This window comes from Mesorhizobium sp. W067, assembly GCF_054719525.1.
Map to the genome: position 1 here is coordinate 1,471,853 of NZ_JBTTII010000001.1, position 53,249 is coordinate 1,525,101.

The following is a 53,249-nucleotide window of genomic DNA, read 5'->3' on the forward strand; positions in this document are numbered from 1 at the left end:
CGCAGATCGCGTTCGATCTGGCTGGCGTGGCGCTGTCGGCGGGATCGGCCTGTTCGTCGGGCAAGGTCGGGCCGAGCCATGTGCTGAAAGCCATGGGTTACGGCGACAGCCTCGGCGCTTTGCGCGTGTCCATCGGCCACGCAACGAGTGCCGGGGATATCGAACTGTTCCGTGCTGCGCTGGCTGGTATTGCCCAGCGCCGGGCGGGCAGGGAACAAGCCGCCTGAGGCGGCGACAAAGAATTCAGGCCCTCGCGGCCTGGTAGAGCCGTGCGTTTGCAAGTGGCCAGGTGAATTCCCGGCCGAGACGCACTATATGAAACTTACGCCGCCTTCTGCGCCTCATGGGCAGCCCTGGCGATGCCATAGTTTGAAAACTGTCGGGCCTTGACCCCGGCGTGGATGGAGAACGCTTATGCCTGCTGTGCAGGACACGATCGATCGGGTCCGAAAGATCGACGTCGACCAGTACAAATACGGATTCCAGACAGAGATCGCGATGGACAAGGCCCCCAAGGGCCTGAGCGAAGACATTATTCGCTTCATCTCGGCCAAGAAGGATGAACCGTCCTGGATGCTGGAATGGCGTCTGGAAGCATATCGGCGCTGGCTGACGCTGGAAGAGCCGACCTGGGCGCGCGTCCATTATCCGAAGATCGATTTTCAGGACCTCTATTACTACGCGGCGCCCAAGAGCACGCCCGGCCCGACCTCGCTGAGCGACGTCGATCCCGAGCTGTTGAAGGTCTACGAGAAGCTCGGCATTCCGCTGCGGGAACAAGAAATCCTCGCCGGCGTGCAGAAGACCGACGTCTCCGATCTCGAGGAGCCCAGCGACAACGTCTACAAATCGGGCCGTGTCGCGGTCGACGCGGTGTTCGATTCCGTTTCCGTCGTCACCACGTTCAAGAAGGAGCTGGCGCAGGCCGGCGTCATCTTCTGCTCGATCTCGGAGGCCATCCGCGAGCATCCGGAGCTGGTCCAGAAATATCTCGGCTCGGTCGTGCCGACCTCCGACAATTTCTACGCCACGCTGAATTCGGCTGTCTTCACCGACGGCTCGTTCGTCTTCGTGCCCAAGGGCGTGCGCTGCCCGATGGAGCTGTCGACCTATTTCCGCATGAACGAGAAGAACACCGGCCAGTTCGAGCGCACGCTGATCATCGCCGAGGAGGGGGCTTACGTCTCCTATCTCGAAGGCTGCACGGCGCCGCAGCGCGACGAGAACCAGCTGCATGCCGCCGTCGTCGAACTGGTGGCGCTCGACGATGCCGAGATCAAATATTCGACGGTGCAGAACTGGTACCCCGGCGATGCCGAGGGCAAGGGCGGCATCTACAATTTCGTCACCAAGCGCGGCGACTGCCGCGGCCACCGTTCGAAGATCTCGTGGACACAGGTCGAGACCGGTTCGGCGATCACCTGGAAATATCCGAGCTGCATCCTGCGCGGCGACGATTCCTCCGGCGAGTTCTATTCGATCGCCGTGTCGAACGGCTACCAGCAGGTCGATAGCGGCACCAAGATGATCCATCTCGGCAAGAACACGTCGAGCCGCATCATCTCCAAGGGCATTGCCGCCGGCTTCTCGCAGAACACCTATCGCGGCCAGGTCTCGGCGCATCGCAAGGCGACCAACGCCCGCAACTTCACCAATTGCGATAGTCTCCTGATCGGCGACCAGTGCGGCGCCCACACCGTGCCCTACATGGAAGCCAAGAATTCGACGGCGCAGTTCGAGCACGAAGCGACGACGTCGAAGATTTCCGAGGACCAGAAATTCTACGTCATGCAGCGCGGCATTCCCGAGGAAGAGGCGATCGCGCTGATCGTCAACGGCTTCGTCAAGGATGTCATCCAGCAGCTGCCGATGGAGTTCGCGGTCGAAGCGCAGAAGCTTATCGGCATCAGCCTCGAGGGCTCGGTCGGCTGACCGGACAATATATATCCAGGAAAGAAAAAATGCTTGAGATCAAGAATCTGCATGCCCGCATCGTCGATGACGGCACCGAGATCATCCGCGGCCTGAACCTGACGGTGAAAGCCGGCGAGGTCGCCGCCATCATGGGGCCGAACGGCTCGGGCAAATCGACGCTGTCCTACATCCTCGCCGGCCGCGAGGATTATGAGGTCACCGAAGGCGACATCCTCTATAACGGCCAGTCGATCCTCGAAATGGATCCGGCCGAGCGCGCCACCGCGGGCATTTTTCTCGCCTTCCAGTATCCGATGGAGATACCTGGGGTCGCGACCATGGAATTCCTGAAAGTGGCGATGAACGAGCAGCGCAAGGCGCGCGGCGAGGAACCGCTGAAAATTCCGGAATTCCTGAAGCGGGTGAAGGAGGCGGCAGCCTCGCTCTCGATGGACATGGCGATGCTGAAGCGGCCGCTCAATGTCGGCTTCTCCGGCGGCGAGAAGAAGCGGGCCGAGATCCTGCAGATGAAGCTGCTGGAGCCGAAACTTTGCGTGCTCGACGAGACCGATTCCGGCCTCGATATCGATGCGCTGAAGATCGTCTCGGACGGCGTCAACGCGCTGCGCTCGCCCGACCGCGCCATCATCGTCATCACTCACTACCAGCGCCTGCTCGAGCACATCGTGCCCGATAGCGTGCACGTCCTATACAAGGGCCAGGTGATCAAGTCCGGCGACAAGTCGCTGGCGCTCGATCTCGAAGCCAATGGCTATGCCGGCGTGATCGGCGAAGCCGCGTGAGATGCCAGGTCATTTTGTACCAAAAGACAGGGCCAAGCTTATGAACATGCATTCGACACCCCAGCGCACCCAGGCTGAAACGGCGTTGATCGACGCTTTCGGCGAGCGGCTGTCGCTGCTGCCGGGCGACGGTGCGGTGATGCTGAAGCGCGACGACGCCATCGAGGCGATCAAGCACGGGCTGCCGACGCGGCGCATCGAATCCTGGCATTACACTGACCTGCGCCGGCTGTTGACCGCGGTGCCGGCATTCGATCCGACGGCCGCCGCCAAAACGCTAACGCCCATCGTCGAAGGTTCCGCCGTGCTGGCGGTTCTGAACGGCGTCTCGAGTGCGAAATTCCCCGCGATCGAGGGCGTGACGATCCAGCGCCTGTCGGAAAAGCTGACCGACGGCTCGATTGCGCCCGGCCTCGACCCCTATGGCAGCGATGACGCCATCGGCGCGCTGAACACTGCTTTCGTCGCCGACGGCTATTTGGTCGACGTCGCCGATGGCGCAGCACTGGAGAAGCCGATCGAATTGCAGAACCTGCAAGCCGGCGGACAGACCCATGTGCGCTTTCCCGTGCGTGTCGGCGCCGGCGCCAAGGCTGCGATCGTCGAGCGTCAGGCGGGCGAGGGCGCGGCTCTGGCCAGCTCCGTCAGCCAGCTGGTGTTGGGCGAGGGCGCCGAGGTGACCTGGCTGATCATCCAGGAACAGCCGGAAACGGCCACCCATCTGGCGCAGTTCAAGGCGCATCTCGGCAAGAATTCGAAGCTGACGCTGTTCTTCATGAATGCCGGCGGCAAGCTTGTGCGCCAGGAGATCGTGGTGAAGACCACGGGCGAAGGCGCCGACTTCAAATTGCGCGGCATCAACCTTCTGGCCGGCGACACCCACACCGACGTGACAATGGTGCTCGACCATGCCGTGCCGCACACGACATCGACGGAAGTGATCCGCAATGTCGTGACCGGCAAGGCGCGCGGCGTCTTCCAGGGCCGCATCAACGTCCACCAATACGCGCAGAAGACCAACGCCAAGATGGCCTGCAACACGCTGCTTTTGTCGGACGATGGCGAGTTCTCGACCAAGCCGGAGCTGGAAATCTTCGCCGACGACGTCATCTGCGGCCACGGCGCGACCGTTACCGAGATCGACCACAACCATCTGTTCTACCTGATGGCTCGCGGCATCGACGAGAAGAGCGCCCGTGGCCTGCTGGTCAAGGCGTTCGTCGCCGAAGTGATCGAGGAACTGGACGACGAAACCATCGTCGAGGCCCTGGAAACAAGGCTGGACGACTGGTTCGTGGCGCATGGGTAGCGCCTCCCCTTCTCCCCTTGTGGGTCCGAAGGACGGGCGAGGCAAGTGACTCGCCCCGGGCGGTGGCCGAGCGAAGCTCGGTCGAGTGAGGGGTGACGAAGTGAGGCGGTGCCTCAAGAGAGCTTGTAATGGACCAGAAGATCGAAACAACCCCATACGACGTCGAGGCGATCCGCCGCGACTTCCCGATCCTGTCGCGCGAAGTCTACGGCAAACCGCTGGTCTATCTCGACAATGGCGCCTCGGCGCAGAAGCCGCAGGTGGTGCTGGATACGATCCAGCACGCCTATTCCCAGGAATACGCCAACGTGCATCGCGGCCTGCATTTCCTGTCGAATGCCGCAACCGACGCTTATGAGAAGGCACGCGAGACGGTGCGCCGTTTCCTCAATGCGCCAAGCACCGACAACATCGTCTTCACCTCGAACACGACCGCGGCGATCAACACCGTGGCTTACGGCTATGGCATGCCCAATATCGGCGCGGGCGACGAGATCGTGCTGTCGATCATGGAGCACCACTCCAACATCGTGCCGTGGCATTTCATCCGGGAGCGGCAGGGCGCCAAGCTGGTCTGGGTGCCGGTCGACGATCTCGGCATCTTCCACATCGAGGAATTCGAAAAGCGGCTGACCGACAAGACCAAGCTCGTCGCCATCACGCATATGTCGAACGCGCTGGGCACGGTAACCCCGATCAAGGAGATCGTGCGCATCGCGCATTCGCGTGGAATTCCCGTACTTGTCGACGGCAGCCAGAGCGCCGTGCACATGCCGATCGACGTGCAGGATCTGGATTGCGACTTCTTCGTCTTCACCGGCCACAAGGTTTACGGGCCGTCCGGCATCGGCGTGCTTTACGGCAAGAAGGATATTCTCTCGGCCATGCGCCCCTTCATGGGCGGAGGCGAGATGATCGAGGAAGTGACGGAAGACGTCGTCTCCTACAACGAGCCGCCGCACCGCTTCGAGGCCGGCACGCCGCCGATCGTGCAGGCGATCGGGCTGGGTGCAGCATTGGAATACATGGAAAAGATCGGCCGCGAGCGCATCGCCGCGCACGAGGCCGACCTCAAGACCTACGCACACGAGCGGCTGCGCGCCATCAACTCGCTGCGCATCTTCGGCGACGCGCCGGACAAGGGCGCCATCATTTCCTTTGAGTTGCAGGGCATTCATGCCCATGACGTGTCGATGGTGATAGACAGGCAAGGTGTTGCCGTCCGCGCGGGCACCCATTGCGCCCAGCCGCTGTTGAAACGCTTTGGCGTAACCTCCACATGCAGGGCATCGTTCGGCATGTATAATACCAGGGCCGAAGTCGACGCTTTGGCCGATGCGCTGGAAAAAGCGCGCAAGTTCTTCGGGTGACAGGTTCTTTGGATGACGACCATGGATGATGCGAGCCACACCACCGCGCCGGAAGCAGCCATCAATCCGCTGGTTTCCGCCTCGGCCATTCCCGCCGACGAACTGGCGCGGCTGACCGACGACATCGTCTCGGCGCTGAAGACGGTCTATGACCCGGAAATACCGGCCGACATCTATGAGCTCGGCCTCATCTACAAGATCGACATCGAGGACAACCGCGCGGTCAAGATCGACATGACGCTGACCGCGCCCGGCTGTCCGGTGGCCGGCGAAATGCCCGGCTGGGTGGAAAACGCCGTCGGCGCCGTCGAAGGCGTCTCCGGCGTCGAGGTCAACATGACCTTCGACCCGCCCTGGTCGCCCGACCGCATGTCGGAAGAGGCGCAGGTGGCGGTGGGCTGGTACTAGGTTGACTGAGGTTGGTGCACTTGCACCAGTGGTAAAACTTCACCATTTTAGGTGAGGAATCATTCGGCAGGCCTTGAACCTGCATGGAATGGAAGAGGAAAAAGAATGGGACGCTTCGCCGTCATCACGATGACCGAAAAGGCCGCCGACCGGGTGCGCGAGATCGTCGCCACGCGCGACAATGCGCATGGCATTCGCCTCGGCATCAAGAAGGGCGGCTGCGCCGGCATGGAATACACGGTCGACCTGGTGACCGAGCCCAATACCAAGGACGACCATATCGAACGCGACGGCGCGCATGTCTATGTCGCGCCCGAGGCTGCCCTTTTCCTGTTCGGCACCGAGATGGATTTCGAGCAGACCACGCTGCGCACCGGCTTCACCTTCCACAACCCGAACCAGAGTTCGGCCTGCGGCTGCGGCGAATCCGTCGAACTGAAGCCCGCCGACCTGAAGGCGCTGGCTGAAGCGCGCGCTTCCGCCTGATCTTTCCTTCGCCCCGTTCACGGGGAGGTGAGGAATGGTCCGCGCAGCGGGCGAAAAGCCAATTGCTTGGCTTTTCGAATGACGAACGGCCCGAAGGGCCGGATGAGGGGCAGCGCTAACCATCGGAAGTCGCGCTCCGAGTCCTCACTTCACCCACATCTTCGTCCGCTTGTGCCAGTCGGCGATCGATTCCTCGGGATAGACGTCGAACGCATTGTCCTTCTTGCCGATCACCGGCTCGACCCAACTCGCCTTGTATTTCAACATCAGATGCACCTTCTCCGGCGGCTTCGGCAACTCGCTGTCGATTGCCGAGGCGAAGGGGTGGACCAGGTCCGGCCATGTCGGATCGTAGAGCCAGAGCGCCGAACCGCACTTCTTGCAGAAATTGCGCTCGCCCGTCGAAATCTCACACTTTGGATGCTCGTCGTCCGCGATCTCGGCCTGGTAGACGCCGAGATTGCGCTTGCCCTTGATTTTCAGCGTCTTGTAATCGGCGCCGAGATTGATGGCGAAGCCGCCGCCGCCCTGCTGCTTGCGGCAGATCGAGCAGTAGCACAGCATGAACGGCACCGGCGTGTTGCTCTCCACCTCGAAATGGACGGCATCGCAGCGGCAGGATCCCTTGAGCAGCAGCGGCATGACAAAACTCCGACGGATGGCTCTCAACTTGCCAGCATGGTTTTTGGTTGCAGCCATGGCAAGCCCGGTGACATGATTGCGGCATGGACAATGAACGCATCGAAGAGCTGTTCGAAGGCCTCGGCCCGGTCAGTATCCGAAAACTGTTCGGCGGCAAGGGTATCTATTTCGACGGCGTCATCGTCGCCATCGTGCTGCGCGGCGAATTGCTGCTCAAGGCTGACGAGCAAAGCGCGCCCGATTTCGAAGCCGCCGGCTGCAAGCAATGGACCTATACCGGCACCCGCCACGGCAAGCTGGTCGCGATGCCGTACTGGAGCATTCCCGACGACGCGTTTGATGATCCTGACGAGATGAGGGTGTGGGCGCCGGGCGTATGAGGCGGGGCGGCGGGCGGGGAAGTGAACCGGGACCGTCGCGTTTCTTCCCACCCCCCTCTGTCCTGCCGGACATCTCCCCCGCAAGGGGGGAGATCAGTTGTCACATTGGCCTTCGCCAATCACCATCGTTGAAAATGGGAGCCTGCGGCTAAGCTGTTAATCTCCCTCCTTGCGGGGGAGATGGCCGGCAGGCCAGAGGGGGGTGCTGTCCCGCCGACGTAGGCGATCCTACAGCGCCTTGGCAATCCTCGCCGCCAGCCGCGCATTGTTCTCGACCAGCGCGATGTTGGTCTTCAAGCTCCGGCCGCCGGTCAGTTCGAGGATTTTGCCCAACAGGAACGGCGTCACCGCCTTTCCGGTCACATTCTGCACTTCCGCCGCCTTCTGCGCGGCCTCGATATAGCCGGCCATCTCGTCGGCCGGGATTTCATCGTCCTGCGGCACCGGGTTGGCGATCAGCATGCCGCCGACCAGGCCAAGTGCCGCCCTGGTCTTGTAGAAATGCGCGATCTCTTCCGGTCTGTGCAGGGTCAGCGGCGCGCGGAACGGCGAATGCCGCGACCAGAAGGCCGGCATCGTCTCGCAGCCATGGCCAATCACCGGCACGCCGCGCGTCTCCAGCACTTCCAGCGTCTTTTCGATGTCGAGGATCGCCTTGGCGCCGGCCGAGACGACGATGACCGGCGTGCGCGCCAACTCGTCGAGATCGGCCGAGATGTCGAAGCTCTTTTCCGCGCCCTTGTGGACGCCGCCAATGCCGCCGGTGGCGAACACCTTGATCCCGACCATGTCGGCCGCGATCATGGTGGCGGCGACCGTGGTCCCGCCGGTGCGGCCTTGCGCCACCGCAAAGCCGAGATCGGCGCGCGACAGCTTCATGGCGTCGCCGGTCATCGCCAGCGACTCGCGCTCGCCGTCGGACAGCCCGATCTTGATGCGGCCGGCAACCACGGCGATCGTCGCCGGCACCGCGCCATTGTCCAGGATGATCTTTTCGACATTGGCGGCCATGGCGCCATTGTCGGGGTAAGGCATGCCATGGGTGATGATGGTGCTCTCCAGCGCCACGACCGGGCGGCCAGCGGCGAGCGCCTCAGCCACGGGCGCGTGGATGTCGATCAAGGGGCGGGCGCTTTGCGGTGTCATGATGGTCTCCGATCCGGAGATCCGCGCGTCCGCTTGGACGTCGCGCTCCGGCAATGGCAATTGGCCGCCCTCATGCCATTTCCTGCGCGTCGGGCACAAGAGCCAGTGCCTCAGTGAAGGTCGCAATCGTGAAGGCCGGAACCGCGTCGGCGCTTTCAATGGCCAGCGTGGCGGCGGCAACGCCCTCGCGCAATGCCTGGCGCAGGGGCAGGCCGCGCAGCAGGGCAGCGATGGTGGCGCCGGCCAGCGCGTCGCCGGCGCCGGTGACGTCGGCGACTTTTCTCGGCGCCGGCGGCAGGATAGAGAAGGCGCCGGCTTCGTCGAATCCCAGCACCGGGCCATCGCCCGCCGTCACCACGCCACTGGTGAGGCCGCTGCAGCGCAGTCCGTCGATGGTCTCGCGCTCGGTGGCATTGGCATCGACGCCGGCCAGCACCATGGCCTCGCGCCGGTTCATGAAGACCTGCGCGAGCTCCTTCAGCACCGGTATCATCCGCACCACCTTGGCCGGCGAAATGGCAATGGCGAACACCGGCTTGCCGGCGGCGAGCCCCACCAGCCGCTCCAGCGCCGTTGATGGCAGATTGGCGTCGCAGAGCACCGCATCGGCCTCGGCGACCACCTCGCGCACCTTGGAGCGGCGGATCTGCTTGGGGAACGCCAAATCGTAGAGCGCCATGTCGGCAAAGCCGGTGATCAGCTCGCCGTCGCGATCGATCAGCGCCGTGTAGCTCGGCGTCGTGCGGTCGAGGAAAACCGCCGACAGGTCGGCAATGCCGGAGTCGGCGATGGCGCGCGCAACCGTCTCGGCCGAGGCATCGCCGCCGCGCACCGACAAAAGCGAGGCCGAGACGCCGCGCCGCACCAGGCTGCGCAGCGCGTTGAATACGCCGCCGCCGACATCCTCGCGCATCGTGCCGGGGTTGGACGCCGCGGGCACGTACGTGCCCGACACCTGGCCGCGGCGATCGATATGGGCGCCGCCCACCGCCAGTATCTTTGCTGATTTCACCATGCCGGCGATATGACCTTTGTTATTCGAGCCGCACAAGCGCTACGCTGTGCGGCGGAGCTTCGCAGGCAAGCCGGCGATTCGGCCGATCGAAACAGCCGGCGCGTCTGGCCCAATGGTGGATACATCCGGAAACGAAACCATGAGACAAAAAAAGAACAAATCCGGATAAAGATTGCTTTTCAGATATTTGACCCCTCTTGCCAAACGAGAACAAAAGTAGTACAAAATGGGCAGGGATTACGGATTGTCCGGCCTTCATTGACGACCAAGGGGTGATGTATCATGGCTCAGAATTCTTTGCGGCTTGTAGAGGACAAAGCGGTGGACAAATCAAAGGCTCTGGACGCGGCGCTGTCGCAAATCGAGCGCGCCTTCGGCAAGGGCTCGATCATGCGGCTTGGCGCCAACGAGCAGGTCGTCGAGATCGAAACCGTGCCGACCGGATCGCTGGGCCTCGACATCGCGCTTGGCGTCGGCGGCCTGCCGCGCGGCCGCATCGTCGAGATCTACGGGCCGGAAAGCTCGGGCAAGACGACATTGGCGCTGCACACAGTTGCCGAAGCCCAGAAGAAAGGCGGTATCTGCGCCTTCGTCGATGCCGAGCACGCACTCGATCCGGTCTATGCCCGCAAGCTCGGCGTCGATCTGGAAAACCTCTTGATCTCGCAGCCGGACACCGGCGAGCAGGCGCTGGAAATATGCGACACGCTGGTGCGTTCAGGCGCCATCGACGTGCTGGTCGTCGATTCGGTGGCGGCGCTGACGCCGCGCGCCGAAATCGAAGGCGAGATGGGCGATTCTCTGCCCGGTCTCCAGGCGCGTCTGATGAGCCAGGCGCTGCGCAAGCTGACCGCCTCGATCTCGCGCTCCAACACCATGGTCATCTTCATCAACCAGATCCGCATGAAGATCGGCGTCATGTTCGGTTCGCCCGAAACCACGACCGGCGGCAACGCGCTGAAATTCTACGCTTCGGTGCGCCTCGACATCCGCCGCATCGGCTCGGTCAAGGACCGCGACGAGGTCGTCGGCAACCAGACCCGGGTCAAGGTGGTCAAGAACAAGCTGGCGCCGCCCTTCAAGGTGGTCGAGTTCGACATCATGTATGGCGAGGGCGTCTCCAAGACCGGCGAACTGGTCGACCTCGGCGTCAAGGCCGGCGTGGTCGAGAAGTCCGGCGCCTGGTTCTCCTACAATTCGCAGCGTCTCGGCCAAGGTCGCGAAAACGCCAAACTGTTCCTGCGCGACAATCCCGACACGGCGCGTGAGATCGAACTTGCGCTGCGGCAGAATGCCGGGCTGATCGCCGAGAAATTTCTTGAAAATGGCGGCCCCGAGCGCGGCGAAAGCGACGACGGCTTCGAGGAAGAATCCGGCGCCATGTAGGGCACGGCCAGAGTTCGGCCATAAATCCAGTCTATTATCCGATGCTTAAGTAACCGAGTTCTTTAGTATTGCGTTTCAAACCGCCGGCCTTCGCGCCGGCGGTTTTCGTTTTTGGGCAGCGTGAAGCCGGCTTGGCAGTTGCCGGGATGGCCCAATTCCGTGTTTCTGGACAGGGTGGGGCGTGCCCGCTAAAAGGCCAAGTCAATCTTCTAAAAAGCAGAGACCAGTGTCCGCCGGCCGTGCCGGCGGTTTTCGCGAAAAGGCAGCAGTCATGAGTGGCGTGAACGAGATCCGGTCGACATTCCTCGACTATTTCCGCAAGGAGGGCCACGAGGTCGTGGCCTCGAGCCCGCTGGTGCCGCGCAACGACCCGACGCTGATGTTCACCAATGCCGGCATGGTGCAGTTCAAGAACGTCTTCACCGGCCTGGAGAAGCGGTCCTATTCGCGCGCCACCACTGCGCAGAAAAGCGTGCGCGCCGGCGGCAAGCACAACGACCTCGACAATGTCGGCTACACCGCGCGCCATCTGACCTTCTTCGAAATGCTCGGCAATTTCTCCTTCGGCGACTATTTCAAGGAGCGCGCCATCGAACTGGCCTGGAACCTGATCACCAAGGAGTTCGGGCTGAACAAGGACAAGCTGCTGGTCACCGTCTATCACACCGATGACGAGGCGGCCGGCTTCTGGAAGAAGATCGCCGGTTTCTCCGATGACCGCATCATCCGCATCCCGACCTCCGACAATTTCTGGGCTATGGGCGACACCGGACCGTGCGGGCCGTGCTCGGAAATCTTCATCGACCGTGGCGAGCACATCTGGGGCGGCCCTCCCGGCAGCCCGGAGGAGGACGGCGACCGCTTCCTTGAATTCTGGAACCTGGTGTTCATGCAATATGAGCAGGTCACCAAGGATGAGCGCATCGACCTGCCGCGGCCGTCGATCGACACCGGCATGGGCCTGGAGCGCATGGCCTCCATCCTGCAAGGGGTGGAGAGCGTCTTCGAGACCGACCTGTTCCGTCATCTGATCGATGCGGCCTCGTCAGCGCTCGGGCAGGGCCCGGACAAGGAGACGGTCGCCTCCTTCCGCGTCATTGCCGACCATCTGCGCTCGTCCTCCTTCCTGGTGGCCGATGGCGTGCTGCCGTCGAACGAAGGCCGCGGCTATGTGCTGCGCCGCATCATGCGCCGCGCCATGCGCCATGCGCAGTTGCTCGGCGCCAAGGAGCCGTTGATGTGGAAACTGGTGCCGGCGCTGGTGCGCGAGATGGGCCAGGCCTATCCCGAACTGCTGCGCGGCGAACAGCTGATCACCGAGACGCTGAAGCTCGAGGAGACCAGGTTCCGCAAGACGCTGGTGCGCGGCCTCGGCCTGCTCTCGGAGGCGACGGATACGCTGCACGCCGGCGATATGCTGGATGGCGAGACCGCGTTCAAGCTCTATGACACGTACGGCTTCCCGCTCGATCTGACGCAGGACGCACTGCGCCAGCGCAACATCTCGGTCGACCTTGCCGGATTCACCCATGCGATGGAGCAGCAGAAGGCCGAAGCGCGCAAGCATTGGGCTGGCTCCGGCGACGCGGCCACCGAGACCATCTGGTTTTCTGTACGCGAGAAGGCCGGCGCCACCGAATTCCTCGGCTACGAGACCGAACAGGCGGAAGGCCTCATCCAGGCGCTGGTCAAGGACGGCAAGACCGTCGACAGCGCGATCAAGGGCGACGCGGTGGCGGTGGTCGTCAACCAGACGCCGTTCTATGGCGAGTCCGGCGGCCAGATGGGCGACACCGGTATCATCTCCGGCGAAGGTTTCTCGATCGAGGTTTCCGACACGCAGAAAAAGGCCGACGGCCTGTTCGTGCACCTGGGCAAGGTGACGAACGGCACGGTCAAGCCAGGTGCAGCCGTCGAGCTGAAGGTTGACCATGCGCGCCGCACCCGGCTGCGCGCCAATCATTCGGCAACGCATCTGATCCACGAGGCGCTGCGCGAGGTGCTGGGCACCCATGTCGCGCAGAAAGGTTCGCTGGTCGCGCCCGAGCGCCTGCGCTTCGACATCTCGCACAACAAGCCGATCTCGGCCGAAGACCTCGAAGAGGTCGAGCGCATGGCCAACGAAATCGTCGTCCAGAACAGCCCGGTGACGACGCGGCTGATGTCGGTCGACGACGCCATCGCCGAAGGCGCCATGGCGCTGTTCGGCGAGAAATATGGTGACGAGGTGCGTGTCGTTTCGATGGGCACCGGCGTGCATGGCGCCAAGGCCAACCGGCCCTATTCGGTCGAGCTCTGCGGTGGCACCCATGTCCGGGCGACCGGCGATATTGGTCTGGTTCGCGTTGTCTCCGACAGCGCGGTCGCCGCCGGCGTGCGCCGCATCGAGGCGCTGACCGGCGAAGCCGCACGAAAATATCTCGACGAGCAGGACAGGCGCCTGAAGGCGACGGCGGCTGTGTTGAAGATTTCGCCGGCCGACGTGCCGGCGCGTGTCGAGGCGCTGCTCGAGGAACGCAAGAAGCTCGAGAAGGAACTGAGCGAAGCCCGCAAGAAACTCGCGCTGGGCGGTGGTGCCGCGGCCGATGCTCCGGCCACCACCGAAACCGTCGCCGGTATCGGCTTCCTCGGCAAAGCGGTTTCCGGCGTGTCGCCGAAGGATTTGAAGCCGCTGGCCGATGCCGGCAAGACTTCCCTCGGCTCAGGCGTCGTCGTCTTCGTCGGTGCGGGCGAAGACAACAAGGCAAGCGTCGTGGTCGCAGTGACGGACGATCTCGTCGGCCGCTTCAGCGCTGTCGATCTTGTGCGCGTTGCCTCGGCCGCATTGGGCGGGCAGGGCGGTGGCGGACGGCCCGACATGGCGCAAGCCGGCGGCCCGGACGCCTCGAAGGCCAATGATGCGATCGCCGCGGTGAGGGCGGCGCTGGAGGCAGCCTGAAAGCCACCCTATGTCGTATCTGGTTTGTGTGCGGCTTTCCGGCCTTCGCCGCCGTGCTTGCCATTCTGTGGCTGATAGTGGCAAGCCGGCAATCAGCTCTTAGACGGTCCGTCTAGCTAGTTCTTTTCGCCGCCTTCAGGGCGCGCGTCATTCTGCTGGAATCGCCCCAGGTGGACAGCCAGATCAGCACGTCCGTGGCGATCGAAATCAGCGACCGTAAAAAGTTCAGCGCCGGGCCGGGCGATTTCAGCTGCTCTTCGGCGTGATGGAGATGGGCGAGCTCTTCCTCGCGGATCGCCAGGATGATGCCGTGCAAGTCGTGGTCGCGATTGGCGAGGAAAAACAGCTGATCGTCCAGATGGCGATGCACCGCCGCTTCAACCGCCGCCGTGCAGGCCCAGGTGCCTTGCGGACCGAGCAGGGCGGTGACAAAACCCAGCACCCAGCCACCCCAGCTCCAGAACTGCATCACCCGGCACGGTCGCGACCGCCGCGCCGGCATGGCGGCGCGGAACGCAGCGCAATGCGTGCGCTCGTGCCCAAGCATCTCGGACAAGGATGGCACGCAATCCGGCCATAAGCGCCTGGCGACAAGAATCTGCGCCGAATAGATCCTGATCGCACCAAACCCACCGGCGTGGTTGACCCTGACAATTCTGGCGACGGTGAGCGCGTCCTGGCGAGATGGGTCAGCCATGGCCCGAACCCATATCAGCCCGCCGCCAGGCTCGGACGTTTTGCGATGCCCTCCCACCAGGCCTGGATGTCGGCGAACGCCGCAAGCAGCTTTTGCCCGTCGGCGACCTTGACGAAATAGGCGATGATGGATGCCGCATGCAGGTCGGCCAGCGTCAGATGGTCCCCGAGCAGCCACGGCCCGGGAGGCTTGAGTGCGGTGAGCACCCGCAGCACCGTTTCCGCCTGGCGCAGCCCGTTGGCGACCAGTGCCTCGTCTGGCGCTTCCTTCTCAAGCCGCTCGACGGCGACGTCCCAGACCATCGATCTGTAGGCATAGGCGTCGAGCATGCCGATGAGCTGGTTCATCGTTGCACGGGTGCGGGCGTCTTTTGGCTGCAGTGCCGGGCCGTCGAACGCCTCGTCGACATAGCGGGCGATTGCGCTGGTTTCGAACAGGCGAAAGCCGTCGTGCTCGAAGGCCGGAATGCGGCCGAAAGGGTGATGCTCGAAGTACCAGGCGGGAGTGCCCTCGGCGGCAAAGACATCGACCGGCACAAGGTCGTAGTCGATGCCTTTTTCCGCCAGCACGAGGCGGACGATGCGCACATAGACGCTGTAGTCCGCCCCGTAGACGACCGGCTTGGCCATGGCTGCCGGCTTACGCCATCGCCTTCTGCAAATTCTCGTCGATCTTGTCGAGGAAGCCGGTGGTCGACAGCCATGGTTGGTCGGGACCGATCAAGAGCGACAGGTCCTTGGTCATGAAGCCGCTCTCAACCGTCTGGATGCAGACCTTCTCCAGCGTGTCGGCAAATCGCTTCAACTCGGCATTATCGTCGAGCTTGGCGCGGTGGGCGAGGCCGCGCGTCCAGGCGAAGATCGAGGCGATCGAATTGGTCGAGGTTTCCTCGCCCTTCTGGTGCTGGCGATAGTGGCGCGTCACGGTGCCGTGCGCGGCCTCCGCTTCCACCGTCTTGCCGTCCGGCGTCATCAGCACGGAGGTCATCAGGCCAAGCGAGCCAAAACCTTGCGCCACCGTGTCGGACTGGACGTCGCCGTCATAATTCTTGCAGGCCCAGACATAGCCGCCAGACCATTTCAGGGCGGAGGCCACCATGTCGTCGATCAGCCGGTGCTCGTACCACAGCTTCTTCGCCTTGAACTCGGCCTCGAATTCAACCTCGTAGACCTCCTGGAAAATGTCCTTGAAGCGGCCATCATAGGCTTTGAGGATGGTGTTCTTGGTCGAGAGATAAACCGGATAGTTGCGCAGCAGGCCGTAATTCAGCGAGGCGCGGGCGAATTCCCGGATGGAGTCGTCGAGATTGTACATCGCCATGGCAACGCCGGGGCCGGGTGCGTCGTACACGTCATGCTCGATCACCTTGCCGTCCTCGCCGACGAACTTGATGGTCAGCTTGCCCTTGCCGGGGAAGCGGAAATCGGTGGCGCGATACTGGTCGCCGAAGGCATGACGGCCGACGATGATCGGCTTGGTCCATCCCGGCACCAAGCGCGGCACGTTCTTCATGATGATCGGTTCGCGAAAAATGGTGCCGCCGAGAATGTTGCGGATGGTGCCGTTGGGCGACTTCCACATCTTCTTCAGCTTGAATTCCTCGACGCGCTGCTCGTCGGGCGTGATCGTCGCGCATTTCACGCCGACGCCCCATTTCTTGATGGCATTGGCCGAATCGATGGTCACCTGGTCGTTGGTGGCATCGCGGTGCTCGACGCCGAGGTCGTAATATTCGAGCTTCAGGTCGAGATAAGGGTGGATCAGCTTGTCCTTGATGAACTGCCAGATGATGCGGGTCATCTCGTCGCCGTCGAGCTCGACGACCGGGTTCGCCACCTTGATCTTCGCCATGAAAAGAATGCCTCGCTTTTGGGGAACTAAACGGCCTTGCCCGCATGGCTTCGGCCGGGGATGCGGAGCGTATATCAAAGCCTATTTGGCCGCGCAAACGCCGATCCGTGCAGAATGGGTCGTCTGTGCCGCGACCGGTGTTTGCAAAAGCTTCATATTGCCGAGCGGATGTGGCAGGGAACGCTGAAATGCCGCAAACAGCAGTTCATTGAGACCATGTCCGCCGCCGATCATCCTGAAAACGCATCCGCCGCCGCCCCGGCGATCATCCTGGTCGAGCCGCAGCTTGGCGAGAATATCGGCATGGTCGCGCGCGCCATGGCCAATTTCGGCCTTGCCGAACTGAGACTGGTCAACCCGCGTGACGGCTGGCCGAGCGAGAAGGCGCGCGCCGCCGCCAGCCGCGCCGACCATGTCATCGATGCCGTAACAGTGTTCGGCGACCTGGCGTCCGCCGTCGCCGACCTCAATTTTGTCTTCGCCACCACGGCGCGCGAGCGCGACGGCTTCAAACCCGTGCGTGGTCCGGTCGAGGCGGGCAGGGCGCTCAGGGCGCGTCAGATGGCCGGCCTGCGCACCGGCATCTTGTTCGGCCGCGAGCGTTTTGGGCTCTACAATGACGAGGTCGGGCTGGCCGACGAGATCGTCACCTTTCCGGTCGATCCCGGCTTTTCGTCGCTCAACATCGCCCAGGCCGTGCTGTTGATGTCCTATGAATGGATGAAATCCGGCCTGAAGGACGAGACGGCGACCAATTTCTCCAGCCCTGAAATGAAGCCGGCGAGCAAGGAAGAGTTGCACGGCCTGTTTGCCTATCTCGAAGGCGCGCTCGAAGCGCGCGGTTATTTCCGCCCGGCGCCCAAGAAACCCAAGATGGTCGACAATCTGCGCGCCGTCTTGACGCGCGCCGGTTTCGCCGAGCCGGAACTGAAAGTGCTGCGCGGCATCATCTCGTCGCTCGACCGGTTTTCGCCGGCCATGCCGCGCGGTGACGGCTCGCCGGGAGACGATCCAAGGCGTTTGCCGGCCGCTGCGCGAAAACCCCAGGCAGATAAAGAAGATTAGAAATCGCTAAGCTTCGAACGGCTGAAGTAACCGAATTTTATTTGCTTATCATCCATTGTTGTCAAAACGGTGGGGTGGCAGATGTTCACGTCCAAAATCGGCCGTATGCGCTTCTTCTTCTATTCCCTCGGCGTAGCCCTGCTCGAGGCCGTTCTTGCCGTGCTGTGCATCGTTGGCACGATCGGCTTTGAGGGGCTGGTCAACTCGGCGCCCGGTCCATCGCGGCAAGGGATGGCAGGCGCGGTTCTGATCGTTTCCCTCCTGGCTGTGGTCATGCGTGCCAACATCGCCTGGCGACGCAGCCGCGACGCCAACGGCAAAGCCTGGATCCTGTGGTCCTACATCGTGTTCTGCGCCATCTACGCCTTTCTGCAGGCAGGCACGCTGCTGGTCATCGATTTCAACAATCCGGAAAGCACGTCCAGCGGTTTGAACCTGCTTGCGCTGTCGATCTTTGGCCTTTGGTGCACGATTCTGGTGGCTAAGCCGGTGGCGGGCATCAATATCGACGAACTGACATCGGTTTTCGATTTCGATGGCGATACGCCCATGCCTGCGGCATCCAGCCGGATGGCCAGCAGCGCGGCACAGTCTTCTATGCGCAACGCCACACCGGCCACGCGCTCGGTGCCGTCCGCCCAGCCTCTGGGCCGTCCGCGGCCCGCCGGCTTCGGCAAGCGCGGGCTCTAGAGCAGCCGAGGCAAGGTCGTCTTCGCCGGCTTTGCGTGGAAGTTGCTAACATTCGCCACTTCAAGGCCATGATGGTTGCAGATAGAACGGCATTGGCCAATGACCGCCAAGCCTTCTGATCCAGCCTCTTTCATGGTCCGATATCAATGAGCCACCGTCCGATACTGATGTTCGATTCCGGCGTTGGCGGATTGACCGTGCTGCGCGAAGCGCGCGTGCTGATGCCCGACCGGCGCTTCGTCTACGTCGCCGATGACAAGGCCTTTCCCTACGGCGCCTGGGAAGAGCCGGCGCTGCAGGCCCATATAGTCGAGCTCTTCGCCAAGCTGCTCGACCGTTTTGATCCGGAAATTTCGGTCGTCGCCTGCAATACCGCTTCGACGCTGGTGATCGATGCGTTGCGGGAAAAATTCCCTGGCCATCCCTTTGTCGGCACGGTGCCGGCAATCAAGCCGGCTGCCGAGCGCACCCGGTCCGGGCTGGTCTCGGTGCTGGCGACGCCGGGCACGGTGAAGCGCCAGTACACGCGCGACCTGATCGGCAAATGGGCGCAGAAATGCCATGTCCGGCTGGTCGGCAGCAACAATCTGGCCGGACTGGCCGAGGCCTACATGCGCGAGGGCTTTGTCGACGAGGAGGCCGTGCGTGCCGAGATCGCACCGTGTTTCGTCCAGCATGACGATTTGCGCACGGACATCGTCGTGCTCGCCTGCACGCACTATCCGTTCCTGGCCAATCGCATGCGCAAGACCGCGCCCTGGCCGGTCGACTGGATCGACCCGGCCGAGGCGATTGCGCGGCGTGCTCTGTCGCTGCTTCCGGCTGTCGACGGGCCATTGCCGCAAAGCGAGCCCGACATCGCCGTCTTTACCTCGGGAAAGGCGGATTTCGCCATCAGCCGGCTGATGCAGGGTTTTGGATTGAGCGCGCGCTAATGCATGTCGCCCAAAAGTGCGCAGCGGTTTTGGGACAACGACATGCAAAAAACAAAAAAACCAAAGCGCGTCGCCGACGCGCTTTAGACAGGTTCGAAGACAATGACGCGCCGATCCGGATCGGCCGAAACAAGCCTTAGCGTCAGGCCATCGCCCTGCCTGAACCCTGAGGCCTTCACATTCGCAACGACAGGCATGTCCGAGAGCTGAACGCGCGCACGCTGATCACCGACGTCGGTGACGACGGCCTTGAATGTTTCACCCACGCGCCCCCTCAGCATCACCGCCTCGGCAAGGTCGATGGCCGCGTGGTTGATCTGCGAGGCGCGGGCGCCTGCGCGGCCCATCACCTTTGGCAGTCTGGAAAACGCCTCGGTAACGGCTTGCGGCACCGGCTGGCCGTTGACGATGGCCAGCACGCAGCGCACGACATAGCGATCGGCCAGCCGCCTCAGGGGTGCGGTGGCGTGGGCATAGGTCGCGGCCATCGCCTCGTGCCAGGGGACAACGCCTTCTTCATAGGGTTGGTAGGACGCACCGGAGCCGGCGCGGCGGATTTCCAGCATCAGCGCTGCCTGTTGCATGTTGGTCGGATCGAGGGTTCGCTGATAGTCGGACAGGCTGGTCGAAGGAGGCCAGGACAGGCCTAAGGCCCGTGCCGCGCTGCGCAGTCTTTGTACTTTGGAAGCATCGGGCGGCGCCATCACCCGGAACAACCCGGTCCGGTGTGCCAGCATGGCGTCGGCAATCGCCATGTTGGCGGCCAGCGAAAGTGCTGCGTTGTCTTGCTCGGATTGCAGCAGCGGTCTGAACGCAAGCTGGAATGTGCCATCGGCAAGCTGTTCCACCTCCTGCTCGGGCGGGTCGACGCGCGAAGCGCCGCGACGATCTTCGGCCGCCGCCATGCGCCGCGCGATTTCGGCGAAGCCGACTGGGACGTCGGCGGCCTGCACGCTGTCATAGGCGAGCTTGGCGCGGCTTTGAATGATTGCCCGCTCCGCGCCATCCAGCCTTACCGCTCCGTCGTCGGCGATCCGGACCGTGAAGATGACAGCCGGACGCGGACCGCCGGGCAGCAAGCTCGCGGCGCCCTCGGCAATGACCCGGGGATAGAGCCCGGCCTTCCCGTCCGGCAAATACAGGGTTTCGCCCCGCGCCCAGGCTTCGCGATCCACCGCGTCGCCGTCTGCGACGAACCAGGCTACGTCGGCAATGGCATAGTGCAACAGAAGGTCGCTACCGCTCGCTTCGATCGAAAACGCTTGGTCAAGATCGGTGGAAGCCGCGGGGTCGAGCGTCACGAAGGGCATCGCCGTGCGGTCGGCATGCTGGTCGGGCACGCGCCTGGCCGCCGTCTGTGCCATGGCCATTACATCAGGGGGAAATCCCTCCGGCACATGGAACTCGGTGCGGATTTTCGCGAGGCCGGTAGCGAGTGCCTGCGAGGGATCGTTCAACGATTTCATGGCGCCGTCCTACACCGGCGTTGCGGGCACGGGAAGGTGGTTTTGCCGGCAGTGCCGGCCGACCATGGGCAGGCATAAGCGCGGAACGGAAGTTGACCGCCAGCGCTGGAACCGTCGCCGGAGCGCAACGTTTCTTCCTCTGGCAGCAAAGGAGGAGCCGATATGCCTGCAACCTCAAAAGCACAGCAAAAGGCCGCTGGAGCAGCCCTGTCGGCCAAGCGCGGCGAGACCAGGAAGAGCGAGCTTCAAGGCGCGTCGAAGTCGATGTACAATTCGATGAGCGAAAAACAGCTCGAGGAATTCGCCGAGACCAAGCGCAAAGGCCTGCCGGAGAAGAAATCGGCAGACTGAAACCTTGAACCGAGTTGATAAACAAAGCCCGTGGCCGAAACCACGGGCTTCTTCGATTCAGGCCAAGCCCGAAACTCCTGACGTCACCAGCAGCGCTTCACCTTGTAGCGGATGACCTTCTTGTGGCCATGCCGCCAGATGACCTTCTTCTTCACCACGACATGGCAGGTCTGACGATGCTTGTGGCCCTGCCAATGCTTGGCCATCGCTGGCTCGGGCACGGCGATCGACATCGTCCCGGCCAGGACGGCTGCACCGACCAACGAGAGGAAAAACTTCTTCATGCGACTTCGGGCTCCTTTGGCTCCAGTCCCTTCCTAAATGCCGTCGGCGCAACAACCTCCCGCCGCATCCGGCACGGCACTCAACGCCAAAGACGTGATATGGTTGCCGGGCCCAGCGCCAGCGACGCGCTTGACTCTGCTCAAATCTCCGTTTAACGAGCCCACCAACACCGGGCCGCAATGCCCGGTTGTTTCTTTTGCATGGCAAACCCGGGAAAGCAGGTTTATCGTTTCCTGGGTTTTGTCTAGACTGACGTGTCCCGTGGGTTTTCCGCCGCGTTGCGTGGGAAAACCCTGTCAGGCCTCGAAAACGGAGGCCAGAGGAGGGCGCGTTTCCTTCACCCGGACCATGAGGCTCCGGGTGGTTTGTTTTGAAAGGGAATGCGATGAGCAAGCGCGAATCCGCGAAGTACAAGATCGACCGCCGTCTCGGCGAAAACATCTGGGGCCGCCCGAAGTCCCCGGTCAACAAGCGTGAATACGGCCCCGGCCAGCACGGCCAGCGCCGCAAGGGCAAGCTTTCCGATTTCGGCCTGCAGCTGCGCGCCAAGCAGAAGCTGAAGGGTCACTATGGTGATGTCTCCGAAAAGCAGTTCCGCAAGGTCTATGAAGAGGCTGATCGCCGCAAGGGCGACACCTCCGAGAACCTGATCGGCCTGCTCGAGTCGCGTCTCGACGCGGTCGTCTACCGCTCCAAGTTCGTGCCGACCATTTTCGCGGCTCGCCAGTTCGTCAACCACGGCCACGTCAACGTCAACGGCAAGCGCGTCAACATCGGCTCGTACCGTTGCAAGCCGGGCGACGTCGTCGAAGTGCGCGAAAAGTCGAAGCAGCTGGTCATCGTGCTGGAAGCGGTCGGCCTCGCCGAGCGCGACGTGCCGGACTATATCGAAGTCGATCACAACAAGATGGTCGCGACCTTCTCGCGCATCCCCGGCCTGGCCGATGTTCCCTTCGCCGTGCAGATGGAGCCGAACCTGGTCGTCGAATTCTATTCGCGCTAAGCGATCGCTTTTCTGCGATACCGGAAAGGGCCGCCCGTCGAGGCGGCCTTTTCTTTGTCGGCCATGTCCGCTAATCCGGCACTCTCGGCTATGGAAAGCGACAAGCCATGAACATGCTGGCAGACATCGAAACAGTTGAACCGATTGCTGAAGGCGGCTTCCATCCGCTGTTTGCCGACGTGCCGTCTTCCGTCGAGTTCAACAAACTGCGTAAGCGGCTGTTGCGGTTGACCCGCCAGGCGGTCGAGGATTTCGCCATGACGAGGCCCGGCGACCGTTGGCTTGTCGCTTTGTCCGGCGGCAAGGATTCCTACGGCCTGCTGGCCGTGCTGCTCGATCTCAAATGGCGCGGGCTACTGCCGGTCGAGCTGCTGGCCTGCAATCTCGACCAGGGCCAGCCGAATTTCCCGAAGCACATTTTGCCCGATTACCTCGATGCGCATCGCATTCCCCATCGCATCGAGTATCAGGACACCTATTCGGTGGTCACCGACAAGCTGCCTCAGGGCAGCACCTATTGCTCGCTGTGCTCGCGGCTGCGGCGCGGCCATCTCTATCGCATCGCGCGCGAGGAGGGCTGTTCGGCGCTGGTGCTCGGCCACCACCGCGAGGACATTCTCGAAACCTTCTTCATGAATCTATTCCATGGCGGCCGCCTTGCCGCCATGCCGCCAAAGCTGCTCAATGACGACGGTGACATCATGGTGCTGCGGCCGCTGAGCTACTGCGCCGAGGTCGATCTGGAAAAATTCGCGGCCGCTATGAAATTCCCGATCATTCCCTGCGATCTCTGCGGCAGCCAGGAAGGCCTGCAGCGCAACGCCATGAAGGCGATGCTGGACGACATGGAAAAGCGCATGCCGGGCCGCAAGGACACGATGCTGCGCGCGCTGTCCAACACCAGGCCGTCGCATCTGCTCGACAGAAAGCTGTTCGACTTTGCCGCCCTCAATGGCAGCCTCAGCACAGGACAAGACATTTCCGATGATATTTGACGACCAAGCGATCGACTGGCTGGCCGAGCTTCTCGCCGATGCAGCCAGGGCCGAAATCATGCCGCGCTTCCGCCGGCTGGGTGAGGGCGACATCAGACAGAAGACCTCGGCTGCCGACCTGGTGACCGAGGCCGACATCAACGCCGAGCGGCTGATCACGGCCAGGCTGCGCGAGCGCTATCCCACGGCGATGATCGTCGGCGAGGAAGCCTGTTCCGACAATCCGGCGCTGCTTCAGGGGCTCGGCGATGCCGACCTCGCCTTCGTCGTCGACCCGGTCGACGGCACCTTCAACTTCGCCTCCGGCGTGCCGCTCTTCGGCGTCATGCTGAGCGTCGTCGTCAAGGGCGAAACCGTCGCCGGTATCATCCATGACCCCGTAGGCCGGGACTGGCTAATCGGCGCCAAGGGCGCCGGCAGCCATATCCGCCATGCGCATGGCGCGCTGGAGACGGTGCATGTCGCCGATGCCGTGCCGATCTCGCAGATGACCGGCTCCGTCTCCTGGCAATATCTGGCGGAACCGCAACGCTCGCTCCTGGCGCGCAACCAGACCAAGACCCTGTCGCAGTTCGGCTATCGCTGCGCGGCACATGAATACCGTCTTCTGGCCAGCGGCCATGCCCATTTCGTCGTCTACAACAAACTGATGCCGTGGGACCATCTGGTCGGTGTGCTGATCCACGCCGAGGCCGGCGGCTACACCGCGCGGATCGACGGCAGCGCCTATCTGCCCTCGCATATCGACGGCGGCATTCTTGTCGCCCCGGACAAGGAAAGCTGGCAGGAGTTGCGCAGGGAACTCTGGGCGCAATAATCGGTCCAACTGCTGGTAGAGGCTTTCGTCAAGTATATTGGCTCTGTTATAGTGTCCAATCTCTCGCGAAGTCGGAAGCTGCGAAATGAAACATCGGTCCGCAATTGTTGCAACGGCGCTTGCACTTGCCTTGGCCGCCGCTGGCGCCACTGAGGCAAGATCGCAGGAACGCGCGTGCGGCAGTCGCGATCCCGTCGATACCATAGACGAGATGTTTTCCGCGATCTTTGCCTGTTGGCAGCCGCCGCCTGGAAGTGCTGGCATGACCCTGACGCTGAGTTTCTCAATTCGCAAAAACGGCACGCTGATGGGCAAACCGCGCGCCACTTTCTCCCATATGGGAGATGATGCCTCGCTCAACCGGGTCTTTGTGTCATCCGTGCTCGAAGCTCTCGACAAGGCTCTGCCGATGCCTCTTTCGGACAGCATGGGTGGCGCCATCGCAGGGCGCCCGCTGTTCCCTCGTTTCACGGCAGTGATTGGCGGCGCATCCTGAAACGCGTCGCTTGAAGGTGGCTGCGGTCTGAGACAAATAAAACTCGTAGCGCAGAACAGTTGCTCAATGCAGGTCGGTGACGTGCCCTGAAATGGGTGGGTTGTGCGGCTGGAACATCTTGCCGCGCTCGGCGATCAGGATCATCAGGAGGGCCGCGACCGAGACGCTGCAGAAGCCGGCGGCAAGCGGCGTCACCGTGCCGTTGAAGGCCTGGCCGATCAGCGTGCCGAGGATGCCGCCGAGAAAAGTCTGCATGAAGCCCAGGATGGACGAGGCGGTGCCCGCCAGTTGGCCGAGCGGCTCCATCGCGAGCGCGTTGAAATTGGCGCCGAGCGCGCCGAACGGGAGCATCGCACTGGCGAAGAAGGTGATGAACAGCCAGAGTGGCATCTTCATTTGAAGCGAAACGGTGAGCCAGGCAAGGCTGATCACCAGGAACAACAGCAGTGCGCTCTGCGACAGGCGGCGCATGCCGATGCGGCCGACCAGGCGCGAGTTGAGGTAGTTCGAAAAAGCGAGAACGCCGGCGACACCCGCGAAGATGACAGGAAACAATTCGCCGACATGAAAAATGTCGACATAGATCTGCTGTGCGGAGGCGATGAAGCCGAACATGGCGGCGAAAATGAAGGTGCTGGCAAAGGCGTAGCAAAGCGCCATTCGGTTGGTGAGCACGATGCGGAAACCACCGACGACGGATGAGACTGTCAGCGGCCGGCGGTACTCCGGATGCAGCGTCTCCGGCAGCCGCAGCAGCGACCACGCCGACACGATCAGCGCTCCGACGGCCATGGTGACGAAGATCCAGTGCCATGTTGCGAACAGCATGATGAACTGGCCGATCCCAGGCGCGATCACCGGGATGGCCATGAACACCATGAAGATCAGAGACATCACCTCGGCCATGCGCCGACCGTCGAACGTGTCGCGCACGATCGAGACGGCGATGACGCGGGTCGCCGCCGCACCGATGCCTTGCACCAGCCGGCACAGCAGCAGGACGGCGAATGACGGGGCGATGGCGGCAGCTGCCGCCGCCACGACATAAATCGCCAGCCCGGCAACGAGCGGCGCGCGGCGCCCGAACCGGTCCGAGATCGGTCCGAAGAAAAGCTGTCCGCCACCGAAGCCCAATATATAGGCGGTGATCACATACTGGCGGTGGTTTTCATTCTCAACGCCAAGCGTGGCGCCGATTTGCTGCAGTGCCGGCAGCATGATGTCGATGGCCAGCGAGTTCAACGCCATCAGTGCCGCGCACAGCGCGATGAATTCCCAGCGCGGAATAGGCAATTTGCGTGCCTGTTGCGGCGCTTTTGCTGGCTGGTCCACGGCGGGTCCGATCTTCAAAACGAATATGCGCCGGCATGCCGGCGCATAAGTTCGTCCTCACTCCGATAGGGGGAGGTAACATTTTGCCGGGGCGGGGCTTGCCCCGTCTCAACTCAGAATCAGGCTGTCGCTTTGACGCTGACGCCCTTGTCGACGAGCAACGTCTGCAACTCGCCCGCCTGGAACATTTCGCGGATGATGTCGCAGCCGCCAACGAATTCGCCCTTGACGTAGAGCTGGGGGATCGTCGGCCAGTTCGAATATTCCTTGATGCCCTGGCGCAGTTCGGCCGAGGTCAGCACGTCGACGCCCTTATAGTCGGCGCCGATGTAATCGAGGATCTGGACGACCTGGCCGGAAAAGCCGCACTGCGGAAAACCGGGCGTGCCCTTCATGAAAAGGACGACGTCGTTGCCCTTCACTTCGCTGTCGATGTAGTCGTTGATGCCGCTCATGAGATATCCTTTCACGCCTGTGGGAGTCAGGCTCGAAGCATAGCCATCAAATAAACCCATAGATGGGCCGAAACAAGATGTTTGCGCCGCCGTCGCGGAAATGGCGCAAAGGATCGCCTGTCTTGGGCCAAGCATCCGAGCCGATTGCAACCTTCGGAACATGATGAAAAGACGATATGGCGCCGCCCTTCCGATCGCCATCCTGCTGGCGGCGATTGCCGTTGTCTGGTGGCCGAGACGCCCGGAGCCGCCGCCGCTGGTCATTGGCGGTGACCTGCCCGCGCCTTGCCGGAATGTCGCCTTCGAGGCGGTGACCTATGTCGTTTGCGAGATCGATCTTCGCGCCGACAGCATCGGTGTTTTCCACGCCGGCGCCGATGGCAAGCCTTTTGGTTCGCTCGAAGCCTTCGACAAGGCTGTTGCGGGCGAGGGGAGGCCGGTGCTGCTCGCCATGAATGGCGGCATGTATCACGAGGATTTGTCGCCGGTCGGGCTCCTGGTCGAGGACGGCAGCGAAAAGTCACGGCTCAATCTTGCCGACGGCGAAGCCAATTTCTTCCTGAAACCGAACGGCGTTTTTCTGGTGGGCAAGGACGGCAAGGCGGCTGTCATGGAAAGCAACGCCTATGCGGTCACCAAACGCGATGTTGCCTTCGCCACGCAGTCCGGCCCGATGCTGGTGATCAATGGCAAGATTCACCCACGCTTCGAGCCGAACGGAACCTCGCGCTACATCCGCAACGGCGTCGGCGTGCGCGATGAAAACACCGTTTTGCTGGCGATCTCGCGGTCTGAGGTCAGTTTCGGCAGCTTTGCGCGGCTGTTTCGCGACGCGCTACAATGCCGCAACGCGCTGTTCCTCGACGGCGCGGTCTCCGCGCTGTCGGATGGGAAAAGAATGATCGTCGGCGGAAAATACCCGGCGGGCCCGATCATCTCAGTGTCGGCGAAGCCGATCACGTCAGTGTCGGCGAAGCAGCCGCAGAAACAGTAGGCCAGTCTGGCTTCAGTCCGGCACGCTGGTCTGCAGGGCCAGCGCGTGCAGCACGCCGCCCATATTGCCCTTCAGCGCATCATAGACCATTTGGTGCTGCTGGACGCGGCTCTTTCCGCGGAAGCTTTCGGCCACCACTTCGGCTGCATAGTGATCGCCGTCACCGGCGAGGTCGCGGATCGTCACCTTGGCGTCCGGAATGCCGTCCTTGATCAGTTTTTCGATGTCGTGGGCATCCATTGCCATGGCAAAATCCTGTTCTGGGCGGCTAGGCACGAGTGACTCGCACGGCAGCCTAAAGCCTTTCTGGTCCGGGTTGAAGCCGTTCTGTCGGCGACGCAGTGTCTAAGTGCCATCCTGCCGCGGGTGAACCACACCATCTTCGGTAATGTCGTCGCGGGTCGAGAACCCCCGGCCAAGGCTGAACACCAGGACATAGAGCGGGATGTTGAGCGCCAGGTTGATGATCGGGAGATAGCTGGTCATCTGCCACAGGGGCGAAAAGAATGGTTGGCCATTGCCGTCGCAGATCAGCGATGAGCCGTATTCCCACAGCGCGCCCGTAATGACCGCAACGGCAAAGAGGTTGATGCAGGTGGCGACATGCCTTGCGCGCGCCGGGTTCGGCAAAAGGCGGCTCCACAGCACCAGGCAGACGATGGGGATCGCGTAGATCAGGCTTTGCAAGGCCAGCATCGGCAGTGTGCCATTGGCCGCCTCAAGGAACTGTTCACGCCTTTCCAGCAGCGGACAGACCTCGCTCGAGGTCGTCGACAGCAGGAAAAAGACGAACGGCCCGAGGAACCAGAAGAAGAACAGCGACGGCCAGAAGACGACTGCGATCAGCGTCCGGGCTGCCAGGCTGGTCAAATGGACTTGTCCATGAAGTTCGGGAACCAGCCTTCGTGGGCGGCAGTCAATTCGCTGACCGGGATCGCCCTGGCATCGCCGAGCTTCAGTTCGTTTCCACCGGTCGAGCCGATCCATGGCGCAAAGATGCCGAGCTTGCTCTGTTCCTCGCGGATGGCGTCCCATTCCTTGCTCTGCGGATCGACGGACAGCGTCAGCAGGTAGCGGCCCTGGTCTTCGCCGAACCAGACCGGGATCGGGTCGGTGCCGGCGAGCCCCGGAATTGTGGCGCCTATGCCGGACGCCATCGCCATCTCGGCCAGGGCTATCGCCAAGCCGCCATCGGAAAGGTCATGCGCCGCGGTCACGACGCCCGACGCGATCAGCGCGCGCACGTGGTCGCCGACGCGCTTTTCATGGGCGAGGTCGACGGGTGGCGGCGGCCCGTCGGTCCGACCGTGAATGTCTCTGAAATAGGCGGACTGGCCGAGATGGCTGCCCCAGCTTGGGGGCGCGCCGACCAGCAGGATCATCTGGCCCTCGGCGGCAAAGCCGATACGGGTCATCTTCGACCAGTCGGCAATCAGCCCGACGCCGCCGATGGTCGGCGTCGGCAGGATGCCCTGGCCGTTGGTTTCATTGTAGAGCGAGACATTGCCCGACACGATCGGGAAGCCGAGCGCGCGGCAGGCATCGCCAATGCCTTTCACCGCGCCGACCAGTTGGCCCATGATCTCAGGCCGTTCCGGATTGCCGAAATTGAGGTTGTCCGTCGCCGCCAGCGGCAGCGCGCCGGTGGCGGTAAGGTTGCGCCAGCATTCGGCCACAGCCTGCTTGCCGCCTTCATACGGGTCGGCCTCGCAATAGCGCGGCGTCACGTCGGAGGAGAAGGCGAGCGCCTTGGTCGGATGGCCTTCGACGCGCACAACGCCGGCGTCGCCGCCCGGAAGCTGCAGCGAATTGCCCTGGATCAGCGTGTCGTACTGCTCCCACACCCACCGGCGCGACGACAGGTCCGGCCCGCCGAGCAGTTTCAACAGCGCATCGGCGACATCGGCCTTCGGCGCATCGCCGGCGGCAAGCGCCGCAGGCTTCTTCGGCTCGACCCAGGGGCGGTCATATTCCGGCGCCTTGTCGCCAAGGTCCTTGATCGGCAGATTGGCGACCTCGTCACCCTGGTGAATGACGCGGAAGCGCAGATCGTCGGTGGTCTTGCCGACAATGGCGAAGTCGAGGCCCCATTTGTGGAAGATCGCCTCGGCTTCCTTTTCCTTCTCGGGGCGCAGCACCATCAGCATGCGCTCCTGGCTCTCCGACAGCATCATCTCATAGGCGCTCATGCGCTCTTCGCGCACCGGCACCTGGTCGAGGTGAAGCTCGATGCCGAGGTCGCCCTTGGCGCCCATCTCGACCGCCGAACAGGTGAGGCCGGCCGCACCCATGTCCTGGATGGCGATGACGGCGCCGGACGCCATCAGCTCAAGGCAGGCTTCGAGCAGGCATTTTTCGGTGAAGGGATCGCCGACCTGCACGGTCGGGCGCTTCTCGTCGATCTTGTCGTCGAACTCGGCCGAGGCCATCGTGGCGCCGCCGACGCCGTCGCGGCCGGTCTTGGCGCCGAGATAGACGACCGGCAGGCCGACGCCCTTGGCTTCCGACAGGAAGATCGCATCTGTCTTGGCGAGGCCGGCGGCAAAGGCGTTGACCAGGATGTTGCCGTTGTAGCGGGCGTCGAAATTGACCTCGCCGCCGACGGTCGGCACGCCAAAGGCGTTGCCGTATCCTCCGACGCCGGAAACCACGCCGCTGACCAGGTGCCTGGTCTTGGGATGGTCCGGTGCGCCGAAGCGCAAAGCGTTCATCGCCGCAATCGGCCGCGCGCCCATGGTGAAGACGTCGCGCAATATGCCGCCGACGCCGGTCGCCGCACCCTGGTAGGGCTCGATGTAGGAGGGATGGTTGTGGCTCTCCATCTTGAAGACGACGCAGTCGCCATCGCCGATATCGACCACGCCGGCATTCTCGCCCGGACCCTGGATGACCTGCGGCCCGGTGGTCGGCAGCGTGCGCAGCCATTTCTTCGAGGATTTGTAGGAGCAGTGCTCATTCCACATCGCCGAGAAGATGCCGAGTTCGGTAAAGCTCGGTTCGCGCCCGACCAGATCGAGGATGCGCTGGTATTCGTCGGGCTTGAGCCCATGCGCGGCTATGAGTTCCGGGGTGATCGGCACGGAATTAGAAATGGTCATGGGCGGCGATTGGTGTCCATGGGAGAGGGAATTTGAGTCCCTCATATCGCAAGCTTTGGCGTGATACACCCCATCGGATGACGAAAAACGCCGGAAAACACAAGGCGACGATGGTAGCGGGGCGCCGTTGGGGAACGCTATGGCATCCCGGCCGTTAGGCCTCAAACCAATCAGGAGATTTCGACATGGCCACCAAGCAAGGCAAGAAAGACAATCGCCTCTCCGACAAGGAGGCCATGCATATTGCCGAGACCACCGACGTTTCGCCCAAGCAGGCCAAGGACCTGGCCGAGAAGCACGGCAAGGACAAGGGCGCGAAGGAAGCCAAAAACTTCAAGGCAGAGGGCTGAACCTGAGATCGGTACGCAGGGGCACGGTTTGGCGCCAACGATTCAGGACGACCTGTCGTAGCCGGCGCGGCCTTCCTCCAGCAGCCGCCGGATCACCGCGACGCCGCCGGTGATGTCCTCGCGCCGCCTTGGCTGCGAGACGCCGAAACGCACGCCGTGAAAAACCTGCTCGGAACGCCCCGCCTTGAACTCGTCCTCGTCGTCGAGGAGCACGCCATTTTCGAGGCATGCGCTCCTGAACGTGCCGGACAGCCAGGGATCGGGCAGCGTCAGCCAGACGAAGGGCACGCTGCCGTGTGACTTGAAGGCGAAACCCGCCAGTGTCTCGCGCACGATGGCGATGCGGGCGGCAATTTCGGCAATGCTGCGTTTGCGGATATCGCCAGCCTGCCCAGACAGCACCAGCCGCGCATTCACCTCCGCCAGCAGGAACGGCATCCCGCCGGTCATCATCTTGTGGGCGACGCGGATGCGATGGCGATAGGCGGGCGGGCAGGAGAGCCAGCCGCCGCGAACACCTGCCGCGACCGATTTCGACAGACCGCCGGCGACAATGGTGCGCTCGGGTGCATATTCGGCGATGAGCGGCGTCGGATCTTCGGTCAGGCCGCCATAGAGATCGTCCTCGATGACGATGACATTGTACGCGCGCGCGACACGAGCGATCGCCTCGCGGCGCGAAACCGACAGGATCGCCAACGTCGGGTTCTGCACCGTCGGCATCAGGAAGATCATCTTCGGGTGCTTTTGCGCGCAGACGCGTTCGAAATCCTCGGGATCGAGGCCTTCTTCGTCCGATGCCACCAGTGCTATGCGCCGCCCGATCAGCCCGGCGCTGCGGGCGATCTGCGAATAGGTGAGGTGCTCGAAGGCGACATAGTCGCCCGGTGTGGTCAGTGCCGCAATCGCCGCCATCACCGCGGCATGTGTGCCAAGCGTGGGAACGATGGTGTCGGCCGCCGGACGGAACGAATTGCGCGACAGCCAGCGGGCGCCGGCCTCGAACCAGCGCTCCGGAAAATCCCTGGTGTAGCTCGAAATCTCGTGCGGGTGATCCTGCACCGTGCGCGAGAGCATGTCAGCGACAATGGCGCCCTGGCCGATGTCGGGCGCGGCAGTGCTGTCGAAACGCAGCTTGCCGGGCGGTGCATCGACATAGCGCGTGCCTTGCACGGCCGGCTCGGCGAATTCGGGTGACGCCGCTTCCGATTGCTGCGCCAGCACATAGGTCCCGCGTCCGACTTCGCCGCTCACCAGCCCGCGTTCGCGCAGCAGCTGATAGGCCCGGCCGATCGTGCCGACCGTCGTGCCGATGTCATAGGCGAGATCGCGCTGCGGCGGCAATTTTGCCCCGGCATCGATAACGCCCTTGTCGATGTCCGATTCGATGCTGTCGGCAAGGCGCTGGTAAAGCGGGCCGGAACCGATGGTGAGGTCAGGGAGCCAATTTGTCATGGTGACAATTCTGTATATTGCACCAGATCGGGTGTCAATGCATATCAGAACCGTACCAAGATGGGTACAATTTGCAAGGTTGGCAGAAAAACAATGGATACAATCGAGACAATCCGCTGCGCCGGCATTGAATTGGTCGGGCCGTCCAGCCGGCGAGGCTTTGTCGGCCGGATCGTGCATGTGGTCAGATCGCTGGCGCGATGGATCGAAGCGTTGATCGAGCGCCGTCGCGGCCGCCTGGCCTTGCTGGAAATGACCGACGAGCAGCTCAGGGATATCGGTGTTTCGCGTGGCGACGCCTACCGTGAAGGGATCCGACGGCTCTGGGACTGACCCGGAGCCGGTTCGTCAACGACGGGTGCGCGGAGCCCTGAGGCGTGAGACGCCCCTATCGGCAAGCACGGCGAGGATGCACAGCACCAGGAAAACACCGGTGACGGCCAGCGCCGCAAGGGCGACGCTGGCCGCGCCGTTTTTCGCAACGTCGAGGAACGGGTAGGGCACTTCGCCTGCGATCGGTGCGCGCGCCAGCGCATAGGCGAGATAGGCGATCGGAAAGGCCATCCACCACGAAATGTCGCTCCAGCGTGTCCTGCCGTCAGCGCCTGCAACAAGCCACCACAGCACGAACAGCACCGGCGTCACATAGTGCAGCAGCACGTCACAGAGCAGGAACAGCCCCTGCGGCTGCCAGAGCTGCGCCAGAACTGTCGCGTAGACGATGAAGACCAGGGCGATGGAAGCCGCCACGCCCGCCCGCATCCGCGGCCCGGCAAAGGCCGGCAGCCAGGCGTAGCCCGAAGGCGACAGCAGCGAGACGTGGACCAGCACTGCACCGATGTTGGTCAGGATGGTGAAGAAGCTGAACAGAAAGACGATGGAGCCGAGAAAACTGCGGCCGGCTTCCATCGATGCCGGGATGGTGATGCACGCTTGCAGGACAAGCCCGGCCAGACCGATGATCAATCCCGCAAACTGCAGGAAGCGGCCCATGGCGTCAGGCGGCCGCGTTGCAGGAGGGGTTGCCCGTTTGCCAGCGCGCAATGTCGGATCCGATGCGCGCGCCGAGCGGATCGTCCATCAGCGGACCGAACACGTCGACGCGGCTGGAATTGCCTTGCGCCTGGACGACCAGCAGCGGCTTGCCGCCATAATGCTTGGCCGGCACCAGCAGGAAGCGGGGCGTGCCGCTGAACGAATTCAGCTCATTGGCCATCTGATAGGATTTGAAGGCGGGATCCTTGCTGGCGATCCAGCATTTGTGGGCCGATATCGCTACCTGTTCCATGGCCAGCAGCGAAGCGCTCTTGCCCGTGGGGACCGGCGCGCTCTTCGGGCTGGACTGGCAGGACGCCAACGCCAAGCCGGCAGCAGCCAGGGGACCTAGGCGAACAATCGTCAGTCTCATGGTCAACCGCCCCCGTGTTTTGAAAGGAATTCGAAGAGATATCAGGCGGCGATGCCGAGTGCGCCTTCGAACAGCGCCCGGCCGTCACTGCCGCCATGCGCGGCCTCGATCAGGTTTTCCGGATGCGGCATCAGGCCGAGCACATTGCCCTTCTCGCTGATGATGCCGGCAATGTCGTTGATCGAGCCATTGGGATTGGTGCCTTCGGCATAGCGGAACACAACCTGTCCTTCGCCCTCGAGGCGCGCAAGCGTGTCGGCATCGGCGAAATAATTGCCGTCATGATGCGCAACCGGCGTGCGGATGATTTGGCCCGGCTGATAGCGGCGGGTGAACATGGTGTTGGCGTTGGCGATCTGCAGCTTCACCTCACGGCAAACGAATTTCAGCGAAGCATTGCGCATCAGCGCGCCGGGCAGCAGGCCGGCCTCGACCAGAATCTGGAACCCGTTGCAGACGCCAATGACCATGACGCCCTTGGCGGCCTTTTCAGCGACTGCCCGCATCACCGGCATCCGCGCGGCAATCGCGCCGCAGCGCAGATAATCGCCGAAGGAGAAGCCGCCGGGAATGGCGATCAGGTCGACATCGGGGATTTCGGTGTCGGTCTGCCAGACGGTCGCCGGCGCCTGCCCGGAGATCTTGGTCAGCGCCGCAATCATGTCGCGGTCGCGGTTGAGGCCGGGGAGAAGAACGACAGCTGATTTCATATCAAGCGATCTCCACCGCGTAATTCTCGATCACCGTGTTCGCCAGCAGCTTGTCGCACATGGCTTTCAGATCGGCTTCAGCCTTGGCCTTGTCGGTCTCCGAGAGCTCGAGGTCGAAGACCTTGCCCTGCCGCACCTGGCCGACGCCGCCGAACCCCAGTCCGGACAGAGCGTGCTCTATGGCTTTTCCCTGCGGGTCGAGCACGCCGTTCTTGAGGGTGACGGTGATGCGGGCCTTGATCATGCTGGACAGGTTCCTGTTCGAAGACTTAGCAATTCCAGGAAAAGTCTGAAGCGGTTTTCCGTCCGGAATTGCGTCAAGAAATGAAGACTTAGTGCGGCTTGCCTTTGAGGCCGTCGGTCGAGGCGACGAGCACCGGGCCGGTCGGGCGCGGCGGCTCGTTCTCGTTCATGATGCCAAGGCGGCGGGCAACTTCCTGATAGGCTTCGACGAGGCCGCCCATATCGCGGCGGAAACGGTCCTTGTCGAGCTTGTCCTGCGTTGCCACGTCCCACAGCCGGCACGAATCCGGCGAGATCTCGTCGGCAACGACGATGCGCATCATGTCGCCCTCGAACAGGCGGCCGCATTCGATCTTGAAATCCACGAGTTGGATGCCGACACCCATGAACAGGCCGGAGAGGAAGTCGTTGACGCGGATGGCCAGCGCCATGACGTCGTCGATCTCCTGCGGGCTTGCCCAGCCGAAAGCGGTGATGTGCTCTTCCGACACCATCGGATCGTCGAGCGCATCGGCCTTATAATAGAATTCGATGATCGAGCGCGGCAGAACGGTGCCTTCCTCGATGCCGAGGCGCTTGGACAGCGAGCCGGCGGCGACATTGCGCACCACCACTTCGAGCGGAATGATCTCGACTTCCTTGATCAACTGCTCGCGCATGTTGAGCCGGCGGATGAAGTGGGTCGGAATGCCCATGCGGTTCAGATGGTTGAAAATATATTCGGAGATGCGGTTGTTGAGCACCCCCTTGCCGTCGATGACCTCGTGCTTCTTCTTGTTGAATGCGGTCGCATCATCCTTGAAGAACTGGATAAGTGTGCCCGGTTCCGGTCCCTCATAGAGGATCTTGGCCTTGCCTTCATAAATGCGGCGGCGATTTTTCATCTGATTTTTCTCTGGATTTGCGGGCAGGCGGCAAGCGACCAGTTCCTGTCCGTCTGCCTAAATTGGTGCGGCGACGGGTGGGGTTCAATGCCGGGTCTATCCCAATCACAGCGTTTGCTCAATCGGCAAATCCTTTCCATCGACCGCTTTCAGGAATGAAATGCCGCAGCGCAGCAAGTGATGTAGCATATTGACCGGCCCGCGCCCTTTTGGTTTGTGCTGCGGCAACACACATATCCATCGCCAACGCGAATCGATTTCATCGGAGGGAAGCCATGAGCAGCATGAAAGACCGCGAAGAGGGTTTTGAGCGCAAATTCGCCTTCGACGAAGAACTTCGCTTCAAGGCTTCCGCACGCCGCAACAAGGCGCTCGGTCTGTGGGCCGCCGAAAAGCTGGGCAAATCCGGCACTGACGCCGACGCCTATGCCAAGGAAGTTGTGGTTTCCGATATCGAGGAAGCCGGCGATCACGACGTATTCCGCAAGATCCGCAAGGATTTCGACGCCGCCGGCGTCGACCAGTCGGATCACCAGATCCGCCGCACCATGGACGAACTGATGGCGCAGGCGATCGAGCAGATCAAGAACACCTAGAGCGAGTAGCGCTGGACCAATCGACCGCCCGGTCCAGCCGGGCGGTTTTTCTTTGCCTTTTCAGCCTTTTCCGGCTGAAACTGTGCGTAGGCCTGTTACAAGGCTCTACCCAACGAGGAAAGCACCCATGTCCCTGAAGTCACGCCTGGCGGCGGATGAAACGCTGTTCACCGCCTGGTCCGGCGTTCCGGACGCTTTGACGGTCGAAATCATCGCCAAGCAGGGTTTTGACGCCGTCACCCTCGATATGCAGCATGGCGGACACCACGAAGACTCGGTCTTGCGCGGCCTGGTGCCGGTGCTGGCCGCCAACAAGCCGGCGCTGGTGCGCATTCCGGTCGGCCGCTTCGACATGGCCAGCCGCGCCCTCGATTTCGGTGCCGAGGCGGTGATTGCACCGATGGTGAATTCGGTGGCCGATGCAAAACTCTTTGCCGCGGCGATGAAATATCCGCCGATGGGCGAGCGCTCCTGGGGCCCGACCTATGCTTTTCCGCGCCATGGCAAAGGCGACCACGCCGAATGGCTGCGCGACACCAATCAACGCACCATGGCCTTTGCCATGGTCGAAACGCGCGCCGCACTCGATGCGCTGGACGGCATCCTCGACACGCCGGGCATTGACGGCATCTTCCTCGGCCCATCGGATTTCTCCATCGCCTGGTCGAATGGCGCCACCGTCAATTCGACGCTGGAAAGCATGATGGAAACCGTCGCCTCCATCGCCGAGCGGACGCGCAAGGCGGGCAAGCATGCGGCAATCTACGTCGTTGAGCCGGCGATTGCCGGCCGCGTCGTGGCGATGGGCTACCGGCTGCTGGCGATGGGCTCGGACCATGCGCTGATTTCGCTCGGCGCAAAGATACTCATCAAAAGCATGAACGATTCGATCAAGGGCTGAGGCGTGGTGCCTTGCCCGGTCAGGCCTTGAGGTCGGTCAGGAACTTGGCGAAGGTCATCGACCCTTCCGGCCACGGGCCGAAGCCGGCATCCTCATTGAGGTGACCGGTTTCGCCGGCATCGATGAACAGCGAACCCCAGGCGCCGGCAATGTCCTCGGCAACCTCGAAGGCGCAGAACGGATCGTTGCGGCTGGCGATGACGATGGACGGGAAGGGCAGCGGTTCGCGTGCATAGGGGCCAAAGGTCATCAGGTGACGCGGCCTTATCTCCGGGTTGGCGACGTCGGGCGGCGCGACAAAGAACGCACCGGCGACCGGCTTCCTGAACTGCGGAATGGCCTGCACCGCGGCCGCCACGCCCAGGGAATGGGCAACGATCACCACCGGCCGCTCGGCCTCGTTGACAGCGTTCGCCACGCTCGCCGTCCAGTCCTCGCGCACCGGCTTCGACCACTCCGCCTGCTCGACCCGGCGCGCCGTCGACAGTTTCGACTGCCAGCGTGTCTGCCAGTGTTGGGGGCCGGAATTGGTGTAGCCCGGCACGATCAGAATATCTGCGTCTTTGACTTTCATGGCGCTGAGATAGCGAGCGGCCGTGTCTCGTGCAACCCGCGCTGACGCATGCGGTGCATCACAATTGTGAACAACCTGTTCGATTCTTTCCATCTTGTGTGAACGATCAGGATCGACGATTTGAGGCAGGAAGAGATGGACGACAGAATAGACTGGTGGCGCGGCCTGGGATAATGCGCTGAACGGAGAGTTTTATGAGCGAACTGCCTTTTGCCGCGACGACCCCCGTCAGCGTGTCACGCGTGGGCCTGAAGGCGCGCGACGCCGAAGGACTTGCCGATTACTACCGGGCTGTTGTCGGCCTGCAGGAATTGAGCCGCGCCGATGGCGCCATCACGCTGGGCGCTGCCGAGCGCCCGCTGCTGGTGATCGAGCCTGATGCAGCGGCCAAGCCCGACGATCCGCGCAGCGCCGGCCTGTTCCACACCGCTTTCCTGCTGCCCAGCCGCGCCGATCTCGGCCGCTGGATAAACCACGCCGCCGCCAACAAGATCCGCATCGAGGGCGCCTCCGACCATCTGGTCAGCGAGGCTCTCTACCTGACCGACCCCGAAGGCAACGGCATTGAAATCTATAGGGACCGTCTGCCGCAGGAGTGGAAGTGGAACGGCGACAAGATCGCCATGGCGACCGAGCGGCTGAACCTGGCTGCCGTGGTTGGCAGCGTGCCGGCCGGTGACGCCGGCTGGCAGGGCGCGCCGCAAAACAGCATTGTCGGCCATGTCCATCTGCGCGTCGGCCGGCCGGAAGATGCCGAGGCCTGGTGGCACGACGAATTTGGCTTCGACACGGTCGCTAAGTATGGAGGGCAGGCGGTGTTCCTGTCGTCGGGAGGCTACCACCATCATATCGGTGGCAATTCGTGGCACAGCGCCGGCGCCGGGCGCCGCGATCCGTCCCGCTCAGGGCTGGCCTGGGTCGAGATGCGCTCGGACAGGACAACCGCTGAAACCACGCGGGAAGATCCGTGGGGCACGGTGATCCGCACCGTGCCGGGCGCCGCCGGCTGAGCGCCCGCTCGGTTCTTACAAGGAATTGGCGGCGTAGCCCGTCAGCAGCCCATGCGCCCAGCTGTCGAAGCCGGTGGCTGTCGCGCGGCTGGACGCCTCGGTCCAGTCATAATTGACCACGTGATGGCTGAACGACCATTGTCCGTCCTTGCGCGTAGCGAGGGCGTAGCGGGCATGCGGACTGCCGGTCACGGTCAGGCCGGGGAATGCCTGGACGCCGACGCTGCCCGGATTGAGGATTGTCCGGTTGTCCGACAAGCGCACAACGCGCGGCGTATGTGTATGGCCGCACAAGGTCAGCCCGGCGCCGGCGCTGCCGAGCTTGTGCCTGATCTGCTTTTCATTGGACGGGTGGAAGTGGCTGCCTCCATCTTCCTCGAGCAGGAACACATTGTCGTCACTGGGGCTGCCGTGGCAAAGCAGGATGTCCGGGGTAGGCGACAGGGTGACCGGCAAGGCCGAGAGCCAGGTCAATGACGCCTGGGAGAGGCGTTGGTGGGTGAAAGCATCGACGTCTTCCAACCCGGAAGCAGGCGGCTCGACCAGCACACGGTCGTGATTGCCGCGCACGGTCGGCCAATTCTGCGCCATCAGATATTGCGCGGTTTCTTCAGGCCATAGCGGCCCGGAAAGACAATCGCCCAGATTGACGATGATGTCGGGAGAAGCGTCTTTGATCTGCGCATGAACCGCCTCAAGCGCGCGCAGGTTCCCATGGATGTCGGAAAGGACAGCCAGCCGCATGGAAGATCCTATCCGAAAACCCGCTTGAAGATCGTATCGACATGCTTGGTGTGATAGCCCAGGTCGAACTTCTCGCGGATCTCGGCTTCGGGCAGCGCTGCCGTGACTTCCTTGTCGGCCAACAATTCCTCAAGGAAATCAGCGCCATGTTCCCATACCTTCATGGCGTTGCGCTGCACCAGGCGGTAGGCGTCCTCGCGGCTGACGCCGGCTTGCGTCAGCGCCAAAAGCACGCGCTGCGAATGCACAAGGCCACGGAACTTGTTCATGTTCTTCAGCATGTTGTCGGGATAGACCAGCAATTTGTCGATGACGCCGGTCAACCGCGACAGCGCGAAATCGAGTGTTATCGTGGCGTCCGGGCCGATCATGCGCTCGACCGAGGAATGCGAAATGTCGCGCTCGTGCCAGAGCGCGACATTCTCCATCGCCGGCAAGGCCATGGAGCGCACCATGCGGGCAAGGCCGGTGAGGTTTTCGGTCAGCACCGGGTTGCGCTTGTGCGGCATTGCCGACGAGCCCTTCTGGCCCGGCGAAAAATACTCTTCCGCTTCCAGCACCTCGGTGCGCTGCAGATGGCGGATCTCGGTCGCCAGCCGCTCGACCGACGAGGCGATGACGCCGAGCGTGGCAAAGAACATGGCATGGCGGTCGCGAGGGATGACCTGCGTCGACACCGGCTCCGGCTTCAGCCCAAGCTTTTTCGCCACATGTTCTTCGACATAGGGATCGATGTTGGCGAAGGTGCCGATCGCGCCCGATATGGCGCAGGTGGCAATATCCTCTCGCGCGTGCACCAGCCGCTCGCGGCAGCGTGAGAACTCGGCATAGGCCTGCGCCAGCTTGACGCCGAACGTGGTCGGCTCGGCATGAATGCCGTGGCTGCGGCCGATGGTGACGGTGTCCTTGTGCTCGAAGGCCCGGCGCTTCAGCGCGGCGAGCAGGCCGTCGAGGTCGGCCAGCAGGATATCGCTGGCGCGGCCGAGCTGCACCGCAAGGCAGGTGTCGAGAACATCCGATGAGGTCATGCCCTGGTGGATGAAACGCGCATCCGGCCCGACGAATTCGGCGAGATGGGTGAGGAAGGCGATGACGTCGTGCTTGGTGACGGCCTCGATCTCGTCGATCTTGCCGACGTCGAATTTTGCCGCATTGCCCTTTTCCCAGATGGTCTTGGCGGCTTCCCTGGGGATGACGCCGAGCTCAGCCAGCGCATCACAGGCATGGGCCTCGATTTCGAACCAGATGCGGAAGCGGGTTTCCGGCGACCAGATGGCGACCATTTCCGGCCGGGAATAGCGAGGGATCATCCGTCAGTCCTGATGTGTCCGTGGTTAAGTGCGCGTCCTAACAGAGGCGGACCGAATGCTCAACGCTGCTGGCGCGCAAACCACACGCTGGCGGCGGCAAGCGCGATGAATCCGAGCGGAAAATAGAGCCTGATACCCAGCACCACGAATTGGTAGAGCGCCGTCAGCGAGGTGAAGACCAGTTCGAACGCCCACCGGGCGGTGAAGGCCTCCGCGTGCCATTCGGCATAGTAGGAGCGGTATTGCAGCGCAAACAACCCGCCGGTGAAGGCGAGCGTCGTGGCAAGCAGGCAGACGAAGGCGGCGGCGAACGCCACTTCCCAGTGCCGGTCGAGCGAGACCAGCCGCGCCGCGAACAACCCGACGGGAAAGGCCAATGCCGCGCCGGTCGCAAACAGCAGGGCGACGAAGCGGATCTTTTCCGGGGTCTCCCAATTGTCGAGCCAAAGACCGGTCAGCGCGCTGGCGCCCATGGCCATCGCCCACAGCAAGGCGCCGACAAGCGCCGCGCCCGTCGATGGTATGGCGCGGCTGACGCGATTTCCGGCGCGCTTGCGCCAGCTGGATTGATCGAGCGCAGTCACAGGCGTCCGGTCACGGCGATCCAGCGAAAATCCGGCCCTTCGAAGCCGTATTGGCGCACCGCGATCAGCACCGCATAGGCGCTGATGCTGTCCATCGAGAACGTCTGCACCGCGCCGATCCTGTAGCCGTTCGGGCAGCCACGGCTTTTCGGGATCGATTTATCCTCATGCAGCAGATGGGTCCGGCCGCCATCCCTGGCCTCGATCCGCAGCAAGCGAAAACCGTTGACCTCGCCCTGGCTCTGGCAGCTTTCGGTGTCATTCATGCCGATCTCGTCCAGCCGGAATTCCAGCGGCGGGTCGACCGGCGAAAAGATCGGCCGTGGGTTCACCACCATGCGGAACGGGTCGACCGACAATTCGGTCACCGGGTTGAAGCCGGCGGTGATGCCGCGGTTTGCGGTGAGTTCGGCCTGCACAACGACGGCTTCGCCCTTCTGCCTGGCCTGCTGACGGGCCGTATCGAGCGAGGCGGTCTCATCCTCCAGCCGGACCCGGATTGGCGTGCCCTTCAGGAACGTGTCGTCGGCGGTGTTGATGTAGTAGCGATTGGCATAGGGAAAGCCCGAAGCGTCTGCCACACCGTATTCCTCGAAGGCGAAGACGCCGCCATCCTTGCTGAAGCCGAGGATTTCAAGCTCGGCGACATCGCCCGCTCGGGCGGCCATGGCGGATGCCAGATGGACCAGCAGGCAAACGCCAATCAGGACGAGATTTCGCATCGGGGTTCCGCTCCGCCTGCCTTGGTTCGATCGTTCCCTATCACGAGACAGTCAAAACATCGTGCTATTCAAAAGGCGATGCATCCAATTTCGCCTCTGTTTGTTATCGTCGATCGTTTTCAAAAGGAGAACACCCCATGACTGAGGCCAGCAAGATTCGCGAGCATATGGAAGTGGTCGGCGCCGACGGCGTTCACATCGGCACCGTCGACAGGGTCGATGGCGAGCGGATCAAGTTGACCAAGGCCGACAGCGGCGAGGGCGCCCATCAGGGGCATCACCACTACATTCCCTTGAGCCTGCTTGCCGAGGTCGAGGGCCAGAAAGTCTGGCTGTCGGCGAATTCGGATGTCGCGGTCAGCTTCGAGGAAGAGGAGTCCGACGCGACCTGACTGAAAGTCAGCGCGACGACCACACCGCAAACAGATCGCCATCGGCCGGCGTCGCGGCGTGGATGCCGCGGCTGATGGCGCGCGCCATGGTGGCGCCGGCGGCGGCAAAGAAATCGACGGCATCGTCGGCGCTGAGTTCTATGCCGCTCTTGCCCGTCGCCAGCGCGAACACCAGATCGCCGTCAGCCGGCGTGTGCACGGGCCAGATGGCGCGCACGAAGCCGTCATGCGCTGAAATGGCCAGCCGCTTGGCTGCCGCCTTGGTCAGCACGGCGTCGGTGGCGATGACGGCGATGGTGGTGTTGCCACCGGCCTCGGCTTGTCCACCGACACGCTTGTCGCGGTGTTTCAACAGGATCCGCCTGGCGTCGTCCGGCATTGGCGAGGGATAGCCGAGGCCTCCGAATTCATCGCCGATCTCGAAGGGTGCTGCCCAGAAATAGCGGGTCCGCGCGATCGTTACCGAGCCGGTCGGGTTGGCGGCGGCGAGTGCGCCGATGGTGACGCCGCTGTCGAGCACAGTCGAGGCAGAGCCAAGGCCGCCCTTCAGGCCGGAACTCAGCGCCCCGGTGCCGGCGCCGATTGTGCCGAGCGGAAAGTCGACTGTTGCCGCCTGGGCGGCTTCGTAGCCAAGGTCACGGTAGGGCGGGTACTGGCCCCAATCCTTGTCGCCGCCATTGCGCAGGTCAAACAGGATCGCCGCCGGCACGATCGGCACGCGAAAGCCGCCGACATTGATGCCTATGCCGTTTTCACGCAACGCCGCCTGCACGCCCGATGCGGCGTCGAGGCCGAAGGCCGAACCGCCCGAGAGAACCACGGCATGGACCGCCTCGATGGAATTGTGCGGTTCGAGCAGGTCGGTCTCGCGCGTGCCCGGCGCGCCGCCGAGGATCTGCACGCCTCCGACCGCCGGTTCATCGCACAGCACGGTCGTGACGCCCGATTTCAACCTCGCGTCCGACGCGTTGCCGACGCGCAGGCCGGCGACATCGGTGATCAGATTGCGCGGTCCGGTGCGAAACATCAGTTCGTCTCCGCCGGCACGAAACGCGTCCCGTCGAAGCGGAAGGCGCGATAGAGGTTTTGGCTCAGATCGCCTTTGTCGTCGAACCGCAGCGGACCGATCGCGGTGGTGAAATCATGCCCGGTTAGCGCGTCGGCCAGCCCCTTGCCGGAGCCCTCGGACACCGCCGAGGCCGTCTTGGCGATCTCCACCGCCGCATAGGCAGGCAAGGAATAGCCATCAGGCGCGATGTTTTTGGCCGTAAACGCCGCCAGCACCTTGGGATCGGCGACATCGGCCCATTCCGGCGGCGCGATCATCAGCGTGCCGATGGCGTAAGGCACATCGCCGGGTGGCGTGCGCAAATTCTCGCCGCCGGCAAAAACGATGCCGGCCTCGAGCTGGCCGGCGTCGCGGCCCATAATGGCGATGTCGTCGCCGTCGCCACCGGCAAAGACATGCGTCGCGCCCGCCTTCTTCAGCCGGCCGATCAGCCCGATCTGGTTGTCGAGCTGGGGCCGGAACGTGTCTGTGAAGACCGGCTTCAGCGCCGCCTGTTCGGCCGCGGCGCGCAGCGTCTCGGCGATTTCGCGGCCATAGATGGTGCCGTCGTCGACGATGGCGAACAATTCGCTTTGCCACAGCCGGGTGAGGATGCCGGCCACGGCATTGCGCTCGTCGTCGCCGCGCGGCCCCAGCCGATAGACCGGCCAGCCGGTTTTGGCGCGGCGATCGGTCAGGCTTTCGGTGCGCACGCCAACGGTGATGACCGGTATGTTGGCGTCCTTGAGGATCGGCAGCGCCGCCTGGATCGCCTCGGTGCAGAGGAAGCCGACGACGATATCGACCTTCGCAGCGGCGAATTCCCTGGCGGCGGCAGCCCCGCCATCGGCGGTGCAGGCATCGTCGACCGTCCTGATCTCGGCGCCGTTGGCTTCTGCTGCCAGGGCAGCGCCCGCCTCGATCTGCTTGCCCAGGATCGCCGACGGACCGGACAGGGGCGCGGCGACGCCGACATGCAGCGTCTGCGCGCCGGCGCTTGCCGGCAGCAGCCAGAGCAGTGCCGCTATTACAGCTGTTGGGGGTCGCATTTTGACGACGAATTCCTCCGTGCCGGTCGCATGCTTCCAGCGTCTCTTGTGCCAAGACCTAAAGGCTGCCCGCCCCAGGCGCAACACGGGAATTTGCGGATTGGCGTCAACCACTTCGCTTGTGGCCTATTGTGTGCCGCCATATATAACGCTTGGGTTCCCGCTTATGGAAAATCATCGGTGTTGAAGTTGAACGACATAGGGCCTCAGGCCTATCGCGACGCGATGGCGCATTTTGCCGGCCACGTCCATGTGGTGACCACCGACGGCGCCGCCGGCAAGCGCGGCACAACGGTGATCGCCGCCTGTTCGGTGTCGGACACGCCGCCGACCGTGCTCGTCTGTCTCAACCGCGAGAACGTCAAGAACGAGCTGTTCGTGCAAAACGGCCGGTTTGCGCTGAACACCCTGGCTTCGCACCAGCAGCCGCTATCGGTGGCGTTTTCAGGCCTGACCGGGCTGTCTGCCGATGAGCGTTTCGCGCTTGGCGAGTGGGACGTCGTATCGACCGGCGCGCCTACCCTGAAGGGCGCTCTTGCGGTTTTTGACTGCGAATTGATGGACACCAAGGATCTCGCCACCCATCGTGTGCTTTTTGGCAAGGTGACAGGCCTGCGCATGGGCGATAATTTGCGGCCGCTGATCTACCACGCCCGCGACTACCACGTGCTGCAGAGCGGAGCAGAGGCGGCAACGGAGAAAGAATGACCGAGCTGAAACCGCGCCCCGCGCCGCGGACGATCGACGAAACGCTCGATCTCCTGACCGGCGCGGACTACGTCGCGGACCGCTCGCTGGCAACGGTGCTGTTCCTGTCCCTGCGCATGCAGCGGCCGCTGTTCCTTGAAGGGGAGGCCGGCGTCGGCAAGACCGAGATCGCCAAGGTGCTGGCGCAGGCACTCGGCCGCCGGCTGATCCGCCTGCAATGCTATGAGGGGCTCGACGTCTCGTCCGCTGTCTATGAGTGGAATTACGCCGCGCAGATGATAGAGATCCGCATGGAGGAGGCGGCAGGCTCGGTCGACCCCTCCGACATGGAGCGCAATGTCTTTTCCGAAAAATACCTGATCCGCCGCCCGGTGCTCGATGCGCTGACCGGCAAGGCGGGTGCGGCCCCGGTGTTCCTGATCGATGAGCTCGACCGCACCGACGAGGCTTTCGAAGCATTCCTGCTCGAAATTCTGTCCGACTTCCAGGTGACGGTGCCCGAGCTTGGCACGATCAAGGCGGAGGAGCCGCCGATCGTCATCATCACCACCAACCGCACCCGCGAAATCCACGACGCGCTGAAGCGGCGCTGCCTCTATCACTGGGTCGACTATCCCAATGCCGAGCGCGAGCTGGAGATCGTGCGCCGCAAGGTGCCGCAGGCCAACAGCCGACTTTCCGCGGAAGTGGTGTCGTTCATCCAGAAGCTGCGCCGGGTCGAGCTGTTCAAGGCGCCGGGTGTCGCCGAAACCATCGACTGGGCCGGCGCGCTGACCGAACTCGACAAGGTGGCGCTCGATCCCGAAACCGTCTCCGACACGATCGGCGTTTTGTTGAAATACCAGGACGACATTGCCCGCATCGGCGCGGGCGAGGGCCGGCGCATCCTCGATGAGGTCAAGGCCGAACTGGCGGCGGCGGAGTAGGGCAGTGAAGGCGCCGGGTGCTTACTCCAAAGAGACCGACCCCAGAGAGGCGACGGAAGACGGGCGCATCGCCGACAACATCGTCTATTTCGCCCGCACCTTGCGCAAATCCGGCATGCGGGTCGGGCCGGCTTCGGTCAAGGATGGGATCGAGGCGGTGCTGGCAGCCGGCATCGGTTCGCGCGACGATTTCTACTGGACGCTGCATGCCGTGCTGGTGTCGCGGCACGAGGATCACCCTGTTTTCGACGAAGCCTTCCGGCTGTTCTGGAAATCGCGCGAGCTGATCGAGAAACTTCTGGCGATGTTCTCGCCTGTGGCGCCCGACACCAGGGAGAAGCAAAAGCCGCGCGCGGCAGAAAACCGCGTCAGCCAGGCCATGTTCGAAGGCCACGAGAAGAATCGGCCGGTCAGGGAAATCCCGGAGATCGAAGTCGACGCCCGGCTAACCTTCTCCGGGAATGAAGTGCTGCGCGGCAAGGACTTTGCCCAGATGAATGCCGACGAGATGGCAGACGCCAAGAAGGCGATTGCCCGGCTGCGGCTGCCGTTCGACATGGTCCGTACCCGACGCTTCAAGGCAGACCTGCATGGCCGCCGTATCGATCCACGCGCCATGATGCGCTCGGCCGCGCGCACCGGCGGCGAACTGATCCTGCCGAAATTCCGCTCAGCCCGCGAAGTGCATCCGCCGCTGGTGGTTCTCGCCGATATCTCCGGTTCGATGAGCCAGTACACGCGCATCTTCCTGCACTTTCTGCATGCGCTGACCGAAAAACGGCGGCGCGTGCACACCTTCGTCTTCGGCACGCGGCTGACCAATCTCACGCGGCAGATGCGCCATCGCGACCCCGATGCCGCCCTTGCCGACTGCTCGGCGGCGGTCAAGGACTGGTCGGGCGGCACCCGCATCGGCGATACGCTGGCGGAGTTCAACAAGCACTGGTCACGCCGCGTGCTCGGGCAGGGCGCGGTGGTGCTTTTAATCACCGACGGTTTGGAGCGCGACGATGTTTCCGGCCTGTCGCAAGAAATGGATCGCCTGCACAAATCCTGCCGGCGGCTGATCTGGCTCAACCCGCTTCTGCGCTTTGGCGGCTTCGAGGCGCGGGCCCGCGGCGTCAGAGCGATGCTGCCTCATGTCGACGAGTTCCGCTCGGTACACAATCTCGATGCGCTGGCCGACCTCTGCGCCTCGCTGGACAAGAAATCCGCCGCTTCGGTCGATCCGCGTCGCTGGCTGGACGCTGGTGTCAGGCGCGCCGCATAGCCATATTGGATTCCGAAAACAGGCTCCCAGAGAAAAACAGACTTTGAGGCAAGCGATCATGGACAACAGCATCTATCTCGATGAAGCCCGCGATCCGCTGATTATCGCGGAGGGCTGGATGAAGGACGGCAAGGATGTCGCCATCGCCACTGTGGTCGAGACCTGGGGTTCGGCGCCGAGGCCGGTCGGCAGTCATCTGGTCATCGACGCCGAAGGCAATTTCCACGGCTCGGTCTCGGGCGGCTGCGTCGAGGGCGCCGTGGTAAGCGAGGCGATCGACGTCATCGACAGCGGTAAGGCCAAAATGCTGGAGTTCGGCGTTGCCGACGAGACCGCCTGGCAGGTCGGCCTATCCTGCGGCGGCCGCATCAAGGTCTATGTGGAGCGGCTCGGTTAGGCATGGATCCCTACGCTCTCAAAGCCCTCAATGCCGAACGCCGGGCCCGCCGCGCCGCGATCCTGGTCACCGATCTCGGCGACGGCCGCGACCGCATCGTGCGAGAAGGCGACCAGGTTGCCGGCGATCTCGGGCAAGCGATCGCCAAGGCTTTCCGCACCGGCAATTCGGGTTCGGTCGAGGCTGAAGGGCGCACCTTCTTCCTCAACGCGCATTTGCCGCAGCCGCGCCTGGTGGTAGTCGGCGCCGTCCATATCAGTCAGGCGCTGGCGCCGATGGCCAGGATCGCCGGCTATCCCCTGGAGATCGTCGATCCGCGCACCGCCTTCGCCACCCCGGACCGTTTTCCCGATGTAGCACTCCATGCCGAATGGCCGGAGGATGTGCTGAAACGCCAGCCGCTCGACAGCTATACGGCGCTCGCCGCCGTCACCCATGATCCGAAGATCGACGATTTCGCACTGAAGGCCGCGCTCGACGCCAACTGTTTCTATGTCGGCGCACTCGGCAGCCGCAAAACACACGCCAGGCGCGTCGAGCGCCTGCTGGCGCTCGGCGCCAGCGCCGACCAGATCGCCCGCATCCACGCACCGATCGGTATCGACATTGGCGCGGCGAGCCCGGCCGAGATCGCCGTCGCCATCCTGGCGCAGACGATCCACGCCTTTCGCTCGCGCGGGCTGGAATCGAAAGGCGCTGCGGCGTGAGATTCGGTCCGGTTCCAATCGACCAGGCCGAAGGCGCGGTGCTCGCGCATGCCACCACGGCGGGTGAGCGACGTTTCCGCAAGGCGCACACGCTGAGCGCACAGGACGTGGCGGCGCTGAAAGCAGCCGGCATTACCGAAATTGTCGCGGCGGTGCTTACCGCTGATGATCTGAGCGAAGATGCGGCGGCTGAAAAGATCGCCGCTAGCATGATCCATCGCAACATCGAGGCAAAACCCGCCGCGACCGGCCGGGTCAATCTCCATGCCAAGGCAGCCGGTGTCTTCACCGTCGATGCCGCCATGATCGACGCTATCAACACGGTCGACCCGACCATCACCATTGCCACGCTGGCGCAGCACGCGCCGGTCGAGCAAGGCCAGATGGTGGCGACGGTCAAGATCATCCCGTTCGCCGTCGCCTCGGCTTTGGTCGACAAGGTGGTGAAAATCTGTGCCGGTGGCGAGATCTTCGCCGTCAACGCTTATCGGCCGGTGCGCATCGGCGTCATCCAGACGGTGCTGCCCGGCATCAAGGCCAGCGTGCTCGACAAGACGCTGCGCGTCACCGAGGCGCGGCTGGCACGCTCCGGCGGCCGGCTGACCACAGAGCGCCGCACGCCGCATGAAATTGCGCCCCTCGCCGAGGCAGCGGCCGCGCTGGCGCGCGACAACGACATGGTGGTGATCTTCGGCGCCTCGGCGATGAGCGATTTCAACGATGTCGTTCCGGCGGCGATTGAACGCGCGGGCGGCACGGTGATCCGCGCGGGCATGCCGGTCGATCCCGGCAATCTGCTGGTGCTGGGCACGCTGGACGGCAAGCGCGTCATCGGCGCGCCCGGTTGCGCCCGCAGCCCCAAGGAGAACGGTTTCGATTGGGTGCTCGACAGGCTGATCGCCGGTCTCGACGTCACCGCCAAGGACATCGCCGGCATGGGCGTTGGCGGCCTCTTGATGGAAATCCCGACCAGGCCGCAGCCGCGCGAGCCGCTGCCGGCGAGAGCCGGGCTGAAGGTCGAGATCGTGCTTCTGGCCGCCGGTCGCTCCAGCCGCATGGGCGGGCCGAACAAGCTTTTGGCGCTGTTCGACGGCAAGCCGCTGGTGCGCCGCACCGCTGAACGGGCGCTCGATTCCAAGGCTTCTGCCACCGTTGTCGTCACCGGCCATCAGCGCGAGCGGGTGCACGCCGCGCTCTCGGGCCTCGACGTGATCTTCGCCGACAATCCGGATTTTGCCGACGGCCTGTCCTCGTCTCTAAAAGCCGGCATTGCCCGCGTTGGAGCCGAGGCGGCCGGCGCCATGATCGTCCTCGGCGACATGCCGGGTATCTCATCGGCCGATCTCGACCGGTTGATCGAGGCCTTCCGTAGGGACGGCGGCCGCTCAGTGGTGCGTGCCGCCCATGACGGCCGCCGCGGCAATCCGGTGCTGCTGCCACGCGCGCTGTTTGGAGGCATCGCTCACCTCGAGGGCGACACCGGCGCCCGCCATCTGGTCGAGGCCGAGGGACTGGATGTCATTGACGTCGAGATCGGCGACGGCGCGTCGGTCGACGTCGACACCCGCGAGGCGCTCGAAGACGCCGGCGGCGTGCTGCAGGATTGACAAAGCGAAGCCGAAAAACGCATGCCTTTAGCATGGCTCTCTCTTTACTTGCCTCAGCGCTTCTACCCCCCTCTGGCCTGCCGGCCAGGCCGGCAGGCCAGAGGGGGGTAGCCGCGTTCCATACCCTTCTGGTTTCACTTCTTTTCTTGTTCTCCGCCGCCCACGCGGACGCGCTCGAACTAAAACCCTACAAGGATGACCTCTTCGCCTATCCGGCGACGCTCTCGTCCACGGACAAAGGCGCCTACACCGTCATCGACTATCGCGAGATGCGCGACATCAACGACCGCGACGAGGTGCCGGAAAAGCGCGTGCAGGCTAAGTATACCGACACCGGCGTGCGCAAGGTGCAGCGGGCTTTGATGCTGAAAACCGATGCCGGCGATGTCAGGCATGTCGCCGTAGGCAAGACCGAAGGCGCCGGTATCATCGTGCTTTACCTGCACGGGCAGGGCGGCAGCCGCAAGCAGGGCGTCGACGACTTCACCTTCGGCGGCAACTTCAACCGAATCAAGAACCTGATGGCCGGCAATGGCGGCCTCTATCTCTCACCCGATTTCACCGATTTCGGCGACAAGGGCGCGGCCCAGGTCGCGGCGCTGATCGGCCACTATGCCGAGGCCTCGCCGGACGCGAAAATCTTCGTCGCCTGTGGCTCGATGGGTGGTGCGCTGTGCTGGAAGCTGGCCGGCCGCAACGATACGGGACGGCGCATCAACGGGCTGCTGCTGCTCGGCTCGCTATGGGATGACAGTTTCCTGTCGAGCCCGGCCTACAGGCGCCATGTGCCGGTGTTCTTCGGCCAGGGCAGCAAGGACCCGGTCTTTCCCGTGGAGAAGCAGGAGGCCTTCTTCCGCTCCATCATTGCGAACTCGAAAGCTTATCCGACCCGGTTCGTCCGGTTCGAGACCGGCACCCATGGCACGCCGATCCGCATGGTCGACTGGCGCCAAACGCTGAACTGGATGCTGTCGAAGGCGCCCTGAGGCATATCGCCCAGAGGTGCCCCTTGGTTTTGGCAATCATGGTTCGACCGATATCCTCTTAGGTGTAGGCTGATATGATCCAACAGATCGGAAGCACAGCGATGGACGCCCACCCCTTCAAGATCCAAATTCCGAACGAACAACTTGAAGATCTCCAGCGCCGGCTTAGCGCAACAAGATGGCCAATTCCGCTAAGCGAAGCGGGCTGGAGCGATGGGGCCGAGCTGCCGTTCATCAAGCGCCTTGCGGATTACTGGCGAGACTGCTTCGACTGGAGAGTGCAAGAGGCGCGGCTGAACCGGCTGCCGCAATATCTGACGAGGCTGAACAACCTAGATGTCCACTTTGTCCACCAGCCAGGCAACGGACCGGCGCCGCTGCCGCTGATCATAACGCATGGCTGGCCCGGCTCGTTCATCGAAATGGAACACGTCATTCCATTGCTGGCAGACCCAGCTGCCCATGGTGGTGACCCGGCCGACGCTTTCCACGTGGTAGTTCCCTCCTTGCCCGGATACGGCTTTTCCCAGGCGCCGACGGAACCAGGCTTCCATTCCGGCCGCATCGCGGAATTATGGGTACAGTTGATGCGCGGGCTCGGCTACGACCGCTTCGCTTCCCAAGGAGGCGACATCGGCGCGGGCGTTTCCGCCTGGATGGCACGGCTCCATTCCGAAAGCGTGCTTGGCGTCCACGTCAATTACATTCCCGGGAGCTATCGGCCACCCTTGGGTGCAGGTCTGCCACCTGTCACCGTTGAGGAGCAGGCCTTTCTGGAAAAGGCCGCGGCCTGGACGGCAACGGAGGGCGCCTATGCCCATCTGCAGGGCACGAAGCCTCAGACGCTTGCTTATGCTCTGACAGACTCGCCGATCGGTCTCGCAGCCTGGATGATCGAGAAGTTCCGTACCTGGAGCGATTGCGACGGTGACGTGGAGCGTACCTTCGGCATGGACACGCTCCTTACGGATGTTTCGCTCTATTGGTTCAGCAACGCGCTCACCTCGTCCTTGCGGCTCTACAAGGAGAATCGACTGTTCCCTCTTGCGTTCGAGACGCTGGAACGCGTTTCGCCGCCATTTGGGGTAGCGCTTTTCCCTCGCGAGTTGCCGATGCCGCCTCGATCCTGGGTGGCGCGGGTCTTTGACGTTCAGCGATGGACATCGATGCCGCGAGGGGGCCATTTCGCTGCGCTGGAGGAACCGAGTCTTCTGGTCGAGGACATTCGCGCCTTCTTCCGGCCGATGCGTTCCCGGCCTGAAACGAGAAGGCGAATGTGAAGGACTGCTTGAGCGCGGCGGTTCCTGGTAAGATCCCTACGGCGCGGTGTTGTAGTCGACCACCGTCTGCGGGTTCTCCTCGCCATCGTAAGACGCGTCCACATCATATTGGACGAGGGAAAAATCGCCGTTACGGAACAGGTATATCCCCTTGTCCGAGGCGTCGCCGATGCCGCGCCATTTGTTGAACGTGGTCAGCGTCTTGGCGTCTTCGTCATATTCGGAATTGGCCGCCCAGCCGGATGTGCGGAAGCCGATGATATCCATGCCCAGGAGTTTGCCGTCGCTGTCATTGTTCTCGTAACGGATATCCATTTCGGGCTCGGTGAACTGCAACTGCCGCAAGCCCGATACTTCGTCGGTCATGTAGTAGACCGAACTTGCGTTATAGGCTGCCGCTTGGCAGTAGAACTCGAAAAGCCGCGTTTCCTTGTCGGGATCGCTGGCAGCCGCGTCCTTTGCCTTGTATTTGATCGAAAAGATGTTCGGCTCGTCGCCGAGAAATTGCTTGTCACACTGATCGCCATAATCGGCGGCGAACAGTTTCTTCACCTGCTCGAGTGCGGTGTCCTTCTTCGGCGGCGGCGGCCCGTCACCACAGCTTGGCGGCAGCGCCTCCTCGAAATCGGCCTTGGACGGCTTCAGCGCGCCCTTGTCGATAAAGATCGGGCGGAATGGCGGGGCCTGGATCTGAGCGCTGACCTGGCGCAGCGTGTAGCAGCCGGCGAAGACCGCTTCATTGCCGTTCTTGTCGGTGGCGCGGATGGCGACCGGAACGCTGTAATAGATGCTGCCGGCTGCGCCCTCGTCGGAAACAGCACCGGTTTCGACGTCGACCCTGCCGGTGCCGTCATAGCCCTTGACGAAGGTATTGAAATCCTTTGCCGGCTTGGTATCGCCGTAGTAAGCCCAGGCGCGGGCGAATTCGTGCCGGTTGATGGCGCTGTAGAGCGAGCGGATGACGGCTGCGGCATCCGACCTGTCATCGACGTAAGGGGCTTGGTCATCGGCTGCCGGTTCATCGTCGGCGAACACAGCCTGGCCGGATGCGGCAAGGGAGC

At 63.1% G+C, this 53,249-nt stretch carries 60 protein-coding genes and 1 pseudogene (2 of these 61 running past the window's edge); 33 read left to right on the plus strand and 28 right to left on the minus strand.

The window, feature by feature from the left end; all coding sequences use genetic code 11:
- The 7 genes from ACYG97_RS07180 to sufA all read left to right on the plus strand — a co-directional run.
- On the plus strand, positions 1-227 hold the 3' end of the coding sequence (locus tag ACYG97_RS07180; protein ID WP_023734518.1) for a cysteine desulfurase family protein. 937 nt of this gene lie to the left of the window's left edge; 227 of the gene's 1,164 nt are visible here — the last part of the coding sequence; its start codon lies off the left edge, out of view; its stop codon occupies positions 225-227.
- A 187-nt stretch (positions 228-414) separates the two neighbouring features.
- Positions 415-1,932 carry a Fe-S cluster assembly protein SufB gene (gene sufB / locus ACYG97_RS07185; protein ID WP_023706434.1) on the plus strand — a complete coding sequence of 506 codons (1,518 nt, stop codon included), beginning with the start codon at positions 415-417 and terminating at the stop codon, positions 1,930-1,932.
- A 29-nt stretch (positions 1,933-1,961) separates the two neighbouring features.
- Complete coding sequence (sufC, locus tag ACYG97_RS07190; RefSeq protein WP_023734519.1) at positions 1,962-2,717, plus strand: Fe-S cluster assembly ATPase SufC; 756 nt, start codon at positions 1,962-1,964, stop codon at positions 2,715-2,717.
- A gap of 40 nt (positions 2,718-2,757) precedes the next feature.
- The gene (sufD, locus tag ACYG97_RS07195; protein ID WP_023734520.1) at positions 2,758-4,026 is read left to right on the plus strand and encodes a Fe-S cluster assembly protein SufD; all 1,269 of its coding nucleotides are present in this window, start codon (positions 2,758-2,760) and stop codon (positions 4,024-4,026) included.
- 128 nt (positions 4,027-4,154) lie between these two features.
- Entirely contained in the window at positions 4,155-5,396 is a 1,242-nt protein-coding gene (locus ACYG97_RS07200; RefSeq protein WP_023734521.1) for a cysteine desulfurase, read from the plus strand.
- A gap of 21 nt (positions 5,397-5,417) precedes the next feature.
- Positions 5,418-5,804, plus strand: coding sequence for an SUF system Fe-S cluster assembly protein (locus ACYG97_RS07205; RefSeq protein ID WP_023709315.1), 387 nt, complete (start codon positions 5,418-5,420; stop codon positions 5,802-5,804).
- A 105-nt stretch (positions 5,805-5,909) separates the two neighbouring features.
- The gene (sufA, locus tag ACYG97_RS07210; protein ID WP_013532156.1) at positions 5,910-6,290 is read left to right on the plus strand and encodes a Fe-S cluster assembly scaffold SufA; all 381 of its coding nucleotides are present in this window, start codon (positions 5,910-5,912) and stop codon (positions 6,288-6,290) included.
- Between the two features lie 144 nt (positions 6,291-6,434).
- Here the strand turns inward: sufA and ACYG97_RS07215 are convergent, their stop codons facing one another.
- On the minus strand, positions 6,435-6,932 hold the full coding sequence (locus tag ACYG97_RS07215) for a GFA family protein (RefSeq protein WP_023669121.1): 498 nt from the start codon (positions 6,930-6,932) through the stop codon (positions 6,435-6,437).
- An 83-nt stretch (positions 6,933-7,015) separates the two neighbouring features.
- Between ACYG97_RS07215 and ACYG97_RS07220 the strand changes: the two are divergent.
- A pseudogene (locus tag ACYG97_RS07220) lies at positions 7,016-7,337 on the plus strand (TfoX/Sxy family protein).
- 203 nt (positions 7,338-7,540) lie between these two features.
- On the opposite strand, the gene ACYG97_RS07225 reads toward ACYG97_RS07220, so the two are convergent.
- Positions 7,541-8,458, minus strand: a complete 918-nt coding sequence (locus ACYG97_RS07225) for a pseudouridine-5'-phosphate glycosidase (protein WP_023734522.1) — start codon at positions 8,456-8,458, stop codon at positions 7,541-7,543.
- A gap of 70 nt (positions 8,459-8,528) precedes the next feature.
- Positions 8,529-9,473 (minus strand): carbohydrate kinase family protein, encoded by a 945-nt coding sequence (locus ACYG97_RS07230; protein WP_023734523.1) that lies wholly within the window; start codon positions 9,471-9,473, stop codon positions 8,529-8,531.
- A 282-nt stretch (positions 9,474-9,755) separates the two neighbouring features.
- Here ACYG97_RS07230 and recA point away from each other — a divergent pair, with 282 nt between their 5' ends.
- Both recA and alaS read left to right on the plus strand, forming a co-directional pair.
- Positions 9,756-10,859, plus strand: a complete 1,104-nt coding sequence (gene recA / locus ACYG97_RS07235; protein WP_023669117.1) for a recombinase RecA — start codon at positions 9,756-9,758, stop codon at positions 10,857-10,859.
- A gap of 271 nt (positions 10,860-11,130) precedes the next feature.
- A complete protein-coding gene (gene alaS, locus ACYG97_RS07240; RefSeq protein WP_352624558.1) occupies positions 11,131-13,797 on the plus strand; it encodes an alanine--tRNA ligase in 2,667 nt (888 codons plus the stop codon).
- A 112-nt stretch (positions 13,798-13,909) separates the two neighbouring features.
- Here the strand turns inward: alaS and ACYG97_RS07245 are convergent, their stop codons facing one another.
- The 3 genes from ACYG97_RS07245 to ACYG97_RS07255 are packed head-to-tail and all read right to left on the minus strand — an operon-like array spanning position 13,910 to position 16,345.
- On the minus strand, positions 13,910-14,494 hold the full coding sequence (locus ACYG97_RS07245; protein ID WP_023734524.1) for a demethoxyubiquinone hydroxylase family protein: 585 nt from the start codon (positions 14,492-14,494) through the stop codon (positions 13,910-13,912).
- A gap of 14 nt (positions 14,495-14,508) precedes the next feature.
- Positions 14,509-15,123: a glutathione S-transferase family protein gene (locus ACYG97_RS07250; protein WP_023734525.1), complete on the minus strand. Its 615-nt coding sequence runs from the start codon at positions 15,121-15,123 to the stop codon at positions 14,509-14,511.
- Positions 15,124-15,133: 10 nt separating this feature from the next.
- A complete protein-coding gene (locus ACYG97_RS07255; protein WP_023734526.1) occupies positions 15,134-16,345 on the minus strand; it encodes an NADP-dependent isocitrate dehydrogenase in 1,212 nt (403 codons plus the stop codon).
- Positions 16,346-16,561: 216 nt separating this feature from the next.
- Between ACYG97_RS07255 and ACYG97_RS07260 the strand changes: the two genes are divergently transcribed.
- The 3 genes from ACYG97_RS07260 (at position 16,562) to murI (ending at position 19,035) form a co-directional block, all read left to right on the plus strand.
- Positions 16,562-17,410 carry an RNA methyltransferase gene (locus ACYG97_RS07260; RefSeq protein WP_023734527.1) on the plus strand — a complete coding sequence of 283 codons (849 nt, stop codon included), beginning with the start codon at positions 16,562-16,564 and terminating at the stop codon, positions 17,408-17,410.
- 81 nt (positions 17,411-17,491) lie between these two features.
- The gene (locus ACYG97_RS07265; RefSeq protein ID WP_023731156.1) at positions 17,492-18,100 is read left to right on the plus strand and encodes a DUF805 domain-containing protein; all 609 of its coding nucleotides are present in this window, start codon (positions 17,492-17,494) and stop codon (positions 18,098-18,100) included.
- 146 nt (positions 18,101-18,246) lie between these two features.
- Positions 18,247-19,035, plus strand: coding sequence for a glutamate racemase (murI, locus tag ACYG97_RS07270; RefSeq protein WP_023684874.1), 789 nt, complete (start codon positions 18,247-18,249; stop codon positions 19,033-19,035).
- An 83-nt stretch (positions 19,036-19,118) separates the two neighbouring features.
- On the opposite strand, the gene ACYG97_RS07275 is transcribed toward murI, so the two are convergent.
- Positions 19,119-20,501 carry an RNB domain-containing ribonuclease gene (locus ACYG97_RS07275; RefSeq protein WP_023734528.1) on the minus strand — a complete coding sequence of 461 codons (1,383 nt, stop codon included), beginning with the start codon at positions 20,499-20,501 and terminating at the stop codon, positions 19,119-19,121.
- A gap of 162 nt (positions 20,502-20,663) precedes the next feature.
- Here ACYG97_RS07275 and ACYG97_RS07280 point away from each other — a divergent pair, with 162 nt between their 5' ends.
- Positions 20,664-20,852, plus strand: a complete 189-nt coding sequence (locus ACYG97_RS07280) for a DUF3008 family protein (protein ID WP_023684876.1) — start codon at positions 20,664-20,666, stop codon at positions 20,850-20,852.
- A gap of 83 nt (positions 20,853-20,935) precedes the next feature.
- Here the strand turns inward: ACYG97_RS07280 and ACYG97_RS07285 are convergent, their stop codons facing one another.
- A complete protein-coding gene (locus tag ACYG97_RS07285) occupies positions 20,936-21,136 on the minus strand; it encodes a hypothetical protein (protein WP_023690200.1) in 201 nt (66 codons plus the stop codon).
- 386 nt (positions 21,137-21,522) lie between these two features.
- On the opposite strand from ACYG97_RS07285, the gene rpsD reads away from it, so the two are divergent.
- The 4 genes from rpsD to ACYG97_RS07305 all read left to right on the plus strand — a co-directional run bounded on the left by rpsD (position 21,523) and on the right by ACYG97_RS07305 (position 24,448).
- The gene (gene rpsD, locus ACYG97_RS07290; protein WP_023669107.1) at positions 21,523-22,140 is read left to right on the plus strand and encodes a 30S ribosomal protein S4; all 618 of its coding nucleotides are present in this window, start codon (positions 21,523-21,525) and stop codon (positions 22,138-22,140) included.
- A 107-nt stretch (positions 22,141-22,247) separates the two neighbouring features.
- The gene (ttcA, locus tag ACYG97_RS07295) at positions 22,248-23,135 is read left to right on the plus strand and encodes a tRNA 2-thiocytidine(32) synthetase TtcA (RefSeq protein WP_023734529.1); all 888 of its coding nucleotides are present in this window, start codon (positions 22,248-22,250) and stop codon (positions 23,133-23,135) included.
- The gene (locus ACYG97_RS07300; protein WP_023684879.1) at positions 23,125-23,952 is read left to right on the plus strand and encodes an inositol monophosphatase family protein; all 828 of its coding nucleotides are present in this window, start codon (positions 23,125-23,127) and stop codon (positions 23,950-23,952) included. Before ttcA ends, ACYG97_RS07300 begins: the two co-directional genes overlap by 11 nt.
- Positions 23,953-24,214: 262 nt before the next feature.
- Positions 24,215-24,448: a hypothetical protein gene (locus tag ACYG97_RS07305; protein ID WP_245259853.1), complete on the plus strand. Its 234-nt coding sequence runs from the start codon at positions 24,215-24,217 to the stop codon at positions 24,446-24,448.
- A gap of 63 nt (positions 24,449-24,511) precedes the next feature.
- Here ACYG97_RS07305 and ACYG97_RS07310 read toward each other — a convergent pair whose 3' ends face one another.
- Entirely contained in the window at positions 24,512-25,780 is a 1,269-nt protein-coding gene (locus ACYG97_RS07310) for a multidrug effflux MFS transporter (RefSeq protein ID WP_023684881.1), read from the minus strand.
- 119 nt (positions 25,781-25,899) lie between these two features.
- Positions 25,900-26,235, minus strand: coding sequence for a Grx4 family monothiol glutaredoxin (gene grxD / locus ACYG97_RS07315; protein ID WP_023669102.1), 336 nt, complete (start codon positions 26,233-26,235; stop codon positions 25,900-25,902).
- A gap of 160 nt (positions 26,236-26,395) precedes the next feature.
- Here grxD and ACYG97_RS07320 point away from each other — a divergent pair, with 160 nt between their 5' ends.
- Complete coding sequence (locus ACYG97_RS07320) at positions 26,396-27,229, plus strand: phosphodiester glycosidase family protein (RefSeq protein ID WP_023734530.1); 834 nt, start codon at positions 26,396-26,398, stop codon at positions 27,227-27,229.
- 12 nt (positions 27,230-27,241) lie between these two features.
- Here the strand turns inward: ACYG97_RS07320 and ACYG97_RS07325 are convergent, their stop codons facing one another.
- The 3 genes from ACYG97_RS07325 to purL all read right to left on the minus strand — a co-directional run bounded on the left by ACYG97_RS07325 (position 27,242) and on the right by purL (position 30,327).
- Positions 27,242-27,475: a BolA/IbaG family iron-sulfur metabolism protein gene (locus ACYG97_RS07325; protein WP_010909092.1), complete on the minus strand. Its 234-nt coding sequence runs from the start codon at positions 27,473-27,475 to the stop codon at positions 27,242-27,244.
- A gap of 99 nt (positions 27,476-27,574) precedes the next feature.
- On the minus strand, positions 27,575-28,099 hold the full coding sequence (locus ACYG97_RS07330) for a hypothetical protein (protein WP_023734531.1): 525 nt from the start codon (positions 28,097-28,099) through the stop codon (positions 27,575-27,577).
- The gene (gene purL / locus ACYG97_RS07335; RefSeq protein WP_023734532.1) at positions 28,096-30,327 is read right to left on the minus strand and encodes a phosphoribosylformylglycinamidine synthase subunit PurL; all 2,232 of its coding nucleotides are present in this window, start codon (positions 30,325-30,327) and stop codon (positions 28,096-28,098) included. Before purL ends, ACYG97_RS07330 begins: the two co-directional genes overlap by 4 nt.
- A 185-nt stretch (positions 30,328-30,512) precedes the next feature.
- Between purL and ACYG97_RS07340 the strand changes: the two genes are divergently transcribed.
- Complete coding sequence (locus ACYG97_RS07340) at positions 30,513-30,677, plus strand: hypothetical protein (protein ID WP_023669098.1); 165 nt, start codon at positions 30,513-30,515, stop codon at positions 30,675-30,677.
- 42 nt (positions 30,678-30,719) lie between these two features.
- On the opposite strand, the gene ACYG97_RS07345 is transcribed toward ACYG97_RS07340, so the two are convergent.
- Positions 30,720-32,132, minus strand: coding sequence for an aminotransferase-like domain-containing protein (locus ACYG97_RS07345; RefSeq protein WP_023734533.1), 1,413 nt, complete (start codon positions 32,130-32,132; stop codon positions 30,720-30,722).
- Positions 32,133-32,225: 93 nt separating this feature from the next.
- Between ACYG97_RS07345 and ACYG97_RS07350 the strand changes: the two genes are divergently transcribed.
- Positions 32,226-32,465 carry a DUF1127 domain-containing protein gene (locus tag ACYG97_RS07350; RefSeq protein WP_023706460.1) on the plus strand — a complete coding sequence of 80 codons (240 nt, stop codon included), beginning with the start codon at positions 32,226-32,228 and terminating at the stop codon, positions 32,463-32,465.
- A gap of 15 nt (positions 32,466-32,480) precedes the next feature.
- Here the strand turns inward: ACYG97_RS07350 and ACYG97_RS07355 are convergent, their stop codons facing one another.
- The 6 genes from ACYG97_RS07355 to ACYG97_RS07380 form a co-directional block, all read right to left on the minus strand.
- On the minus strand, positions 32,481-33,125 hold the full coding sequence (locus tag ACYG97_RS07355) for a Pr6Pr family membrane protein (RefSeq protein WP_023669095.1): 645 nt from the start codon (positions 33,123-33,125) through the stop codon (positions 32,481-32,483).
- Between the two features lie 4 nt (positions 33,126-33,129).
- On the minus strand, positions 33,130-33,540 hold the full coding sequence (locus tag ACYG97_RS07360) for a hypothetical protein (protein WP_023669094.1): 411 nt from the start codon (positions 33,538-33,540) through the stop codon (positions 33,130-33,132).
- A gap of 41 nt (positions 33,541-33,581) precedes the next feature.
- On the minus strand, positions 33,582-34,250 hold the full coding sequence (gene purQ, locus ACYG97_RS07365) for a phosphoribosylformylglycinamidine synthase subunit PurQ (protein ID WP_023684888.1): 669 nt from the start codon (positions 34,248-34,250) through the stop codon (positions 33,582-33,584).
- Between the two features lies 1 nt (position 34,251).
- Entirely contained in the window at positions 34,252-34,494 is a 243-nt protein-coding gene (gene purS, locus ACYG97_RS07370; RefSeq protein ID WP_023669092.1) for a phosphoribosylformylglycinamidine synthase subunit PurS, read from the minus strand.
- An 88-nt stretch (positions 34,495-34,582) separates the two neighbouring features.
- A complete protein-coding gene (purC, locus tag ACYG97_RS07375; protein ID WP_013532127.1) occupies positions 34,583-35,377 on the minus strand; it encodes a phosphoribosylaminoimidazolesuccinocarboxamide synthase in 795 nt (264 codons plus the stop codon).
- Positions 35,378-35,482: 105 nt separating this feature from the next.
- Positions 35,483-35,605 carry a hypothetical protein gene (locus ACYG97_RS07380; protein WP_280790911.1) on the minus strand — a complete coding sequence of 41 codons (123 nt, stop codon included), beginning with the start codon at positions 35,603-35,605 and terminating at the stop codon, positions 35,483-35,485.
- A 47-nt stretch (positions 35,606-35,652) separates the two neighbouring features.
- Between ACYG97_RS07380 and ACYG97_RS07385 the strand changes: the two genes are divergently transcribed.
- A complete protein-coding gene (locus ACYG97_RS07385; RefSeq protein ID WP_023669091.1) occupies positions 35,653-35,973 on the plus strand; it encodes a DUF1476 domain-containing protein in 321 nt (106 codons plus the stop codon).
- A 127-nt stretch (positions 35,974-36,100) separates the two neighbouring features.
- Positions 36,101-36,874 (plus strand): HpcH/HpaI aldolase family protein, encoded by a 774-nt coding sequence (locus tag ACYG97_RS07390; RefSeq protein ID WP_023669090.1) that lies wholly within the window; start codon positions 36,101-36,103, stop codon positions 36,872-36,874.
- Between the two features lie 19 nt (positions 36,875-36,893).
- Here ACYG97_RS07390 and ACYG97_RS07395 read toward each other — a convergent pair whose 3' ends face one another.
- Positions 36,894-37,448, minus strand: coding sequence for an RBBP9/YdeN family alpha/beta hydrolase (locus ACYG97_RS07395; RefSeq protein ID WP_023694132.1), 555 nt, complete (start codon positions 37,446-37,448; stop codon positions 36,894-36,896).
- A 194-nt stretch (positions 37,449-37,642) separates the two neighbouring features.
- Between ACYG97_RS07395 and ACYG97_RS07400 the strand changes: the two genes are divergently transcribed.
- Positions 37,643-38,458, plus strand: a complete 816-nt coding sequence (locus tag ACYG97_RS07400; RefSeq protein WP_023726920.1) for a VOC family protein — start codon at positions 37,643-37,645, stop codon at positions 38,456-38,458.
- A gap of 15 nt (positions 38,459-38,473) precedes the next feature.
- On the opposite strand, the gene ACYG97_RS07405 is transcribed toward ACYG97_RS07400, so the two are convergent.
- From ACYG97_RS07405 to ACYG97_RS07420, 4 genes are read right to left on the minus strand one after another with little or no spacing between them, the layout of a single operon-like run.
- Positions 38,474-39,202, minus strand: coding sequence for a metallophosphoesterase family protein (locus ACYG97_RS07405; protein ID WP_023734534.1), 729 nt, complete (start codon positions 39,200-39,202; stop codon positions 38,474-38,476).
- Between the two features lie 8 nt (positions 39,203-39,210).
- Positions 39,211-40,512: an adenylosuccinate lyase gene (gene purB / locus ACYG97_RS07410; protein WP_023734535.1), complete on the minus strand. Its 1,302-nt coding sequence runs from the start codon at positions 40,510-40,512 to the stop codon at positions 39,211-39,213.
- Between the two features lie 59 nt (positions 40,513-40,571).
- Positions 40,572-41,036, minus strand: a complete 465-nt coding sequence (locus ACYG97_RS07415; RefSeq protein ID WP_023726917.1) for a hypothetical protein — start codon at positions 41,034-41,036, stop codon at positions 40,572-40,574.
- Positions 41,037-41,092: 56 nt separating this feature from the next.
- Positions 41,093-41,818 carry a DUF2259 domain-containing protein gene (locus tag ACYG97_RS07420; protein ID WP_023734536.1) on the minus strand — a complete coding sequence of 242 codons (726 nt, stop codon included), beginning with the start codon at positions 41,816-41,818 and terminating at the stop codon, positions 41,093-41,095.
- A gap of 137 nt (positions 41,819-41,955) precedes the next feature.
- On the opposite strand from ACYG97_RS07420, the gene ACYG97_RS07425 reads away from it, so the two are divergent.
- The gene (locus tag ACYG97_RS07425) at positions 41,956-42,210 is read left to right on the plus strand and encodes a DUF2171 domain-containing protein (protein ID WP_023684896.1); all 255 of its coding nucleotides are present in this window, start codon (positions 41,956-41,958) and stop codon (positions 42,208-42,210) included.
- 7 nt (positions 42,211-42,217) lie between these two features.
- Here the strand turns inward: ACYG97_RS07425 and ACYG97_RS07430 are convergent, their stop codons facing one another.
- Together ACYG97_RS07430 and ACYG97_RS07435 are read right to left on the minus strand one after the other, a co-directional pair.
- On the minus strand, positions 42,218-43,237 hold the full coding sequence (locus ACYG97_RS07430) for a P1 family peptidase (protein ID WP_023734537.1): 1,020 nt from the start codon (positions 43,235-43,237) through the stop codon (positions 42,218-42,220).
- Complete coding sequence (locus tag ACYG97_RS07435; RefSeq protein WP_023734538.1) at positions 43,237-44,307, minus strand: branched-chain amino acid ABC transporter substrate-binding protein; 1,071 nt, start codon at positions 44,305-44,307, stop codon at positions 43,237-43,239. The genes ACYG97_RS07430 and ACYG97_RS07435 overlap by 1 nt, the downstream gene beginning before the upstream one ends.
- A gap of 180 nt (positions 44,308-44,487) precedes the next feature.
- On the opposite strand from ACYG97_RS07435, the gene ACYG97_RS07440 reads away from it, so the two are divergent.
- From ACYG97_RS07440 to ACYG97_RS07475, 8 genes are all read left to right on the plus strand, one after another.
- A complete protein-coding gene (locus tag ACYG97_RS07440; protein ID WP_023734539.1) occupies positions 44,488-45,015 on the plus strand; it encodes a flavin reductase in 528 nt (175 codons plus the stop codon).
- Positions 45,012-45,941 (plus strand): AAA family ATPase, encoded by a 930-nt coding sequence (locus ACYG97_RS07445; RefSeq protein ID WP_023734540.1) that lies wholly within the window; start codon positions 45,012-45,014, stop codon positions 45,939-45,941. The genes ACYG97_RS07440 and ACYG97_RS07445 overlap by 4 nt, the downstream gene beginning before the upstream one ends.
- Positions 45,942-45,945: 4 nt before the next feature.
- Positions 45,946-47,211 (plus strand): vWA domain-containing protein, encoded by a 1,266-nt coding sequence (locus tag ACYG97_RS07450; RefSeq protein ID WP_023734541.1) that lies wholly within the window; start codon positions 45,946-45,948, stop codon positions 47,209-47,211.
- Positions 47,212-47,269: 58 nt separating this feature from the next.
- Positions 47,270-47,608: an XdhC family protein gene (locus ACYG97_RS07455; protein ID WP_023734542.1), complete on the plus strand. Its 339-nt coding sequence runs from the start codon at positions 47,270-47,272 to the stop codon at positions 47,606-47,608.
- A 2-nt stretch (positions 47,609-47,610) separates the two neighbouring features.
- On the plus strand, positions 47,611-48,315 hold the full coding sequence (locus ACYG97_RS07460; protein ID WP_023734543.1) for an XdhC family protein: 705 nt from the start codon (positions 47,611-47,613) through the stop codon (positions 48,313-48,315).
- Positions 48,312-49,922 carry an NTP transferase domain-containing protein gene (locus ACYG97_RS07465; RefSeq protein WP_023734544.1) on the plus strand — a complete coding sequence of 537 codons (1,611 nt, stop codon included), beginning with the start codon at positions 48,312-48,314 and terminating at the stop codon, positions 49,920-49,922. The genes ACYG97_RS07460 and ACYG97_RS07465 overlap by 4 nt, the downstream gene beginning before the upstream one ends.
- 146 nt (positions 49,923-50,068) lie before the next feature.
- The gene (locus ACYG97_RS07470; RefSeq protein WP_023734545.1) at positions 50,069-50,908 is read left to right on the plus strand and encodes an alpha/beta hydrolase; all 840 of its coding nucleotides are present in this window, start codon (positions 50,069-50,071) and stop codon (positions 50,906-50,908) included.
- 74 nt (positions 50,909-50,982) lie between these two features.
- Complete coding sequence (locus ACYG97_RS07475; RefSeq protein ID WP_245260884.1) at positions 50,983-52,188, plus strand: epoxide hydrolase family protein; 1,206 nt, start codon at positions 50,983-50,985, stop codon at positions 52,186-52,188.
- A 36-nt stretch (positions 52,189-52,224) separates the two neighbouring features.
- Here ACYG97_RS07475 and ACYG97_RS07480 read toward each other — a convergent pair whose 3' ends face one another.
- Positions 52,225-53,249, minus strand: the 3' portion of a protein-coding gene (locus tag ACYG97_RS07480; protein ID WP_023734547.1) for a DUF1176 domain-containing protein. Its footprint extends 34 nt past the window's final position; the window shows 1,025 of its 1,059 coding nt (coding positions 35-1,059); the start codon falls outside the window, past its right edge; it ends in the stop codon at positions 52,225-52,227.

Bases quoted from the DNA above. Each gene is read 5' to 3' on its own strand.
- sufB (WP_023706434.1), top strand. From the start codon at position 415: ATGCCTGCTGTGCAGGACACGATCGATCGGGTCCGAAAGATCGACGTC.
- sufC (WP_023734519.1), top strand. From the start codon at position 1,962: ATGCTTGAGATCAAGAATCTGCATGCCCGCATCGTCGATGACGGCACC.
- sufD (WP_023734520.1), top strand. From the start codon at position 2,758: ATGAACATGCATTCGACACCCCAGCGCACCCAGGCTGAAACGGCGTTG.
- ACYG97_RS07200 (WP_023734521.1), top strand. From the start codon at position 4,155: ATGGACCAGAAGATCGAAACAACCCCATACGACGTCGAGGCGATCCGC.
- ACYG97_RS07205 (WP_023709315.1), top strand. From the start codon at position 5,418: ATGGATGATGCGAGCCACACCACCGCGCCGGAAGCAGCCATCAATCCG.
- sufA (WP_013532156.1), top strand. From the start codon at position 5,910: ATGGGACGCTTCGCCGTCATCACGATGACCGAAAAGGCCGCCGACCGG.
- ACYG97_RS07215 (WP_023669121.1), bottom strand. From the start codon at position 6,932: ATGCCGCTGCTGCTCAAGGGATCCTGCCGCTGCGATGCCGTCCATTTC.
- ACYG97_RS07225 (WP_023734522.1), bottom strand. From the start codon at position 8,458: ATGACACCGCAAAGCGCCCGCCCCTTGATCGACATCCACGCGCCCGTG.
- ACYG97_RS07230 (WP_023734523.1), bottom strand. From the start codon at position 9,473: ATGGTGAAATCAGCAAAGATACTGGCGGTGGGCGGCGCCCATATCGAT.
- recA (WP_023669117.1), top strand. From the start codon at position 9,756: ATGGCTCAGAATTCTTTGCGGCTTGTAGAGGACAAAGCGGTGGACAAA.
- alaS (WP_352624558.1), top strand. From the start codon at position 11,131: ATGAGTGGCGTGAACGAGATCCGGTCGACATTCCTCGACTATTTCCGC.
- ACYG97_RS07245 (WP_023734524.1), bottom strand. From the start codon at position 14,494: ATGGCTGACCCATCTCGCCAGGACGCGCTCACCGTCGCCAGAATTGTC.
- ACYG97_RS07250 (WP_023734525.1), bottom strand. From the start codon at position 15,123: ATGGCCAAGCCGGTCGTCTACGGGGCGGACTACAGCGTCTATGTGCGC.
- ACYG97_RS07255 (WP_023734526.1), bottom strand. From the start codon at position 16,345: ATGGCGAAGATCAAGGTGGCGAACCCGGTCGTCGAGCTCGACGGCGAC.
- ACYG97_RS07260 (WP_023734527.1), top strand. From the start codon at position 16,562: ATGTCCGCCGCCGATCATCCTGAAAACGCATCCGCCGCCGCCCCGGCG.
- ACYG97_RS07265 (WP_023731156.1), top strand. From the start codon at position 17,492: ATGTTCACGTCCAAAATCGGCCGTATGCGCTTCTTCTTCTATTCCCTC.
- murI (WP_023684874.1), top strand. From the start codon at position 18,247: ATGAGCCACCGTCCGATACTGATGTTCGATTCCGGCGTTGGCGGATTG.
- ACYG97_RS07275 (WP_023734528.1), bottom strand. From the start codon at position 20,501: ATGAAATCGTTGAACGATCCCTCGCAGGCACTCGCTACCGGCCTCGCG.
- ACYG97_RS07280 (WP_023684876.1), top strand. From the start codon at position 20,664: ATGCCTGCAACCTCAAAAGCACAGCAAAAGGCCGCTGGAGCAGCCCTG.
- ACYG97_RS07285 (WP_023690200.1), bottom strand. From the start codon at position 21,136: ATGAAGAAGTTTTTCCTCTCGTTGGTCGGTGCAGCCGTCCTGGCCGGG.
- rpsD (WP_023669107.1), top strand. From the start codon at position 21,523: ATGAGCAAGCGCGAATCCGCGAAGTACAAGATCGACCGCCGTCTCGGC.
- ttcA (WP_023734529.1), top strand. From the start codon at position 22,248: ATGAACATGCTGGCAGACATCGAAACAGTTGAACCGATTGCTGAAGGC.
- ACYG97_RS07300 (WP_023684879.1), top strand. From the start codon at position 23,125: ATGATATTTGACGACCAAGCGATCGACTGGCTGGCCGAGCTTCTCGCC.
- ACYG97_RS07305 (WP_245259853.1), top strand. From the start codon at position 24,215: ATGACCCTGACGCTGAGTTTCTCAATTCGCAAAAACGGCACGCTGATG.
- grxD (WP_023669102.1), bottom strand. From the start codon at position 26,235: ATGAGCGGCATCAACGACTACATCGACAGCGAAGTGAAGGGCAACGAC.
- ACYG97_RS07320 (WP_023734530.1), top strand. From the start codon at position 26,396: ATGATGAAAAGACGATATGGCGCCGCCCTTCCGATCGCCATCCTGCTG.
- ACYG97_RS07325 (WP_010909092.1), bottom strand. From the start codon at position 27,475: ATGGCAATGGATGCCCACGACATCGAAAAACTGATCAAGGACGGCATT.
- purL (WP_023734532.1), bottom strand. From the start codon at position 30,327: ATGACCATTTCTAATTCCGTGCCGATCACCCCGGAACTCATAGCCGCG.
- ACYG97_RS07340 (WP_023669098.1), top strand. From the start codon at position 30,513: ATGGCCACCAAGCAAGGCAAGAAAGACAATCGCCTCTCCGACAAGGAG.
- ACYG97_RS07345 (WP_023734533.1), bottom strand. From the start codon at position 32,132: ATGACAAATTGGCTCCCTGACCTCACCATCGGTTCCGGCCCGCTTTAC.
- ACYG97_RS07350 (WP_023706460.1), top strand. From the start codon at position 32,226: ATGGATACAATCGAGACAATCCGCTGCGCCGGCATTGAATTGGTCGGG.
- ACYG97_RS07355 (WP_023669095.1), bottom strand. From the start codon at position 33,125: ATGGGCCGCTTCCTGCAGTTTGCGGGATTGATCATCGGTCTGGCCGGG.
- ACYG97_RS07360 (WP_023669094.1), bottom strand. From the start codon at position 33,540: ATGAGACTGACGATTGTTCGCCTAGGTCCCCTGGCTGCTGCCGGCTTG.
- purQ (WP_023684888.1), bottom strand. From the start codon at position 34,250: ATGAAATCAGCTGTCGTTCTTCTCCCCGGCCTCAACCGCGACCGCGAC.
- purS (WP_023669092.1), bottom strand. From the start codon at position 34,494: ATGATCAAGGCCCGCATCACCGTCACCCTCAAGAACGGCGTGCTCGAC.
- purC (WP_013532127.1), bottom strand. From the start codon at position 35,377: ATGAAAAATCGCCGCCGCATTTATGAAGGCAAGGCCAAGATCCTCTAT.
- ACYG97_RS07385 (WP_023669091.1), top strand. From the start codon at position 35,653: ATGAGCAGCATGAAAGACCGCGAAGAGGGTTTTGAGCGCAAATTCGCC.
- ACYG97_RS07390 (WP_023669090.1), top strand. From the start codon at position 36,101: ATGTCCCTGAAGTCACGCCTGGCGGCGGATGAAACGCTGTTCACCGCC.
- ACYG97_RS07395 (WP_023694132.1), bottom strand. From the start codon at position 37,448: ATGAAAGTCAAAGACGCAGATATTCTGATCGTGCCGGGCTACACCAAT.
- ACYG97_RS07400 (WP_023726920.1), top strand. From the start codon at position 37,643: ATGAGCGAACTGCCTTTTGCCGCGACGACCCCCGTCAGCGTGTCACGC.
- ACYG97_RS07405 (WP_023734534.1), bottom strand. From the start codon at position 39,202: ATGCGGCTGGCTGTCCTTTCCGACATCCATGGGAACCTGCGCGCGCTT.
- purB (WP_023734535.1), bottom strand. From the start codon at position 40,512: ATGATCCCTCGCTATTCCCGGCCGGAAATGGTCGCCATCTGGTCGCCG.
- ACYG97_RS07420 (WP_023734536.1), bottom strand. From the start codon at position 41,818: ATGCGAAATCTCGTCCTGATTGGCGTTTGCCTGCTGGTCCATCTGGCA.
- ACYG97_RS07425 (WP_023684896.1), top strand. From the start codon at position 41,956: ATGACTGAGGCCAGCAAGATTCGCGAGCATATGGAAGTGGTCGGCGCC.
- ACYG97_RS07430 (WP_023734537.1), bottom strand. From the start codon at position 43,237: ATGTTTCGCACCGGACCGCGCAATCTGATCACCGATGTCGCCGGCCTG.
- ACYG97_RS07435 (WP_023734538.1), bottom strand. From the start codon at position 44,307: ATGCGACCCCCAACAGCTGTAATAGCGGCACTGCTCTGGCTGCTGCCG.
- ACYG97_RS07445 (WP_023734540.1), top strand. From the start codon at position 45,012: ATGACCGAGCTGAAACCGCGCCCCGCGCCGCGGACGATCGACGAAACG.
- ACYG97_RS07455 (WP_023734542.1), top strand. From the start codon at position 47,270: ATGGACAACAGCATCTATCTCGATGAAGCCCGCGATCCGCTGATTATC.
- ACYG97_RS07460 (WP_023734543.1), top strand. From the start codon at position 47,611: ATGGATCCCTACGCTCTCAAAGCCCTCAATGCCGAACGCCGGGCCCGC.
- ACYG97_RS07475 (WP_245260884.1), top strand. From the start codon at position 50,983: ATGATCCAACAGATCGGAAGCACAGCGATGGACGCCCACCCCTTCAAG.